Consider the following 57671-nt stretch of genomic DNA (forward strand, 5'->3'; position numbering starts at 1 on the left):
CGACGGCGCGCTGGTTCGGCGTCAGACCGACGCTGGCGAACGATGCCTCATTGCGCCCGACCGCCAGTTGAATGCCGCCCGCCGAATAATCCAGAGTGCCGCCAAGGAAGGCGTAATTCGGCAAGACCTGACCGAAGCGCCCTTCAATGCCGCCCGCCGCTTGCAGGATGTTGTAGCGAGTGCCGAGCAGGCTTTGCACTTCGCCGGTGCTGAGCAAGGTCGGGCTGTTTTCCAGCGACAGGCTCACCGTGGCACCGTCGATGATGGCTTTGCCGCCCGCAACGATCTGATCGCTGCTGGTTGGCGACAGCTCTACGGCGTAGGTCGAACCCGGCGCGAAGGTCACGTCACCGGCGACGTTCAAGGTGCCGATGGAGTTGCCCGGCGCCACCGTACCGCCGCTGTTCACTGCCAGCGCGCCGATGCGGCCATTGCCGCCGAGGATGCCGCCATTGTTGACAGTGACCGCCGATTGCAGCGAACCGTTGATGGCCAGTCGACCCTGATTGACCAGGGTCGGGCCGCTGTAAGTGTTATTGCCGGTCAGCACCAGGGTGCCGATGCCTTGCTTGGTCAGACCGCCGTGGCCGCCGATGTCGTTGCGCCAGGTGTCGAGGCCGCACGTGATATCGATGCACACGCGTTCGGTGGGTTTGCCCTGATCGATGATCGCACCGATGCCCGGCAAGTCAGCCACGAACTGGCCGGACCCGTAAGCGCCCTGCACGCGGAATTCTTCGGGAATGTCCTGCTCGGTCACGAACATCGCCGGGCCGTCGATGGCCTTGCGCAGGTTGATCATGCCCCAACCGTACAAGGCGTCGATGCCCGGCGCACCGAGGTCGGTCGCAGTGGTGCGCAACACGCTGGCGACCTGGTCGCCGCTCATGTACGGAAAACGCTCCATCAGTACGGCAATGGAACCAGCGACATGCGGCGCCGCCATCGAGGTGCCGTTGTAATTGGCGTAGCTGGTGGTCAGGTTGCCGGCGTTGGTGCCTTCGATGATCGAGCTATAAATCTTGGTGCCCGGCGCCGAGACGCAGTAACTCGCCGTATAGCCGCAGCGCGAGGAAAACGTGCTGATCACGTACGGATTGGCGCTGGCGGTGTCCGGGTTCTGCTGCAACGCGGCGACGGTGATCCAGTTCGGCGCGATGTCCGGGACGAAATAACCCAGGCCGGCAATGGCGTCGGGATTGTTCAGGTTGTAATCGTTGCCGGCGGCAAAAATGGTGACGATGCCGCTGCGAGCGGCGGCGATGGCGCCGTCGTAAGCGCCGCCGGGTTTGGTGCCGAGCAGCGTGCGGATTTCGTTGAATTGCAATTGCGCGTCGTTGACGGTGAAGTGCGGATACGCCGGATCGCGGCCGCCGAGGTCGAAGCGGTCGGTGATGCCGATGCCCCAGCTGTTGTTGATGATCCGCGCCCCGCTGGCGATCAGCGCATCCCAACCGGCCTTGTACACCGCACCATCGTTGCCGCGCACGATGCCGTCTTCCGGGCCTGGGTCGCCGTTATCGGCGCTGATGATCTGCGCACCGAATGCAACACCGTGCATCACCCCGCCGTCGCGACTGCCCGCCGCGATGCCGCCGACGTGCGTGCCATGGGCGCCGAGCTTGCCGTTGGAGCCGACCGAGGGTGAACCGTCATAGAGGAACGCATCGCCGGCCTTTACCGGGATGTACGGGTCGGTGTATTCGCGAATGCCGCTGGTGACCAGGGTGACGACTTTGTTGCTGCCGGAGAACTCCGGATGTGCGGCGTAGACCGGCTGATCGAAGATGCCCAGCTTCACGCCTTTGCCGGTGTAGCCGGCGGCGTAGGCGTAATCCGCGCCGATCGCGCCCAAGCCCCAGTCAGCCTTGAATTCATTGCTGCGCCAGCTCGACGGATCGCCGCTGCGGCCGTTTTCCACGTAAGGCGCTGCCTGTGCCATCGCACTGGCACAGAGCATGGCGACTGTCAGGGTTTTCAGGGCAAAGCGGCCACCCGATTGCGCGGGGGTATTGTTGTTATCCATCCACGACCTTCCTTAGTGATGTTGCGAAAAATCCGGTTGCCTTGATCGTTCCCACGCTCCGCGTGGGAATGCAGCCCGGGACGCTCCGCGTCCCATTGGAACGCGGAGCGTCCCTGAAGGCGTTCCCACGCAGAGCGTGGGAACGATCAATTCCCTTGCTGCACGTGGGAACGATCAGGTTTTGCGACTGCTGCGCAGTCGAGCGGGGATAAATCCCCTCGCCACGGTGACTCAAACACATGCAATCAGAACTGCCAGTTCAGGCTCAGGCCAACGCCATGCAGCTTCTCGCGGCTGGCCAGTTGGCCGTTGTAATCGAGGTTGACCCGCACGTCCTTGCTCAAGGCCAGACTGGCCTGCACGCCGACCAGTGCGGCATCGCGTACCAGCGCTGAGCTCTCCACGGAATACGGCGTGCCGCCGCTGGCAAAACGCAAATGCTGCTCCGATTCGATATCGCTGAGGCTGTGCTGCCAGCCGAGACGCGCGCTGACGTCCAGCGCTTGCTGGCTGGAAAGGTTGAAGGTTTTGCTCGCCCGCACGCCCAGAGTGCTCAGCACCACATCGCGCTGATCGCCCGAGCTTTTCAGCGCAGCGGCATCGCCCTTTTCGGTGAAGCCTTCGGTGTCCAGATGCAGGTAGGTCAGGTTGGCGAAAGGTTCCAGCGCCAGCGCTTGCAGTTGCAAGCGATACGCCGCTTCGCCGAAGACTTGGGTGGTGGTCGCGTCAACTTTGGCTTTCTGCTTGGCGCTGACCTCGTCGTATTGCAGATCGCGTTTCACATCGCCGCGATGCCAGCTGTAGGCCGCGCCAGTGCTCAAGCGCCAGGCGCCGAGATCGTGTGCGGCGTAAGTGCCGAGGTGATAGCTGTCGACTTTCGCCGAAGAATGCGTGCCCGAGCCCATGTTCAACGAGCTGTCGCTATAACCGGTGACCAGACCGATGCGGGTCTGCTCGTCCAGCGCGCCGTCGACCCCCGCCAGCAGGCCGCCGATCGAGGTGTTGTAGCCGGCCGTGTCGTGGCCCGAATCGGTACTGCCCCAGGCGCCGAGGGCTTTGATCCAGCCATTGCTGCGTGTCGCCGATTCATCGTGCAGCCGCTCGCCGACCGCATCACGCAACTGGCGGCTGTCGTTGATCAGCATCGTCCCCAGCGCCGGATAAATCTCGCCGCTCAGTTGCTGGAAGGCTTGCTGCGCCGAGCCCTGAGTCGGTGCACGAAGCACGCTTTCGTAAACCGAATTGCCGGCGCCCAGACCTTCGACTGCAGCGGCCACCGAACGCTGGTTCGGCGTTTGCCCGACGCTGGCGAAGCTTGTGGCATTGCGTTGGATATTCAGCTGAATGCCGCTTGCGGCGTAGTCGAGGGCGCCGCCGATGAACAGGTAGTTCGGCACCACCGCAGCGAACTGTCCCTGCACGCCGCCGGCCGCTTGCAGGATGTTGTACTGGCGACCGAGCAGGCTTTGCGCTTCGGCGCTGCTGAGCAAGGTCGGGCTGTTTTCCAGCGCCAGGCTGACGCTGGCGCCGCTGACGGTTGCCGTGCCGCCGGCAACGATGCGGTCGCTGCTGGTGGGCGATAGCTCGACGGCGTAAGTCGAGCCCGGGGCGAGTGTCACATCACCAGCGACATTCAAGGTGCCGATGGAATTGCCCGGTGCGACACGGCCGCCGCTGTTGGCGGTCAACGCGCCGATGCGTCCTGAGCCGCCGAGGGTGCCGCTGTCGTTGACGGTGACCGCTGAGGTCAGCGAACCGTTGACGGTCAGCAGACCGCCGTTGACGGTAGTCGGACCGCGATAGGTGTTTGCGCCACTGACCAGCAATTGCCCGGCGCCGGACTTGATCAGGCTGCCCTCATACACACGGTTTGCCGCTGCCGCATCACGCAGCATGCCGACGGCGTAATCGGTCTGGTCCTGCTGACTGGCGCCGGCCGGGACACCGCTCTGCCAGCCTTTGTCCTGTAGGGTTTGCTGCCAGGTGCTGCGCTCGGCGAGGTCTTCGTTTTGACGCTGGAGCAGCGCCTTGTCAGAGATGTCATTGCTCCAGACATCGCGCTGCCCTGCCCCCAGATTCGCGTCGAACGTACCGAGCAATTGCCCCGGCCCGCGCATCGCCCGATTGAGATTGGCGACGCCCCAACCGACGCGCTCGTTCGGTGCGTCGGTGACCGCGCCATCGAGCTGGGTGGCGGTGGTCAGCAGCACCTCGAGCGCCTGCTGATTGTTCATGTACGGATAACGTTCCATCACCAGCGCCAGGGCGCCGGTCGCGTGCGGCGCCGCCATCGAGGTACCGGACTTGATCGCATAACCGCCACCGGGAATGGTGCTGTCGATCTTCGCCCCCGGTGTGGTGATGCACCAGTATTTGGCGATGCCGCACTGGTTGTATTTCTGCTGATTGCTCTGATCGAGCCCGGACACCGCCAGCCAGTGACCTTCCAGATCCGGCTGAAAGTACGGCAGCGCCGAACGTACGCTGGCATTCGGGTAGCCGCTGTTGCCGGCGCTGAAGACATTGATCACGCCGCGCCGGGAAACATCGGCAGCGGCGTCGAGCCAAGTGCCCTTGTTCCAGTGTTGCGCGTAGGCGGCGTGCAGATCCGCGAGAGTGCGGTAACTGACATCCGGCGGCTGACTGCCCCAACTGTTGTTGATCGCCCGCACCCCGGCATCGGCGAGGCTGTCGTAGACCGCTTTGAAATAACGCGGATCAGGGCCGGGGCCGAAGAGGAAACTGTCGTTCTTGTTGGTGTTGCCGACGTAGATTTGCGCGTTGTACGCCACCCCGTGCATGCCGCTGCCATCACGGGCGGCGCCCATGGTGCCGACCACGTGGGTGCCGTGGGAATCGTTGTTGGGGTTGAGCGTGCCGTCGACGTTGAACGCTGAGCCATCGACGTAGCTGCCGCTGGCGGTTACCGGGTGATAACGGTCGGCGGAGAATTCGGGGTGGGCGGCATCGAAACCGGAATCGAGCGCGCCGATTTTCACGCCCTTGCCGGTGATGCCGGCTGCGTAGGCCTGATCGGCCTGCATGCGTTCCAGGCCCCAGTCGCGCAGGAACTCGGCACTGCGCCAACTGGCCGGATTGCCGGGCTGGCCGGGTTCCAGGTATTGCGCCTGCGTTGCCGAGGTCACCAGCAATAGCGTGCCGAGCGAAATCGGTTTGATGCGTACGTCCATGGTCATCATTCTCGTTTTTGTTGTTTTGTTCAGGGCTGAATTGCGGTGTCGCCTGTTCCCCTCACCCCAGCCCTCTCCCCGAGGAGAGGGAGCCGATTTGTGTTGATGTCAAAACCTGCGGCCTGCTCGGTCGTTCAAGTCGATGCAGCTATCGCAGGCCACTCGGTCAGTCCCCTCTCCCTCTGGGAGGGTCAGGGTGAGGGCTGTTGCGCGACCACAAATGCTTCGTCCACCCGCACCAGATCCTGCTCATTAACGTCTCGGTGCAAAGCCTCAGATCCTGCGGTGTCGCCCGTTTCCCTCACCCCAGCCCTCTCCCAAAGGGAGAGGGAGCCGACCGTGTTGTCTTCAGTTATTCAGCGACCTGGAAAACCAGTCGATTACGGATTCAGCACAGCTCGTTCAAATCGGTGCATCTCGCCAACCTTCCCGGATCGGTCCCCTCTCCCTCTGGGAGAGGGTTAGGGTGAGGGCTGTTGCGCGACCACAAATGCTTCGTCCACCCGCGCCAAATCCTGCTCATTAACGTCTCGGTGCAAAGCCTCAGTTCCTGCGGTGTCGCCCGTTCCCCTCACCCCAGCCCTCTCCCAAAGGGAGAGGGAGCCGACCGTGTTGTCTTCAGTTATTCAGCGACCTGGAAAACCAGTCGATTACGGATTCAGCACAGCTCGTTCAAATCGGTGCATCTCGCCAATCTCCCCGGATCGGTCCCCTCACCCCAGCCCTCTCCCAAAGGGAGAGGGAGCCGACCGTGTTGTTTTCAGTTATTCAGCGACCTGGAAAACCAGTCGATTACGGATTCAGCACAGCTCGTTCAAGTCGGTGCATCTCGCCAATCTCCCCGGATCGGTCCCCTCTCCCTCTGGGAGAGGGTTAGGGTGAGGGCTGTTGCGCGACCACAAATGCTTCGTCCACCCGCGCCAGATCCTGCTCATTCAGCGTCCCGGCGTAGTAATGCAATTTGGTCCAGGCCATCAGGTAGTCGTAGCGTGCCTGGGCCAGGTCGCGGCGGGTGGTGAACAGTTGCTGCTCGGCGTTCAACGCATCGAGATTGGTACGTTCGCCGCCCAGAATGCTTTGTCGGGTCGAGACCACCAGCGCCTCGGCCGACTTCAAGGCCTTCTGATAAGCACGCAATTTGCTCACTCCGGACAGGCACGCGCTGAACTGTCGGCGCAGTTCGATCAGGGTTTCGCGGGTTTTGCCATCCAGTTCGTATTCGGCCTGTTCCATGGTGCGGCTGGCCTGACGTGTGGAGGCCGACACCCCGCCGCCGGCATACAGCGGCAGGCTGACTTCCAGGCCGATGGTGTTGGTTTCGTAGCGCTGGTTATAGGTGTTGCCGCTTTCCGACTCGTTGTCGCGCATCGAGGCATAGGCGCTTACTTTCGGCAGATGCCCGGCGCGGTTGCGTTCGACTTCATAGCGCGCCACTTCCACGGCCTGACGCTGCGAAGCGAGGTTCGGGTTGTTGCTGATCGCCAGTTCATGCCAAGTGTCGAAGTTGGCCGGTTGCAGCGTGAAGGTCTGAAATTGCTGACCAAGCGGCGCCAGATCGCCGATGTCCACTGCCGGCACGCCCACCAGCGCACCCAGCTCACGCAAGGCGGCATCCTGCTCGTTGCGCGCTTCGATCTCCTCGGCAGTCGCCAGCTCATAGCGCGACTCGGCTTCGAGAATATCGGTGCGCGTGCCCTCGCCCTGCTTGAACATGTGTTCGTTCTGCTGGAACTGTTGCTCGTAGGCCTTCTTCTTCGCCTGGGCGATGTCGATCTGGTCCTGGGCGAACAAGGCTTTGGTGTAGTTATCCAGCACGCGCACCAACAGTTCCTGACTCTTGCCGCGAAAGGCTTCGTCGGCAAACAACGACTGCGCCACGCCCTTGCGATACGCCGCGTAAGCTTCGTAATCAAGCAGCGGTTGCTGCACCGTCAGCGCCGAGCCGTAACTGTTGTAGTTGCGCTCATCGGTGCGGTTGCGCGCGCGATCATCCAGAGACGTAGCCTTGGACGAGTTGCGGCCCTTGTTGTAGGTGTAGCCGATCCGTGGCAGCAACCCGGCGCGGCCAATCGCGCGGTTTTCCAGGCCTGCATCGCGCTCCTTGATTGCACCGAGAAACACCGGATCGTTGCGCAACGCCTGTTCGTAAATCTCGAATGGCCCCATGGCCGCGACTGCCGAGTGACTCGCGAGCAGCGTCATTGCGGCCCCCAGCATGCAAAGCTTTTTCATACAGCCGAACATCCTTATTCCTCGGTCAACGCAGAACCGGCGCGATCGAGCAGCGGTTTGAACAAATAGTTGAGGAGTGAACGCTCACCGGTGCGCACGAACATTTCCGCCGGCATACCGGGCTTGATCACCAGGCCGTTGAGCTTTTCCATGGCCTGATCGCTGACGCTGCTGCGCAACACGTAATACGGCACGCCGGTTTTCTCATCGACCATCTGGTCGGCGGAGATCAGGCTGACTTCGCCGGGCACGCGCGGGGTTTTGCTCTGGTTGAACGCGGTAAACAGGATGTCCACCGGCAAATGCGTACCGACCTTGTCGATCAGGTTGATCGGCAAGTGCCCTTCCACTTCCAAGGTGGTGCCTTGCGGAACGATCTCCAGCAGGGTTTCGCCCTGACGCACCACAGCGCCTTCGGTGTGCACGCCGAGGTTGACTGCCACGCCATCGGCGGTGGCGAGGATCTCGCTGTGTTGCAGGTCGAAACCGGCGGAGGTCAATTGCTCGGACAGGGTTACGCTTTTCAACTGCGCATCGGCCAGTTGCGTACGCACTTCCTTCTGGTATTCCTCGCCGTGCTGCTGCAACTTCAGGCGCGATTCAAGGATGCCCTGCTCCACGCGCCCGCTTTCGCCGGTGTTTTCCGCCAGTTGCTGCTGCACTTGCGACAGTTGCCGCTGGTAGTCCATCAAGCGGTTGCGCGGGATGTAGCCGTTGTCGGCCAGCGGTTGCAAGTTGCTCAACTGTTGCTGCAAGGAACTGGCCTGAGCATTGAGGTCGCTGCGCGCGCGGCGCATGCCGGCCAGTTGTGCGGTGGCGCCTTCGATGTTGGCGCGCAGTGCCGCTTGCTCCCGGGAGAACGCTTCGCGGCGGCTGCTGAACAGTTGCCGCTGGCCTTCCAGCACCAGCGCCAGGCGCGGGTCCGGGTCGTTGCTCAGCTCGGCCGGAAAGGTCACTTGCTTGAGGTTGTCGCGCTCGGCTTGCCAACGCGCGAGGCTGGCCCAAGCCATGCGGTACTGCGCCTGCAGCGATTGCACATCGGCAGCCACTTGCGTCTGATCAAGGCGGAACAACGGCTGGCCCTGCTTCACGATCTCGCCTTCGCGCACCAGAATCCGGCTGACCACGCCGCTGCTCATCGACTGCACGGCCTTGCGCTTGCCCGAGACCACCACCGTGCCCTGCACCGGAATGCCCTGATCCAGCGGCGCCAGTGCCGCCCAGGTGAAGAAACTGCCAGCGCCGACGATGGCCAGAATCCAGCCCATGCGCGCGAAGAATTTCGCATCGCGCTCCGGGCGCTCGTTGAGGTAGGCGTGTTCCATGTTCGCTTCGTTTTCAGTGTTCACGCTGGCGCTGCTCATACTCCCGAATTCCTTGTCGAGGGCTGATACTGCCGGCTCATGCTGAGCCCGCCCGGTGCTTGTGCAGCTTTTTCGCGTTGCTGTTCGTGCTGACCTGACAGTGCCTTGAGCACATCCTGACTCGGGCCGAACGCCTGCAAACGGCCATCGTTGAGCACGAGCAATTTGTCAGCCTGAGCCAGCACCGAAGAACGGTGCGTGACCAGAATCACCGTGGTGCCTTGCGCCTTGAGTTGCGCGATGGCGCTGGCCAGTGCGGCTTCGCCGACGGTGTCGAGGTTGGAATTGGGTTCATCGAGCACCACCAGACTCGGCGTGCCATACAGCGCGCGGGCCAGGGCCACGCGTTGCTTCTGGCCACCGGACAAGCCGCTGCCGTCCTCGCCCAGTTGCGTGTCGTAGCCCTGCGGCAGGCGCAGGATCATCTCGTGAACGCCTGCCTGTTGCGCGGCGGTGACGACTTTTTGCGGGTCGGCTTCGCTGAAGCGCGCGATGTTCTCGGCGATGCTGCCGCTGAACAACTCGATGTCTTGCGGCAGGTAACCGATGTAGGGACCAAGCTGGTCGCGGTTCCAGCGGTGAATATCGGCGCCGTCGAGGCGCACCGTGCCGCCCAGAACCGGCCACACGCCGACCAGCACTCGAGCCAGCGTCGACTTGCCCGAGCCTGAAGCGCCGAGCACGCCGAGCACTTCGCCAGCGCCCAGCGTGAAATTGACCATGTGCAAAGTGGCCGCACGCTGCCCCGGCGGGCCGGCGCTGACTTGCTCGAAGCTGATCTGGCCTTTCGGTGCCGGCAGTGCCATCGCCTCGTCGCTAGGCGGAAACGCCTGCAACAGCGCATCAAGGCGCCGGTAAGCCAGCTTCGCCCCGCTCCACTGCTTCCAAACGGCGATCAACTGATCGATCGGGCTCAGTACGCGACCCATCAGGATCGAACCGGCGATCATCATCCCCGCAGTCATGTCGCCCTTGATCACCAGCAACGCGCCCAGGCCCAGCACCAACGATTGCAGGCACAGGCGCAGGGTCTTGCTCAGCGAACTGATCACCGCGCCGGTGTCGCTGGCCTGGTTCTGCAAGCCGAGGAAGCGCGAATGCACCCCGAACCAGCGCTTGCGCAGCGAGCCGAGCATGCCCATCGCCTGAATGGTTTCGGCGTTGTGTAAGTGGCTGGTAGCCAACTGACTGGACTGCTGGGAAAAGCCGGCGGCTTCGCCCAACGGTTTTTTGGTCATGTATTCGTTGAGGCACGCCAGTGCGATCAGCAGCAACGCGCCTGCCGTGGCCAGCACGCCGAGCCAGACGTTGAACAGGTAAATGACAAACAGATAGACCGGGAACCACGGCGCATCGAAGAAGGCGAACAGCGCCGGTCCGGTGACGAACTGGCGGATGTGGGTCAGGTCGCCCAGCGACTGCCCGGCGTTACCCTCACCCTTGAACAGGTTGCGCTCGAACGCGGCCTGATAGACGCGCAGATTGAAGCGCCGCTCCAATTGGCTGCCGATGCGGATGACGATAAAGCTGCGGATCACTTCCAGCAGGCCGATGAAGGCGAAGAACCCGACCACCATCAACGACAGCATCGCCAGAGTGGTTTCGTTCTGTGACGACAGCACCCGATCGTAAACTTGCAGCATGTAGATCGACGGCACCAGCATCAGCACGTTGATCAACGCAGTGAAACAACCGACGCTGATCAGAATGCTTTTATAGTCGCCCAATGCCTTGATTAACGGAGCGGCCGGAGACTTCGCCATCTTCATTGATTCTTCCTGAGTTCATAGTCTCGTCGGTGCGGACGAGCATTCCATTGATATTTCGCGTACCTGCCAAAGATCATTTGCAAGTAGTGCTTACAATTTCATAACAAGTTGATCGGCTTCGCGGTTATAACGCTCAGTTATCGCAGTACATCAACTTCGCGCAACTACCCAGCCACCGCTTAGTGCCCGACGCGTTCGAGCAAGATAAGCAATTGCGAACTCAACCTGCTTGTGTAAGAGCCATCCCCCCGGCGGCTGAAAAAGGCGATTTTCGAACCATCCTTGCCAGTGATGGCAATGCCATCGGGTTCTGGAAACCAACCAATCGGGGCTTCGCTCAACCACGCGCCCAGACAATCGGCGCCCTCGCCCAAGGTCTTGTCTGGCGCAAGATCGACAACGCATGTGTTCGACGGTTTGTCTTGCAACGACCGCGTTTCGGGTGTGTCGTTGTGACCGGTCAATGTGGCCTGCCAGCGCCCGGCGAATGCCGAGGGTTCTTCGAGTCTGAGGCTGCTTGCCATGCTTGTCGCTCCGGTCATCATCAGCGTGACTGCCATCAGCCATGCCATCGTCGTGTCAGTTAAAACGTATCGAGTCATAGGAAATTTCACTTCCGCTCGTAGCCTTGCTCGGGGATCAGGCCGATGCAAGCGAAGAAAGCGACGCACGAGGCGCCGCTTTCCTTTCACATCACGCCACGATGTCGCTGGTCGCAGCCTGGCCCACGGTGCTGACGATGAAGTCAGCCACGCCATGCCCGGAGAAATCCACCGACAACAGGCTATTGCCGCCCGACGAGGTCAACACTGCGTCGCCGGCCGAACCGGTGAAGCTGTTGACGAAGTGCAGGCCCGCACCGTTGGTGATGCCGGTCAGGTCGATTTTGTCCAGACCGCTGACGAAATCGAGGATCTGATCGATCGCACCTGGCTTGGAGTCCGAGCTGGCGGCGAACACGAAAGTGTCCGAACCGGCGCCCCCCCACAGCTTGTCGGCACCGCCAGCGCCGTACAGGATGTCGTTGCCGGCACCGCCCTTCAGCTCGTTGGCCACGCTGTTGCCGATCAACAGATCGCTGCCGGAACCGCCAATCGCGTTCTCGATGACCGCGCCCTTGGCGATCGACACGTTACCGACCATGCCGCCAACGTCGGAGAACGAAGCGCTGTTGAGGTTGATCTTCTGGTTCTGGGTGAAACCGGAGAAATCCAGGGTGTCCTTGCCGCCGGCATCCCAGACCGAGAACACCACTTTGTCGCTCGACGACGACGCGCTGAGGAAATCGCGGCCGGTATTGGAGTTGAAGCCGTAGGTGGTGTCGCCGGTGCGGGTGGTGGTGTTGGCGCCGTAGAGTTTCTGGATGGCTGCGATGTCGTCCATCAGCGGGCCGGACGAATAGGCTTCGACGCCGCCCTTGCTGAAGTTCTGGTTGGTGTTGCTCTCGCTCCAGTAACTCATGACGCTGTAGCCACGGGTGTCCTGGCCGTAGGTCGCGTCGTTGTAGGTCGGGTTGCCGTTGCCGGCGTTGTAGTCGCCAGGGTGAGCAAGGCCCAGGGTATGGCCGATTTCGTGGGTCAGGGTCTGACGACCGTAGTTGTTCAGATCCGGGTTCTTGTTCTGCGTGTAACCGCTGTTGATCAAGTACCACGAAGTCCCGTCATAACCGGCGCCGGTACCCGGCAAATAGGCAAACGCTGCAGCGCCATCCTGGCCACCGCTGTAATTACCGAAGGTCATGTGCCCGTCGCCGCCCGAGGCTTTCTCGGTGAAAGTGACATTGGCCACATCGGCCCAGGACTGCATGGCGAGCTTGGCCTGCGCCTGTTGCTGCGCGCTGAACTGACTGAACCCGGTGATCCCGTGCTTGTTCATCGTGCTGTTCGAGGCCGAGGTCAGGAACGTATAGGTGAGTTCGATCTTGCCGCTGCTGTCCTTGTCCTGGTAGGCAGCGCCGTCACGCAGCAATTGCGTAGCCGCCTGGTCGACGGAGTACGAGGGTTTGCCATTGACCGTGAGGTTGCCGCCACGGTCATACTGATGGCTGAAGCTATTGATCTGGTTGTACGCCGAGCTGAAGGCAGCCAGCTGGAAAGCCTGTTCGGCGGAATCAACAGCATTGGTTTTAACTTTCGACATAAACACACTTCCTTGTTTAGCAATGGAACAGTTTTTGTCCGACAGGATGATCTTTGGCGAGATCGTCCTATCACTCGCCCAATGAAGGCGTAACGAACCTGACACAATTGGAAATCTGTCGTAAAGGATTTTTTTGCGATCCAATTTGGTGGTATCAGGAAACTGCCGTAAACAAAGCGTGCGGGGAGGAAAGATTGTTTTTAGTTGTAGCGAGGGCGCAAATTGTCTGACGATTTTCTATTTAAATATTAAATATCGGTAAGTTTGGATTTGTTGGGCAAGTCACACTTTCGGCCAATGGTGCCAGTGATTTGATATCAACTCTACGACGTCATTCGGACTGTAGGAGCTGACGAGTGCAACGAGGCTGCGATCTTTTGACTTTGACCTTTTGAAGATCAAGATCAAGAGATCGCAGCCTCGTTACACTCGTCAGCTCCTACAGAGGACGGAGGTTCAGCTACCGGTACGAATCTTGTTCCAAACCCGCGTCCGGATCCGGTCGATATTCAGCGGCATCGCTTCCAGCGCGAACAGCTTGCCCATCATTTCCGCGCTCGGGTAAACCTTGGTGTCGTTCTTGATCGCCGGATCGATGAGCGTGTCCGCCTGTTCGTTGCCATTGGCGTAGTGCACGTAGTTGGTGATGCCGGCCATGACATCGGGGCGCAGCAGGTAGTTCATGAAGGCGTAGCCGGCCTTTTCGTCCGGTGCGTCGGCGGGCATGGCGACCATGTCGAACCAGATGGCCGCGCCTTCCTTGGGAATCGCATAACCGATCTCGACGCCGTTCTTGGCCTCCTTGGCGCGGTTCTCCGCTTGCAGGATGTCGCCGGAAAAGCCGACTGCTACGCAGATGTCGCCGTTGGCCAGGTCACTGGTGTACTTCGAGGAATGGAAGTAGCTGACGTAGGGCCGCACTTTCATCAGCAAAGCTTCGGCTTTTTTGTAGTCTTCGGGATTCTTGCTGTGGTGCGGCAGGCCGAGGTAGTTAAGTGCCGCCGGGAGCAGTTCCGGGCCGTTGTCGAGGATCGCCACGCCGCACTTTTGCAGTTTTTCCATGTATTCGGGTTTGAAGATCAGATCCCAGGAATCCACCGGCGCGTCGTCGCCCAGCACCGCTTTGACCTTGGCGATGTTGTAGCCGATGCCGGTGCTGCCCCACAGATAAGGGAAACCGTGCTCGTTGTTCGGGTCGTTGGTCTGCAAGGCTTTGAGCAGTGCCGGGTTGAGGTTCTTCCAGTTCGGCAACTGACTCTTGTCGAGTTTCTTCAGCGCCCCACCCTGAATCTGCCGCGCCATGAAGTGGTTCGACGGGAACACCACGTCGTAACCGGATTTGCCGGTCATCAATTTGCCGTCGAGGGTTTCGTTGCTGTCGTAGACGTCGTAGGTGACGCCGATGCCCGTGTCTTTCTGGAAATTCTTCGTGGTGTCCGGGGCGATGTAGTCGGACCAGTTGTAGACCTTGACCGTCTCGGCCGCGTGACTGACGGAAGCGGCCAGCAGCAGCGGCGCCAATGCGAGGGTTTTCTGGATCATGGGGCGATTCCTGTATGGGCTTTTTTGTTGGCAGGCAATCAAAGGATCGAACAATCAGAAAATCAGCACGTAGCTCTTGCGCACGGTTTCCTGGATATCCCAGATCCCGAGCGTGTTGGCTGGCAACATCAGTGCGTCGCCGCCTTGTATGTGCAGGGTTTCGCCGCCACCGTCGGGGGTGAAGGTGCAGCGCCCGGAAATGAAATGGCAGAACTCCTGCGCGGTGATCTGCCGCCGCCAGCGGCCCGGGGTGCATTCCCAGACGCCGGTTTCGACACCGTCGTCGCGCTCGACGCTGGTGGTCGAGGCAATTGCGACAGGTTCGCCGAGGGGCACGGCGACCGGGTTGGACTCCTCGAGTTCGAGCCCGGCGGTGTTCTTGAATTGGGTGATGCTCATGGCGTGACCTGTTTGTTGAGGGAAACGACGTTCAGTGCATGAAACCTTCCATGAACCCGGCGACTTGGCTGGCGAGCTTGCGCCGCCAGGGCGCGGTCGCCGGATTGGCCAGCGTCTGGTCTTCATGCACGAAACTTTTGATGATCGCGTTGTAACCGAGCCAACGGCATGGCTCCGGTTCCCAGGCACGCAGCGCATGAATGCCACCGTCGGGCAGGACCCACGGTTGTTGGGTCAGCTCGCTGTCGCGCTCAAGAATCAAATCGGCCAGCGTCCGGCCGCCGAGATTGCTGGCACCGACGCCCTCCCCGCCATAACCGCCCGATAGCGCGATGCCGTTGGCGCGGTCGCAGAGCATGTGCGGCTTGAAATGCCGCGACATGCCGAGGTTGCCGCCCCAGGCGTGGGTGATCTGCACATTTTTCAGCTGCGGGAACAGTTCGCCGAACAGATAGCGGCGCAACTCGACTTCATCGCGAGTGAGGTTGAAGTCATGGCGCAGCTTGCCGGCGAACTGATAGCCGCCACGGGCGCCGAAAATCAGGCGGTTGTCGGCACTGCGCTGGCCATAGGTGACTTGACGGCTGAACTCACTGAAGGCTTGCCCACGATTCAGGCCGATTTCGTCCCAGGTCGCGGCGGACAGCGGCTCGGTGGCGACAATCAGACTTTGCACCGGCAACTGATAACGGCCCAGCGGCGGCAACGTCACCGAATAGCCTTCTACGGCCGGGACGATCCAACGGCTGCGCACGCTGGCCTTGGCGGTGCGCAAACTGCCAGTTTGCCAGTGGGTAACCGCGCTGTTTTCGTAGATTTTCACGCCCATCTGCTGCACGGTCCGCGCCAGGCCACGGACCAGTTTCGCCGGGTGAATGGTCGCGACATGGGGAGCGAAGATGCCGCCGTAGGGCTTGGCTACGCGGATCTGCTGAGCCAGTTGCTCGGGACTCAGCCAGCGGTAATCGTCGTCAGTCAGACCTTGGGCATGCAGCTTGCTCAGGTAATCGCGCAGAACGGTTTCCTGCTCTGGGTAGCGCGCAGCACAATAAAGCACCCCGCCCTTGCGGTAATCGCAGTCGATGCCTTCGCGTTCAACGACGATCTCTACTTCATCAGGAATGCTGTGCAGCAGATCAAACGACGCCCGCCGTTGCTGCGGCGATAAGCCTGCGAGCAAGCGATCCTCGCCCAGCAAATTCCCCATCAGCCAGCCGCCATTGCGTCCGGACGCACCGAACCCGGCGGTTTGCGCCTCGATGATGGCGATATCCAGGCCGGGCGCCTGTTTTTTCAGGTAGTACGCCGTCCACAGTCCGGTGTAACCGGCGCCGATGATCGCCACGTCGACATCCAGATCCCGCTCCAACGCAGGGCGCGCCAGCAGCGGCTCATCGAGCTGATCCATCCACAAACTGATCGTGCGCCACGCCGACATGCCAGACTCCGCCACTGAAAACCTTCGATGGCGTCGATCCTAGTGGCTGCCTTCAGTGGATGTCTTGCGCGCGTGCCCGCAGAGAAATTTGTTTGGCGTAGGCCTTGGGCGACTGGCCGGTGTGATCGCGAAAGCATTTGTAAAACGCCGACAGCGAATTGAAACCGGCGGCAAACGCCAACTCGTCGACGCGCAATGGCGGTGCGGCGCTGTCCAGTGCACGCAGCAAATGCTGCAGGCGCGCCTGGTTGACGTAGCGATAAAAGCTTTGCCCGAGTACCTGATTGAGCAGATAGGAAATCTGATTGCGGCTGTACCCGCACTCCTTCGCCACCCTTTGCAGGTCAAGCTCAGGGTCCAGATAAGGCTGCTGCTTCTCGAAATACTGCTGCAGGTCTTCGGCCATGAAGCTCAGTTGGCGCGGTGACAGACCGAGACGACTGACCGCCGGACGGCTCGGTGCCGAACTGCCGTCGGTTTGGGTACGCACCAGCGAGGCGTATTCATTGACGCGCCATATCAGGCCGTCCTTGACCGTGATCGCTTCGCTGGAACGGAACGACACCAAACCATCGCCGCCACGCAAGGTCACTTCGTACTGAATGAACGCGGTATTGCCATCCACCCGAATGCGGTCGCAATGCTCGAGCAGTTCGTCGGATTCTCGCGGCATGCTCACGCGCACGTAGTCGCGCAACTCATTAAGACCGAGTACACGGTTCTGAAAGAAATCGCTGTACTGGATATCGGCGTGATAAAGCGCCATGACGCTGTCCAGATCCCGGTGTTTCCAGCTCAGGTGATAGCGCATGACCGTGGCGGCCGTGGCCTGGGTCTGTTCTGGGCCGTCGTCATCGGCGTGCATAAGCGGCTCGGCGAAAAAGAACCGAGCTTGCCCAACTTCGTCTGCCGCTTCAATGAAAAATCCATGGTGGCGTTTTGGCGATAATCGATGAGCCAGTGACTTACATCAAAAAATGCGAATCAATCGCTAAACGGACTGAAAAAACTCACAGTTTTTCACACACGGATGCTACTTTTAAAGCTCAAGCACTGGTTGAGCCAATGAAGGCTCTTCCCACCTAACATGAGCAAAAGGAAGCGCTCGATGAAGCAGGCGGGCAACACCATGAATAAAGGGTTCAGCAAAGTCACCTTTCCAAACGCTTGCCAGCTGATGCGCTGGCATTTTCATCCCATGGGTTTCGAGGCGACGATGGATGCGCCGGGCAGCCTGATCGCCCGTCTGTTTGATCGTGCCAGCGGCGAAACCATGATCGCCATCGCTGGCATTCCCTGCGCAACGGTGATGAACGCGGCGGACGTCGAGCGCATCATCGAGGCCATCGAAGATGAGCTGGAAGCTTTCACTCCTCCGGAATCTCTCAAGAACTACGCATAACCGCCTGATTTAAAACAAAAAGCCCGCAGCGATGCGGGCTTTTTTATTGATCAGGCGCTGGCCTTCTCGGTTCGATGATCGACGAAGAACGGCTTGCCCTTGGCAACTCGATCCGATGCCCTCGGCATGTTTACCGCTTGGGTTTCCTGCGGTTCGACGTACCAGTAGCAATGGCTGACGGCGCGCGTGATACCAACGTAGGCAAGGCGCAGGATTTCGTCTTTTTGCGCATTGTCGTACGGCTCGCTATCGCCACTTTTGCCCAATCCCGCCATGCGATACACCTGGTTCTTGTACGGAGAACTGGTCAGATGCTGGCAATCACCCAGCAGAAATACTGCATCAGCCTGCAAGCCTTTGGCGCTGTGATAGGTCAGCTGTTTCAGCCGCCGCGCCTCATAGGGGAAGCTCGAATCCACATTAAGTACAGGCTGAATATGCTGCTCAATCAATAACTTATCGCTGCTTTTTCGATAAAGCATCAGGATTGAATCTCCCCGCCGGTAATGCTCGGCCAGGCGCTGCCCCAATGCTTCATCATCCCGTTCAAGCACGTTTACCGGGTGAAGCGGCTTGGGCTCACCACTGGCCTTGGCCTTCTTGCCTGCGATCGCCGGCGCTGCACGGACAATGTGTTCGGCGGCGTCGATGATGTGCTGATGGCTGCGATAGTTGTCACTAAGCATCACTCTCGTGGTGCTTGGCGACGGAAACTCCTTGTTGAACTCCATGAAGTAACTCGGAGAACTGCCGCGCCAGCCGTAAATCGACTGCCAGTCATCACCGACGCACAATAGCGACGACCGCTGCGCCCCTCGCCCAACGTGCATGGCCGGGCCACGGCTGCGGATTTCATTGAGGCTGGCACGAATCCACGAAACGATCTGCGGCGATACGTCCTGGAATTCGTCGATCATCAAATGCGCCATCGGCCGCAGCAACTCATCGCTGAGCAGCTTGAGGTTTTCCGGCGTGTGTTCGCTGAACAACGCGAACATGCGGTTGTAGGTCATCACTGGCGGTTTCTGATCCAGCAGGTGATCTTCAAATGCGCGCCAGAACAGGCTCAGCGCCTCAAAGAAAAAACGATCAGGATCGTCCTTGGCGAAGCTCATCCGGCTGACCGCGTCCGGCACATCCAGGCCGAGGTTTTCGATGAAGCCCGCTGCGGCGACAAAACAGTCCAGCAATGGCGCGGATGCCAGCTCGCCCTTGACCTTGTAATCAAAGCCGGGACCGGCACTGGCATCTCCGGCCAACGTCGCAAGAACGCGCCTGGATGACTCGTAACTATCCACCCATATCAATGGCTTACGGCAGAAAGCTTGAAACAAGGTGCGCTTGACCGCCCATTCTGCGCGGACACTCAGCTTGGCGTTGGGTCGGGTTAGCTGGGCGTTTTCCCTGGGATCAAAGCCGAGCACCACCCAGGCATCGAGGCTGGGAATATAGCCATGAGCGTGGAACTTCGAGCCATTGATTTCGAAGGCCTGCCGATTCGGCTCGATGCCTTTAATGGGCCACGCTCCTGCACGAAACCATAAATCTTCAATCACATCGCAGAGTTCTTCATCGCGCTTGGCCGCCAGTTCGGTGACCGCCATGCGTTTCTGCACATCGGGGTGGTCCCGTTCCAGTTCCTTTAATTGCAAACCCGCGCGGGACAGCGGCTGGATCAACTGGCGGAAACGCTCATCGTCGTTGAACAGCCGGTGATAACAAGCGTTCAGTTGCTGCCGCTGCGCGTCGTTGATCCGCAGGTCAAACGGATTGCTGTCGACCTCCTCTGCGCCACTTTGCGGGCGATCGCTGAGGTTTTCGAAGGCCTGCAAGCGCTCGAAACCCGGCAGGCTGCGGACCATCGGCAGGATGCGCGAGTGGAAGGTTCGCACCAGTTCGCGCGCCTGCTTGAGGTTCAACGGCTGACCCCACAGCGTGAATATTTCGATGAGCTTGTTGATGAAGTCCTTGCGCGATTCACGGGTGAAGGTCACCACAGTCATCGAATCCAGCTCAAAACCCAGATAATGGCTGAGCAACAGTATGCGCAGCACCAATGTGGTCGACTTGCCGGCGCCCGCACCGGCGACCACCGAGGTGGACGGCGTATCGCTGAAGATCATTTTCCATTGCGCGGCGCTGGGCTGGGCATGGGCCGGGAGCAAACGAGCGACGTCAGCCTTGATGCGTTTTTTCAATTCGGCGGTGAGCGGCAGGCGCCAGTCATCGAACAGGTGGTTATCGACGCTGGGCGGCCGATGCTCGGTGTTGCGGCTGTCGCGAATCAGCAGAACCTGGCGGCCTTCCTCCAGACCCTCAAGCTTGCCCTCCTTGAAACCATATTCGACGCCGGCGGTGTGCCCGCTGCGAAATCCGTCAGCTTGCCCGTGCAGCCACGATGCCCGGTGTTGGGCGCGCAGCTTGGTCAGACCGTGACCAAAGAATCGCGCGGCCAGACGCTTGAACCAGGGCATCTCGGCCAGTGGACGAAGTTCAGGGGGAAGATCGGGGGTGTGTTGCGCCACGCTGACGGACTCCAGGGTGTGAGGCTGTGGCGGCTATGGTGTCTGGATTTGCTGATGAGTTCTAGCGAAATGCTTACAGGTCATCGGTTTAGGCGACGAATTGAAAGTCGGATAAGACGATTTCGAGGCACATTCCCATCAAATAAACTGATCATGATGCGGCAGTTTTTGCGCTTTTTATCGATGATTGCCTGATAGATGATCGTCGTCATCAACCACGGGGCCCGCCCCCTGACGACCCTTATTAGGAGACGATCATGCTTGAACTCAGACCCTTCAGCTCGCTGGGCGGCGCCCATCATGGCTGGCTGGACGCGCATCACCACTTTTCGTTTGCCGAATACTACGATCCGCAGCGGATGAGCTGGGGCAACTTGCGCGTGTGGAACGACGACATCATCGCCGCAGGCACCGGTTTCCCGCAGCATCCGCACCGCGACATGGAAATCATCACTTACGTGCGTGAAGGTGCCATCACGCACCAGGACAATCTGGGTAACAAGGGCCGCACCGAAGCCGGTGATGTACAAGTGATGAGCGCCGGTACCGGCATCGCCCACAGCGAGTACAACCTCGAAGACAAGGAAACCAAGATCTTCCAGATCTGGATTCTGCCGACCGAAACCGGTGCGCCGCCGTCGTGGGGCGCCAAGCCGTTTCCCAAAGGCGAGCGCGAAGGTTTTGTCACCTTGGCCAGCGGCAAGGACGGCGACGATGAGAGCCTGCACATTCGCGCCAATGCGCGCCTGGTGGCGGCGAACATCAAGGCCGGTGAAACCGCCGAATACCGGCTCGACGAAGGGCGTCGCGCCTATCTGGTTCCGGCCACCGGCGTGATCGAGGTCAATGGCTTGCGTGCCCAAGCGCGTGACGGTGTGGCGGTAGCCCATGAGCAAGTGCTGACGGTCACGGCGATCGAGGACAGCGAGATCGTAATGGTCGACCTGGCTTGATCGGCAGGCAATAAAAAAAGGCAACCATTACGGTTGCCCTTTTTCATGTGCGCATTATTTGCTGGAAATGGCGCTATCTACCAAAGTTTGCGCCTCGGCCACCAGTTGCTTGAGGTGGTCGTCGCCGAGGAAGCTTTCGGCGTAGATCTTGTAGATGTCTTCAGTGCCCGAAGGACGCGCGGCGAACCAGCCGTTTTCGGTCATGACTTTCAGACCGCCAATGGCTTGATCATTGCCCGGTGCATGGCTGAGGATGCTCTGGATCTTCTCGCCTGCCAGCTCGGTCGAGGTGACCTGTTCCGGCGCCAGCTTGCTCAGCAGTGCCTTCTGCTCAGGGTTGGCCTTGGCGTCGACGCGTACCGAGAACGGTTCGCCCAGTTCGTCGGTCAGCGCGCGGTAGGCCTGGCTTGGATCGCGCCCGGTGCGCGCCGTCATTTCGGCGGCGAGCAAGGCTGGAATCAGCCCGTCCTTGTCAGTGCTCCACACGCCGCCATCCTTGCGCAGGAACGAGGCGCCGGCACTCTCTTCACCGCCAAAACCCAGCGAACCATCGAACAGACCGTCGGCGAACCACTTGAAACCGACCGGCACTTCGTACAGGCGACGGCCCAGGCGCTTGGCCACGCGGTCGATCAGACCGCTGCTGACCACGGTTTTGCCCACGGCGGCATCAGCGCGCCATTGCGGACGGTTCTGGAACAGGTAGTCGATGGATACCGCCAGATAATTGTTCGGCGCGAGCAAACCACCGGACGGCGTGACGATTCCGTGGCGGTCATGATCCGGGTCGCAGGCAAACGCCACGTCGAAACGCTCTTTCAGGCCGATCAGGCCCTGCATTGCGTGGCTGGACGACGGATCCATACGGATTTGGCCGTCCCAGTCGACGGTCATGAAACGGAACGTTGAATCGACCTGTTTATTCACCACTTCCAGGTCGAGACGATAGTGTTCGGCAATGGCCGACCAGTAGCGCACCCCTGCTCCGCCCAGCGGATCGACACCCAGACGCAGCTTGGCGTCGCGGATGGCATCGAAGTCGATGACGTTGATCAGGTCGGCGACATAAGTGTTCAAGTAATCGTGGCGATGGGTGGTGCTGGCCTTGAGCGCCTGCTCGTAGCTGATGCGTTTAACCCCGGCCAGTTTGTTCGCCAGCAGCTCGTTGGCCTTGGCTTCGATCCACTTGGTGATGTGGGTATCGGCCGGGCCACCGTTGGTTGGGTTGTATTTGTAGCCACCGCTTTGTGGCGGGTTGTGCGACGGCGTGATGACGATACCGTCCGCCAGGCCAGAGGTACGGCCGCGGTTGTAGCAGAGAATGGCGTGGGAAATTGCCGGGGTCGGTGTGTACTCATCGCCTTCGGCGATCATCACGGTGACGCCGTTGGCGGCGAGGACTTCCAGTGCGCTGGCGCCGGCCGGGGTCGACAGTGCATGGGTGTCGATGCCGACAAACAGCGGGCCGGTGATGCCCTGGGCTTCGCGATACAGACAGATCGCCTGGCTGATGGCCAGAACATGCCATTCGTTGAAACTTAAATCGAACGAACTGCCGCGGTGGCCGGACGTGCCGAACGCCACTCGCTGGGTAGAAATCGATGCATCAGGCTGGCCGGTGTAATAGGCCGTAACCAGTCGCGGGATGTCGACCAACAGTTCTGCCGGTGCCGGTTTGCCCGCAAAAGGACTGAGTGTCATGCAAAAACCTCTGAAATCGGAGTGGTTCAGGAAATGCAGCGCAGTTTACTGGCAGTTTGACCACTGTGCGACGGGATGTATCCGAAACTCGCCCGATGTTTTTTAACGTTATTGACCGGGCGACAGGCGCAAGGCATCGCCGAGCAAGCCGATGACACTCGGCAAATCCCGCTCGCCATGGTTCAGCGCGCTCAAACGCAGATGATCCGCATGCAAGCCCTGCAGACTGAACAGCTCGCCCGGCGCCACGATGATCTGTTGCTTGAGCAGGCGATGAAAGACGCTTGCCATGTCGACCGGGCGCAACGAACGCACCCACACCGTCGCCCCGCCCTGCGGCTCGACAATCTGCAGGGTATCGCCCAGACGTTCACGCAGTACCTGAATCAACACGGCTCGCCGCTCACCCAGCATCCGCCGCAACACGGATAAATGCTGATCAAGCCGTCCGCCATTCAACAGCCGCGCAATTGCCTTTTGGCGAATGGGCGACAAGCGAAACGCCCGCAGCAGAAAATGGCGCTGCAATTCCTCGCGCCAGTGACGCGACAAGACGAAACCGAATGGTGCTTCGGCGCCGATGAATTTCTCGAAAGTGGAAAACACCAGCAGACGATCAGGATCGAGCCAACTGCGCAAACGCTGCGAATCATTGCGCTCGTCAAGCTCGCTGTAGCAGTCGTTTTCCAGTACCCAGACGCCATGATGATTGAGCAACTGCGCCGTGGCCTGCTGACACTCGCGAGTGAAACCGTTGCCTTGGGGCATGCTCAGTACGGAAGACAGCAGGATCAAACGAACCGGCTCGTTCTTCAGCAGTGATTCGAGTGCCGACAGATCGAGCACGCCTCGGGCAAGCAATGGCCACTCGATCACGCGTACTCCGCACGACTCGAGCAGGCGCAGGATGACCCAGTCGCACGGTGATTCGACAATCACGGTGGCCTGACGCAATCCAAGCACCGAAATCAGAATCTCCAGGACGCCACGCAGATCAGCGCCGATATAAATGTCATCGGCATGCCAGAAGTGCTCTGTCGAGCTGGTATACCGCGCCGCCAGCGCAACCCGCAGTTCCAGTTCACCGCAAGGTTGCACGAATGTCTGCAACTGACGCGGGTATTGACGCAAGAGCTCACGTTCCGAGGTCAGCAACGGACTGTCCAACGGTTGCAGCGAGGCCGGTTCGTCAGCACTCAACACACACATCCCGGGACGCCTGGCGTTGACGTACAGGGTCTCCAGCAGGTCATTGCCGTTGCCGGGTGCACCCATGCTGAACTGCGCTTGCGCGTAATACCCTGACTTGGCGATCGAATAGACCCGGCCTTCCTTTTCCAGAAGCGAATAGGCGTATTGCACCGTTGAGATGGAGACATTCAGCCGGTCCGCCAGTTGTCGCAAGGAAGGCATGCGTACCGCCCCACCACATCCGGCAGCATCAATCAGCGTTGTCAGATATCGATAAACTGCCTGATAAACAAAGTCGTTGTCCCGCGCGCCCTTCACACCCTCAATTCCGTAGATATTGGTTCACAATCCAGGCTCTGGCTCACCGTCAGCGTTCCGTCGACCGCTCGAACGGCGCAGCCGAACGCGCCTCGTCCGAACCCGAACTCTCCGAGGAGAATTGCGCAGGTGCATCAATCTGCACAGGGCCCATTGCATACAGGCGGTTCAACAGCCTGACTGGCAAGCCGCTGACTTCCGTCAGCCACTTCATCACCTGCTCAGGTGCGTGCAGACCCTGCATGGCGCGGTGCAGGTCCGGCATGGCGACCAGCATGCCGGGATGACAATTGCGCAGGAAGCGTTCGAGACCTTTGCCGTTGTCGATGAACGGCGCAAACAGCAGGCACGCCAACTGCGTTTCGGTCAATCCGAAACCATTGCTGAGGTAATCCTCGGCAAGCATCCGCAGTTGTTCTGGCCCGCCGGCGTTGTCGTAGCTGGCCAGCAAGTGCTCGCAGACGGTTTCGGCAACCTGCTTTCGCCGCATGTCGGCCAGCGTGTGCCGGACGTAATCGTCGATGCCCGCCTCATAGGCGCGCCCCTCGATGAACCGTGCGTACAAACCTCGCACATGTGCCGAGATCAAAGGATCAGCAAACACCGCTTCGCCTTGGTATAGCGCGAGATCATCAGGTTCATAACCGAGAAACTCGCCCAACAGCGGCCAGCGGTCCTCGAGCTTGCCGACCATCATGTCGTTGATGTCGATAAAACTGGTGCGCCGGCAGGCTTCGAACTCACCTTCCGGCCGCCACACGGTCCGGTCATCATCGGCACGCAGTTCCCGGTAAAAGTCATCACCGAGCTCGTCGAGTACAGGAAAAAGCGTTTCGAATCCGGCATTGACCAGGCCTGGAGCCGGTATTGCCACTCGCTGCATCGCGCGGTTCAGGCCTTCGAGGAAATGCTGCTGACTGCCTTTGGTTTCGGTGCTGATCATGGCGTCGACGCCGTTGTTCCAGCGCGCGATCTGGCTGTAGTACTCGGCCGTCGCCAGGTAGGCGTCATCCCATAATTCAGGTGTTTCAAGCCAGGTGCGGCAGTGCCCCACCAGCAGCAGATTGACCCGGCTGGCCTCGCGCCCTTCATTGCTGACAGGCGTGCGATGGTCGAACGGCAGGACCTCGCGGTTATCCACCATCAGCACCTCGACCCGCGGATCGTCATAAAGGAATAGCGCACTGTAGCTGCGATGCAGGTTTTGCAGGGCGAGCGGGCTGTCGCCATTCCAGCGCAGGGAAGCCACGCGCAGCTGAAAGGTCGCCGGAGCACGGCCGGCAATGGTCAACTGAGCGGCCCGGAGCAAGGCCAGGGTATAGCAGCCGTCCCGCAGGCCGGACTGAGGCACCAGCACCTTGAATTGCCCGATGTTTTCCATGCCGCCTGCGGCCACCACCAGGCGCTGTATCAGCAATTGCAATGCCGTGCGCTCGGCTCGGGAAAAGAAACTCAGCAAACGCTGCAATACTTGCTGATAGACATAGTTCATTGCCTGATCATGGATCGTGCTCATCGGTATTTACCCGGTATCAAAAGTTTCATGCCGCGCAGACATGACAGTAGGCGCGCGGCAATTGGATCAATAAGTAATAGACGCTGAAATGCTAACACTTACAAAGTTGTAGTTATTTGAAACACTTCACCTGAACAAAGCCTTCCAGATGCCAGGCTGGACGCTCAACCACCCGTATTCATTGGCCTTTCGCCACTCAACAATGTTCTGAGGAAACTTCCCACAACGTCCCACGCCAAATCATTACAAGAAAAAGAGAAGCAACTTCCGAATCGCCCTACAGCAATTAAACAGAAATTGACGAAGCCAGCTGAGCCAGCCATTTGATATTGCCTCGGACAAATTGAATGCACAGCCATAGCTCATTCCTTGAGATGAAAGTAATCATTCAATTATCAGTGCTTATAGTGTGATTAGAAGATACAGATGAACGGCAAAAACCAGTTCAGTTGCTGAAAAGGCCAATGCTTCGATATCGGGGAGGGTTTACTGACAGCGAAGGGAATAAACAGAAAAGAGTCCGTGGGGGCCACGGACTCTGATGAGCGGATTTACGCGGTTTCCACTTGCAGGGCCACTCGCTCGCGGCATGGGCATTCGTCCATGTAGCGATGTGCTTCGACGAACTCGTTGAACGGGAATACACGAGTCTTGAGCGGCAGGAGCACGCGGTCAGCGGTCAACTGGTTGATGTCACGCAAAGCACGCTGCAGAGCGACGTGGTCCTGGACAATGCCCAGCTCCGGCTTGCCGGTGAAGTTGCCGATGCAGTGCACGAAGAACTGGATATTCTTCTGAAACGCCGCACACGCCGGGAACGGGGTCTGGTTGCCACCTTGCAGGCCGTACAGCACCAGACTGCCGCGTGGCGCCAGCACATCGCCGAGCAACGACATCTGCGGGCCGCCAAGACCATCGAACACCACATCGACGCCGCGGTTGTCGGTGATCTTGTTGATACGCATCAACAGATCTTCCTCTTCGGTGACGATGACCTTCTCCGCACCGAGGGACAGCAGGTACTCCCGCTCCTCCGCCGATTTGGTCGCGGCGATCACTCGCACACCCAGCGCCTTGCCCAATTGCACAAACGACGGGCCGGCGCAGTGGCTGGCGTCAGTCACCAGCGCAAATTGACCGGGTTTGACCCGCGCCAGATCGGCATAAGCGAAGTAGGCGATCAGCAGCGGCGTGTAATGCACGCTCGCTTCGATCGGGCTGAGCACATCGGGATAACGGGTCAGCGCGGTGCGCGGCAGGACGATCGACTCGCCGTAAACCGGATAGTCGTTCGGGCTTTCCGCCGGAAAACTGGCCACTTTGTCGCCGACGGACAGGTCGTCAACATCAGCGCCCACCGCAGTGACCACGCCAGCCATTTCATGACCGAGGCCCGAAGGCAGACGTGCCTGGGACGACGCCAGATTCTGGCGCCACAGGGTGTCGTACCAACTGATGCCGATTGCCTCGACACGCACCTGCACTTCGCCAGGACCTGGCTGAGCAGCCGCATGCTCTTCGCATTTGAGCACCTCGGCCGGACCAAACTTGTGAAAACGGATCGTGCGGGACATCGCAAACCTCGTCAAAGTAACCTCTAATGCCATGAACTCTATCTGGGCTTTGGACCCAAGACCATCAGTGGCTATTAATAGTCGACATGCCTGTCATTGATTCCGCATCAAGGGCGGCATTGGCAAAATCCATGAAAAAAGGCCTGCCACCGTCGCAGTAAAGCTGAATTTTCCGGTGCAGAGTACCAGCCTTTCCCCGTAAGATTCATGCCGGCCATTGTTCTCATATGGCCGCCCTCGTCAAGTTTGATGACTCTGCCAGGACTCCAGATGAATCGTAATGACCTGCGTCGTGTCGACCTGAACCTGCTGATCGTGTTCGAAACATTGATGCACGAACGCAGTGTGACTCGGGCCGCGGAAAAATTGTTCCTCGGCCAACCGGCTATCAGTGCGGCGCTGTCGCGCCTGCGCAGCCTGTTTGACGATCCCTTGTTTGTCCGCACCGGTCGCAGCATGGAACCTTCCGCGCGCGCGGTGGAAATCTTCGCCCTGCTCTCGCCTGCCCTTGATTCGATCTCGACCGCCGTCAGTCGTGCCGCCGATTTTGATCCGGCGACCAGCACCTCGGTGTTTCGCATCGGTTTGTCCGACGACGTCGAATTCGCGCTGCTGCCCATGCTGCTCAAGCGTCTGCGCGCCGAAGCACCGGGCATTGTCCTCGTGGTACGGCGGGTCAATTACATCCTGATGCCGGGCCTGCTGGCCTCCGGCGAGATTTCGATCGGCGTCAGCTACACCACCGACCTACCGGCCAACGCCAAGCGCAAGGTCCTGCGCCGCAGCGCACCGAAGCTGCTGCGCGCCGACACCGTGCCGGGGCCGCTGAGCCTGGACGACTACTGCGCCCGACCGCATGCACTGGTGTCGTTCGCTGGCGACCTCAGTGGTTTCGTCGATGAAGAACTGGAAAAACTCGGACGCAAACGGCACGTGGTGCTCGCGGTGCCACAGTTCAACGGACTGGGCACGCTGCTTGCGGGCACCGATATCGTCGCGACCGTGCCGGATTACACGGCGGACGCACTGACGGCAGCTGGAGGGCTTCGTGCTGAGGATCCGCCACTGCCGACGCGTACGTTTGAACTGCACATGGCCTGGCGTGGGTCGCAGGATAACGACCCGGGAGAGCGGTGGTTGAGGTCGCGGATTCAGATGTTTTTTGGAGATCCGGATAGTCTTTAGGAACTACTTGCCACCCGTCACATCCAGAAAAGTCCCGGTGACAAACGAAGCATCCGCGCTGGCCAGCCACAAGATGGCCCGCGCCACCTCTTCCGGCTGACCGCCCCGGCCCATCGGGATCGACTCCTTCACGCGATCCACCCGCCCCGGTTCGCCGCCGCTGGCGTGCATATCGGTATAGATGTGCCCCGGGCGAATGCAGTTGACCCGAATTCCCTCGCGCGCAACTTCCTTGGCAAAGCCGATGGTGAAAGTTTCCAGCGCGCCTTTCGATGCTGCGTAGTCGACGTATTCATTCGGGCTACCCAGGCGCGCCGAGGCAGAAGAAACGTTGATCACTGCGCCACCTGTGCCGCCGTGCCGGTAAGCCATGCGCTTCACCGCCTGCTGCGCGCACAGGATCGGCCCAAGCGCATTGACTGCGAAGATGCGCTGCATGCGTTCGAATCTCAGGTCCTCCATGCGTGACTGCTTCGCCAGCACGCCAGCGTTATTGACCAGAACGTCGATACGCCCGAATGTACGATCAATGGCCGAGAACAGCTCAGCGACCTGCTCAGGGTCAGCGCTGTCAGCACGCACTGCCAGCGCCTTTCGCCCCAATGCTTCGATATCCGCCACCACCGCCATCGCGGCAGACTCGTTGGCAACGTAGCTGATGGCAACGTCATAGCCTTGCGCGGCGGCGAGTCGGGCGGTGGCGGCGCCGACTCCGCGACTGCCGCCGGTGATCAGAATCAGCGGTGCTTGCGAGACTTTATCCATGCGACGTTCTCCTGAGCAGTTGGCCTATGTCAGCCGATGATGATGGCGCCGCTGGCGATGACCACGCATGCCAGCATCCTGCGGACGGTGAGCTTTTCACCGAGGAACAAATAGCCGAGCAATGCCGCGAACAGCACGCTGGTTTCACGCAGGGCCGACACCGCGCCCAGTGGCGCTTCGTTCATCGCGTAGATAACGATTGCGTAAGCCAGTAAGGAAACCAGTCCGCCGCCCACAGCGGCGAGCATGCCGGGCCGTACGGAAAACAGACTGCGGGCGTCGCGCAGGCCGATATACACCAATGGCATCAACACACCCCACAGGGCGCTCATCCACACCGTGTACGCGAGCGGCGCACCGGAAAGCCTGGCGCCAATGCCATCGACGACGCTGTAGGCGGCGATGAAACAACCGGTGCCCAGCGCATACGGCAGGCTCGGCACCGACAGGCTGCGCCCTCGGAACGCCAACGAAATGATCCCCCCGGACACCAGACCAATGCCGAGCAGTTCGCCGGGGGTTATGGTTTCGCCGGCAAACAGCGCGGCGCCGAGGGTGATCAGCGCTGGCGACGACCCACGGGAAATCGGATAGATCTGCCCTAGATCGCCGACCCGATAGCTGCGCACCAGAAACAGGTTGTAGCCGACATGCAGCAGTGCCGAGAGCAGCGCATACCCCCAGCTCTCAGGTGCAGGCGGGACCATGAAAACGGCGGCGAAGGCGCAGACGAGGGCGATGGCCACGCACATCATCGTCATCGACCAGAGCCGATCGGCGCCACCGCGCAGCAGCGCGTTCCAGCTGGCGTGCAGGAGCGCGGCGAACAGAACGAGGAGTACGAGATGGATTGGCATGCCGCATTCTAGACATCTCTGACATCGGCATTACAGTGAAGTCTGCTCATTACACCGTGAGCAATTGCTCATACTTCAGCGCTGTGCGCTCTGCACCTTCAACGCTTCACTGAGCAACCATTGACGAAATCTGAGGATGTGCGGCTGGGCCTCGATGCCTTTGGGGCAGACGAAATAATAAGCAAGCGGCGAAGTGAACGGCACATCGAACAGCCTCACCAGACGGCCGTCGGCAATTTCATTTTCGACATGGCCGCTGCGCACCAACGCCACTCCCTGGCCGAGCAACGCAGCTTCCACCGTCATGTTGGTGTCGCCAAACCTGACGCCTTCGCGCAGCGGTAAAAACTCCAGCCCGACGGACTGAAACCACACCTCCCATTTCGGCGCCAACTCGGCGCCGTCGCGGATAAGTAACGGCATCTGCAGCAACTCCGCGGGACTGCCCGGCCTGCCGACGCGCTGCAGCAGTTCGGGGCTGGCCACGGGAAACACCTGTTCGCCGAACAGGAACTCTGAATACAGGCCAGGGTAATTGCCCTTGCCCAAGCGGATTGCGACATCGGCTTCGCCATTGGCGAAGTGGATGATCTTGTCCGTGGTATCCAGCGACACCAACAGCTCCGGGTGTTGGCGTGACAGGTTCGGCAAGCGTGGCAGCAGCCACTTCAACGCGAACGAATAGGTGGTGCTGACAGTCAGGCGAACCCTGTCCTTTTGCTCGCGCAGATCCTCCAGCGTTGCTTCAAGGCTCATGAAAAACTCGCGCACGATCGGCGCCAGCGTCGCCCCCGCTGTTGTAAGGCGCAACGCCTTGCCGCGCTCGAACAATTGCAAGCCCCAAAGTTCTTCAAGGTGCCGGAGCTGATGACTGACGGCGCTCTGGGTCACGTGCAACTCTTGAGCGGCAGCGGTGAACGTCGGGTGTCGGGTGGCCACTTCAAAAGCACGCAGGGTCGCGGTCGGGGGCAGGTCGCGCATAAAAATGATCCGGGGACGATAAATGTCAGAGCATGAGGTTGCGCTCATGTTAGAGCGAAACTCCCTTGGTTGCCCGTTCCGCGATATTGGCGTATTGCTCCGGCAAGTGGGCGAGGCGCTGGTAACAGCGAGGTATTTAATCGCCGGATAATCCTCCGCGCGCAGCGTCGGTCGCAATCATTGCAGATCAAGCAACACAGAATTGCCTTCAGGCCGATTGTTAGCCCCCTAACGAAAGGTGCATGCTAGAGGGCTGCCTCGGCGCTTATATCATTCCGAATGATAGTTACCTTTGCTTCATTCGATTCGTGCCATCACACCCGCGCCGAGCATCATCCGCCCATCTTCAATACTTCGGCGGATTGCATCCATGGAACAATCACTCAAACATTTGCGCTTCCCGTTGGCCATGCTGGCCGTACTGGTGATGAGCGCCTGCGGCAAACTCCGGAGACTGCCGGCGCCCCGCCCGCTGCCAAAGTCAGCGTAGCCAAGGTGCTGGAACAACCGGTCAACGAGTGGGACGAATTTACCGGGCGCCTCGAAGCGCCGGAAACCGTTGAAATCCGCCCACGGGTATCGGGCCAGATCGATCAGGTCGCGTTCACCGAAGGCGCGCTGGTCAAGAAAGGCGACCTGCTGTTCCAGATCGATCCGCGTCCGTTCCAGGCCGAGGTACGCCGCCTCGAAGCTCTGGTGGCTCAAGCCCGCGCCACCGCCACTCGCAGCGAAAACGAAGCCGCTCGCGGTGAACGTCTGCGTACCAGCAACGCCATTTCCGCTGAACTGGCCGACTCGCGCACCAGCGCTGCCCAAGAGGCCCGCGCCGCCGTCGGTGCTCTGCAGGCACAATTGGACCTGGCCAAACTGAATCTGAGCTTCACCCGCGTGACCGCACCGATCAGCGGCCGCGTCAGCCGCGCCGAAATCACTGCCGGCAACCTGGTGACCGCCGACACCACCGCACTGACCAGCGTCGTCTCCACCGACAAGGTCTACGCCTATTTCGACGCCGACGAACGCGTGTTCCTCAAATACACCCAACTGGCCCGCAACGGCCAGCGTGGCGCCACTACGCCGGTGTACATGGGCCTGTCCAACGAAGACGGCAACCCGCACCTCGGCCAGATGAACTTCGTCGACAACCAGGTCAATCCGAAAACCGGCACCATCCGTGGTCGCGCAGTCTTCGACAACGCTGACGGCACCTACACCCCGGGCCTGTACGCACGGCTGAAACTGGTCGGCAGCGGCACCTACAACGCCATGCTGATCAATGACGAAGCCGTGGGCACTGACCTGGGCAAAAAGTTTGTGCTGGTAATGGATGGCGACAACAAGACCGCCTACCGCGCCGTCGAACTCGGTCCGAAGATCGAAGGCCTGCGCATCGTCCGCAACGGTCTCAACAAGGACGACACCATCATCGTCAAGGGCTTGCAACGGGTTCGTCCTGGCTCACCGGTCACCCCTGAGGTGATTCCGATGGCCAGCGAGCAGACCCTCGCCGCCCTCGCTCAACAACGTCAAGCGCTGGAAGCGAGCAACCTGCCCAAAGTTGCCCCTGCCAAGGGTGCATCGGGTTCGGCTGCGAAGCTGGCTGCTACGACCCCACGCGGTTAAGGGACGACAACTCCGATGAATTTTTCCCAATTCTTCATTTCCCGGCCGATCTTCGCAGCGGTGCTGTCGCTGTTGATCCTGATCGCCGGTGCGATCTCGCTGTTCCAGTTGCCGATCAGCGAATACCCGGAAGTCGTGCCGCCGACCGTGGTCGTGCGCGCCAACTTCCCGGGCGCCAACCCCAAAGTCATCGGTGAAACCGTGGCCGCTCCGCTGGAGCAGGCCATCACCGGCGTCGAGAACATGCTGTACATGTCCTCGCAGTCGACCGCCGACGGCAAGATCACCCTGACCATCACCTTCGCCCTGGGCACTGACCTGGACAACGCGCAGGTGCAAGTGCAGAACCGGGTGACCCGGACCGAGCCGAAGCTTCCCGAGGAAGTAACGCGCATCGGTATCACCGTCGACAAGGCATCGCCGGACCTGACCATGGTTGTGCACTTGACCTCACCGGACAAGCGCTACGACATGCTGTACCTGTCCAACTACGCGATCCTCAACATCAAGGATGAGCTTGCTCGCCTCGGTGGTGTCGGTGACGTGCAGTTGTTCGGTATGGGCGACTACTCGCTGCGCGTCTGGCTTGACCCGAACAAGACCGCTTCACGCAATCTGACCGCCACCGATGTGGTGACCGCGATTCGCGAACAGAACCGTCAGGTCGCCGCCGGTCAACTGGGCGCGCCCCCTGCCCCGACCGCGCAAAGCTTCCAGCTGTCGGTCAACACCCAAGGCCGTCTGGTCTCCGAAGAAGAGTTCGAGAACATCGTCATTCGCGCAGGCGACGACGGTGAGATCACTCGCCTGAAGGACATCGCACGCATTGAACTGGGTTCCAGCCAATACGCCTTGCGCTCGCTGCTGAACAATCAGCCGGCTGTAGCGATTCCGATCTTCCAGCGTCCCGGTTCCAACGCCATCGACATTTCCAACGAAGTGCGCGGCAAGATGGAAGAGCTGAAGAAAGGCTTCCCGCAGGGCATGGACTACAGCATCGTGTATGACCCGACGATCTTCGTTCGTGGCTCGATCGAGGCGGTGGTGCACACCCTGTTCGAAGCGCTGATCCTCGTGGTGCTGGTGGTGATTCTGTTCCTGCAGACCTGGCGCGCCTCGATCATCCCGTTGGTGGCGGTGCCGGTATCGTTGATCGGTACGTTTGCGGTCATGCACCTGTTCGGTTTCTCGCTCAACGCCCTGTCGCTGTTTGGCCTGGTACTGGCCATCGGTATCGTGGTGGATGACGCCATCGTCGTGGTGGAAAACGTCGAACGGAACATCGAACTCGGCCTGACGCCGGTCGAAGCGACCAAGCGCGCCATGCGGGAAGTGACCGGGCCGATCGTGGCCACCGCACTGGTGCTGTGTGCGGTGTTCATTCCAGCGGCGTTCATTTCCGGCCTCACCGGGCAGTTCTACAAACAGTTCGCACTGACCATCGCTATCTCGACAGTGATCTCGGCGTTCAACTCGCTGACCCTGTCGCCAGCATTGGCCGCTGTGTTGCTGAAAAGCCACGACGCGCCGAAAGACCGCTTCTCGAAAGTGCTCGACAAGATCTTCGGCGGCTGGCTGTTCCGTCCGTTCAACCGTTTCTTCGACCGTGCCAGTCATGGCTACGTCGGCACCGTGCGCCGGGTTATCCGTAGCAGCGGCATCGCCCTGCTCGTGTATGCAGGCCTGATGGTACTGACCTTCTTCGGTTTCTCCAGCACGCCGACCGGTTTCGTACCCGGCCAGGACAAGCAATACCTGGTGGCCTTCGCGCAATTGCCGGATGCCGCGAGCCTGGATCGCACCGAAGACGTGATCAAGCGCATGTCCGACCTCGCGCTGAAACAGCCGGGCGTGGAAAGCGCCGTAGCGTTCCCGGGCCTGTCGATCAACGGTTTTACCAACAGCCCGAACGCCGGCATCGTCTTCGTGACGCTGAAACCGTTCGACGAGCGTAAAGACCCGAGCATGTCCGCCGGCGCGATTGCCGGCGCCTTGAACGGCCAGTACGCGAACATTCAGGAAGCGTACATGGCGATCTTCCCGCCACCGCCGGTACAAGGTCTGGGCACCATTGGTGGTTTCCGCCTGCAAATCGAAGACCGGGGCAACCTGGGCTACGACGAGCTGTACAAAGAAACCATGAACATCATCAACAAAAGCCACAACGTGCCGGAACTGGCCGGCCTGTTCACCAGCTACACGGTGAACGTGCCGCAGGTCGATGCCGCCATCGACCGTGAAAAAGCCAAGACCCACGGCGTGGCCGTCAGCGACATCTTCGACACCCTGCAGATCTACCTGGGTTCGCTGTATGCCAACGACTTCAACCGCTTCGGGCGCACCTATCAGGTCAACGTTCAGGCTGAACAGCAGTTCCGTCTTGAATCCGATCAGATTGGTCAGCTGAAAGTACGCAACAACAAAGGCGAAATGATCCCGCTGGCGACCTTCATCAAGGTCAGCGACACCTCGGGGCCGGATCGCGTGATGCACTACAACGGCTTCATCACCGCTGAAATCAACGGTGCCGCAGCCCCGGGCTACAGCTCTGGCCAGGCGGAAAAAGCCATCGAGAAACTACTCAAGGAAGAACTTCCGAACGGCATGACCTATGAGTGGACCGACCTGACCTACCAGCAGATTCTGTCCGGCAACACCGCGCTGTTCGTGTTCCCGCTCTGCGTACTGCTGGCGTTCCTGGTGCTCGCCGCCCAATACGAAAGCTGGAGCCTGCCACTGGCGGTGATCCTGATCGTACCGATGACGCTGCTGTCGGCCATCACCGGTGTGATCATTTCCGGCGGTGACAACAACATCTTCACCCAGATCGGCTTGATCGTACTGGTGGGACTTGCCTGTAAAAACGCGATTCTGATCGTCGAGTTCGCCAAGGATAAACAGGAAGAAGGCCTCGATCCGCTCGCTGCGGTGCTGGAAGCCTGCCGCCTGCGTCTGCGGCCGATCCTGATGACCTCCTTCGCGTTCATCATGGGTGTGGTGCCACTGGTGTTCTCCAGCGGCGCCGGTGCCGAAATGCGTCACGCCATGGGTGTCGCGGTGTTCTCCGGGATGCTCGGGGTGACCTTCTTCGGTCTGCTGCTGACGCCAGTGTTCTATGTACTGATCCGTAACTTTGTCGAACGCGGCGAGCAGCGCAAAGCAGCCAAGGCGCACACTCTTCAAAAGCCACTGGAGGCGCAACAATGAGTCTGAAAGTCTTCCTGCCGAGTCTGCTGGTGCTGGCCCTCAGCGCCTGCGCCGTCGGCCCCGACTACAAGACCCCAGCCACGGAGGCGGCCAACATCACGACCGCCACCGACGGCGCCGCCGGGCAAAAGAACTTCGACCGTTCGAAATTCGAAGGCATCTGGTGGCAGCAATTCGACGATCCGACTCTGAACCAGTTGGTGAGCCAGTCGCTGCAAGGCAACCGTGAACTGCGCGTGGCGTTCGCCCGCTGGAAAGCCGCCCGGGCGTTCCGCGACGACGCCAGCAATGATGCGATGCCGACCATCACCAGCCGCGCCAGCAGCGACTTGGGCAAGGGCCAGATTCCCGGCCAGACCACCGACCGGGTCAATAGCGAGCGCTATGACCTCGGTCTGGACATGGCCTGGGAGCTTGACCTGTTCGGCCGCATCCAGCGCAATCTGGAAGCCAGCGATGCCGACCAGCAGGCCGCCGAAGCCGATCTGTATCAGCTGCAAGTCACCATGATTGCCGAACTGGTCGACGCCTACGGTCAACTGCGCGGCGCCCAGCTGCGGGAAAAGATCGCCGTGGCCAACCTGAACAACCAGCAGGAGTCGCGCAAGATCACCATCAGCCTGCGTGACGCCGGTGTCGGTGATCAGCTCGATGTCGAACGCGCCGATGCGCGTCTGGCCAACGTCGAAGCCACGGTGCCGCAGTTGCAGGCGGAACAGGTTCGGCAGAAAAACCGTATCGCTACGCTGCTCGGTGAGCGCCCGGACAAACTGACCGTCGACCTGAGCCCGAAAGATCTGCCGGCCATCGCCAAGGCGCTGCCAATCGGTGATCCGGGTGAACTGCTGCAACGTCGTCCGGACATCCTCAGCGCCGAGCGGCAATTGGCTTCGGCCACTGCGCGCATCGGCGTGGCCAAAGCCGACCTGTTCCCCCGGGTCAGCCTCAGCGGCTTCCTCGGCTGGACCGCCGGGCGTGGTTCGCAGATCGGTTCTTCGGCGGCCAACGCCTGGGCGCTCGGGCCGAGCATCACCTGGGCGGCGTTTGACCTCGGCAGCGTCCGTGCCCGTTTGCGCGGCGCCGATGCTGACGCCGAAGGCGCGCTGGCCAACTACGAGCAACAAGTACTGCTGGCGCTGGAAGAATCGGAAAACGCCTTCAGCGATTACGGCAAGCGTCAGCAACGCCTGATCTCGCTGATCCGTCAGAGCGAATCGAGTCGCAAGGCTGCTGACCTGGCAGAAATCCGTTATCGCGAAGGCACCACCGATTTCCTCGTCCTGCTCGACGCCCAGCGTGAGCGCCTGAACGCCGAAGACACTCAGGCCCAGGCCGAAGTTGAGCTGTATCGCGGCATCGTCGCGATCTACAAGGCCCTCGGTGGTGGCTGGCAACCGGAGACAGTCGCCAGCAAGTAAAGGTTGTTAAAGAGCTCCTTTGGTTGGCCGCAACCAACCAAATTTTTTGCCCCGCGTATCATTCGGTCGCGGGGTTTTTTTATGCCTGTTTGCAGCACTGGGATTTTTTGTGGGAGCGAGCCTGCTCGCGAAAGCGTCAGGTCAGACATATCAGCGGTGGCTGATACTCTGCCTTCGCGAGCAGGCTCGCTCCCACAATGGATCAGCGGTGATCCTCCAGGACGGTGACAGTGGCGGTTGTACCGGCGCGCAGGCGATTCTTGCCGGCAAAGTCACCATCAATGCCAATGCGCACCGGCACCCGTTGCGCGAGCTTCACCCAGGTGTAACTCGGGTTGATGTTTGCCAGCAATCGGCTGCCGGGCGCGTTTTCGCGGTCGGCGATGGCGAAGGCGATGCTTTCCACTGTGCCGCCGAAGCGCTCACCACTCATCAATTGAATGCGTACCCGATCACCCTCCGCGATTCGCGGCAGCTTGGTTTCTTCGAAATAGCCGCTGACGTAGAACGAATCGCTGTCGACCAACGCCAGGAGTGCCCCGCCGGCTTGTGCATAGTCACCCTGGCGGGTCAGCAGGTTGGTCACGTAACCGCTCACTGGCGATTCAACGCGGGTGCGCTGCAAGTCCAGTTCGGCTTGGGTCAGCGCGGCAATTGCCAGTTGCACATTGGCTTCGGCCAACCCGAGGTTGGCCTGATTGCGCAACAGATCCGCCTGGGCAACCGCCACGTCGGTACTGGCCTTCTCCCATTCCTCACCGGAAATGGCGAAGCCTTGCTTCAGCGTACGTCGCCGGCGCTCCTCGCTCTGACGTTGTTTGAGCAACGCTTCACTGGCGACGATTGCCGCTTGCGATTGCCCCAGCGAGGCCTTGGACACCTCCACCGAGCGTCGGGCATGCTCGACCGCCAGTTGATAGCGCGCCGGATCGATCTCCAGCAACAACTGGCCCTTGTCGACATGCTGGTTGTCCTGCACCGCCAGTTTGACGATACGCCCCGAAACATCCGCTGACAGCGTCACCACATCCGCCCTCACCCGAGCATCCCGTGTCCACGGCGCGCGGGTGTAATACTCCCAGGCAAACCAGCCGAGGACGATCGCCAGGATCACCACTGCCACGGTCATCATTCGTGCAACTAGTGCTTTCAAGACATCAGGCTCCCATCAACAGAATCAGCGTGGCGCAGACACAGGCGTACAGCGCGCCTTCGAACAGCGCTTCATGCCAGACCAGGCGCAGTACGCCCAGGCGGCGCAAGCACCAGTCCAGCAACATGAAAATCGGGATCGCCAGTAACAGAGCCTGGGCAATCGGCGGCAGATAAACCCCGCCAATTTCGAAATCAATGGGCAAGTTGCGGTTCTCCTTCCAGACCTTGAGGTTGCAAATATTCGCCGTGGCGCTCGAGGAACGACACCACAATCAGCAGCGCCACACGCATGCGAAAAACCGACCATAAATGTTCATGACTGGCGGCGTGCAACTCGTCCAGCTGATCTCCGAGTTGGTGCAACGTCGCCAGCAGCGCCGGGAGCTGCACATCAGCGCGTCCGGCAACCAGGCGACCGGTCTTGCGTAACGCTGATGCCAGGCGCTGGCTGAACGCATCGGTGAGTAACGCGTTGTTCTGCGCCTGCTGCCTCAGCTGATGCATGGCCACGCCCAGGGCTACGCAAGCCAGGCTGATTTCATACAAGCGTTGCATGGCGCGATCGTTTGCCGCTGGCAGCAGGCCGAGCATGCTGGTCAGGCGATCGGTCATCCGACTCTCGAAGGCGAATTGTTGTTCATCGGTGGCCGGCATTTTGCTCAGTTGGTACACCTGCTCCCGCGCTTCGCCGTACAGGCGCCGGATACGCAAGGCCGGGCGGAACGGGAAGATCAGCGCATAAACGATCAGGGCCAGCATCGCTGCACTGACGTAGGCGCCGGCGAATTCGAACCATTGGATCGCCGTATTCTGCCCAGTGCCGGTGTTTTGCGGCCCGAGCATGAGAAAACTCGACAGCCCAAGGCCCATGCCGATACCGGCGGTGGCCGGACTGGAAATGCCCACGGCAATGGCATACAGCAGCGGCGCCAGCAGCAAGGCCAGCAGCTCGAAATCACTGATCGCGGGCACCAGCATGAATTGATAGAACGCCGACACCACCAGCGCCAGACCCAAACCTCGCGCATAGCTTTGCGCAGCCATGAGCGGACGCGGAAAAGTCGCCATCAGCGAGCAGAGAATCCCCACCAGAATCATTCCGCCGCGCGCGCCATCCCACGCCGTTTCGATCCAGATCAATCCGCTGACCAACAGCGCGGTAAAGGCGCGAATGGCGTTCATCGAGGCCAGGGTGAAATCCAGATGCAACGGACTGCTCTGGCCGCGATAGAGGCAACTGGCCGGGCGCCCTTCCTGAATGGCGTCGCTCAGTTCGAGAATCTGCTCCAGTTGCTGCAGCAGGCGCGCCTGCTCCCAACGCAGCGCCCAGGCCAGTGAACGCAGGGTCGCGCTCATGTTCTCGGTCTGCTGCTCGGCCTTGTACGCCAACGCTTCGAATTGTTGCTGCAAGGTGACGAAACGTTGCCGGTCCGCGCCAGACAGCGCGCGGCCCTGTTGCGCCAGTTGCTCAAGCAACGCCAGTTCCTCGGCCCGCAGCTGCTGCACCTCCAGCGGCAGATCGCCCTCCCAGCGTTCGATGAGCAATTCGCGCTGATGCCGTAGCGCGGTCAGTCGCGAGGTCAGCAGCATCAGTTGATTGCCGAGCAGCAACACCAGATTGTCGGCATCGCGCAAACGTGGGGCATCGAAATACAAATGGCGCCGCAACCCCTCCAGTGCGCTGATCTCGCCGAGCAGTTGCATCTGCCGACGCTGAAAATCGGCTTCGCTTTCTTCCGTGCGAAGCACTTCGGCGGCGTGGCTGGCGGCCAGTTTGATCACCTGATCGATTTTGGCGAAATAACCTTTGGCCACTGCTTCAGGCCGGGCTGTGAGCAGGCTCACCACGCACACGCAGGCAACGGCCAGCAGGGTTTCAGTGACGCGGGTGACCGCTAGCAAAAACGTGCCTTCCTGATCCGGGATTGCCAGCAAGGCCACCACCACTGCGGTGTAGCCACTGAGCACGAACGCCTGGGAACTGGTGTAGCGCAGCAAGGTGCCGCCCGCGGTGCACAGCGCCAGCCACAACGCCAATGTCGTGATGAACGGCAGCGGCGCCTGAGGGAAAATCGCCATGATCAGCACCGCCACCGCGGCACCCACGGTGGTGCCGACCACTTGGCCGAAACTGCGCGCCAGTGCCATCCCTGCCAATGGCTGACTGACAATCACAACAGCCATGATCGACCACTTCGGTTGTTCGAGATCGAAAATGAACGCCAGATATAGGGTCAACAGCCCGGCGGCGATGGTCCGCAGGGCAAACAGCAGAACAGCCTGACCGGGATGGATCAAAGCCTTGAAATAAGCGAACAGCGCTGGCATGGGCACACTCTTTAAAACGACTTCTGCAAGCGTAGACATTGCAGCAAAAGCCTGACGGATTTCACAGTCGACACGTGTTGTAGGACGATTCGCCGGCAACGGTTTGACTCCCGCGCCAAGCTGAACGAAGCTTGCCGCTCTGCTCAAGTTCGAAGCTTTCGGAAACCCCGCATGACTCAGTCCCGCCGCAACCTGCTGATCGGCCTAGGCCTCGTACTGATCCTCGGCGTCGTCTGGCTGTCATGGCGCAGCAGCACACCGACCATCCCCGATGCTATCAAACATGGCTACAGCGAAGCGCTGAACGCCGCGCGCACTGGTGAACCCGGAGCGGCGCGCCAGTTGTACCAGCAATTGGGCCGCCCGGACATCTCGGTCAAACGCCGGGTCTGGCTGCACGGCGAGCTGCCCAACTACCCCAGCCCGCAGGCCTTGAAACTGGCTGACATCGACCTGCATCACGAAGCGCCGCAAGTGCGCGTCGCCGCGATCAAAAGCATCGTCGGGCTGGTGCCCGGCGGGCAACGCAGTCTGCTGCTCGGACCGTTGCTCGACGACGCAGAACAAACCGTGCGGTTCGCCGCGATCAATGCCCTGCTCGGCCTGAGCCCGGATGAATTGGGTTTGTACTTCGCACCGCTGCAGCAGGCTATTGATGGCTGGCAGCAGACACTGGAAAGCCAGCCGGAAAGCGCCGCCAACTATGCGCAACTGGCCCGTCTTTATATCCACAACGCCGAATACAAACAGGCCCAACAGGCGTTGGACAATACCTTGCGTCTGGAACCGGGCAACCTGGCGGCGCTGGTCATGCAGATCGATGTGCTTGACCGCCAGGGCCAGAGCGATGCCGCTCGCCAGTTGCTCGCACGTCAACTCAAGGCGCAGCCTGATTCCGCCTATCTGCAACATGCCCTCGGCCTGTGGCTGCTGCACCACGGCCAGCGCGAATATGCCCTGCTCGGCCTGTCCAAAGCCGTCGAGCTGGAGCCGGACAACAAGGATTATCGCTACGACCTCGCCACCACCCTGCACAGCGCGGAAGAACTGGAAGCGGCGCAAAAACAGCTGCAGGAAATCGTCCAGCGCCACCCCGCCGACCGCAAGGCGCGGGTGTTGCTGATCAACTACTGGAAGGAAAGCGGCCAACTGCAGAATGTGCAGATCCTGTTGGCGCAACTGGAGCAGCTGAATCCGGACGACCCGGCCCTGCAACAAGGTCTTTAATCCAGTCAGGGCGGACTCAATTGGCCGCCCGTCCAAGAAAAAGCGGAACCGTGAACACGCCGTGAGGTCAAGTTACTCAGGCGGCTCACTCTAGCCAGCCGCCGGATTACCCTAGTCATAAGAGGGCGTTTTTTGACTACATCAAACGAGTTGATCAGTGCAAAGGCCGCCGTCGGCATTGTAGGTCTGGATGACATCCTTGCCGGTGGCTTGTCTCGCGGCCATGTGTTTTTGCTCGAGGGGGAACCCGGGACCGGCAAAACCACCGTGGCGTTGCATTTCCTGCGCGCCGGTGCGCTGGCCGGGGAACGCTGCCTGTACATCACTCTCTCGGAAACCGAGAAAGAACTGCGTCAAGGTGCGCTCTCCCACGGTTGGGAGCTGAACGAAAACATCAAGATCTTCGAGCTGACACCGCCCGAAAGCCTGCTCAATGCCGAACACCAGCAAAGTCTGCTGTATTCCTCGGACCTTGAACTGGGTGAGGCGACCAGGCAGATTTTCGAAGTGGTCGAACGTTTCAAACCGACTCGCGTTGTGCTCGACAGTCTCTCGGAGATCCGTCTGCTGGCGCAGAGCTCGTTGCGCTATCGTCGGCAGATTCTGGCGATCAAGCATTACTTCGTGCGCTACGACGCCACCGTCCTGCTGCTCGACGACCTGACCACCGAGTCCCTCGACAAGACCGTGCACAGTGTCGCCCACGGCGTGATTCGTCTTGAAGAGCTGACACCGAGCTACGGCGCTGAGCGTCGGCGCGTTCGAGTGGTCAAGTATCGCGGGCAGAAATACCGTGGCGGTTTCCACGACTTCACCATCATGGGCGACGGCGTCCATGTTTTTCCACGCTTGGTAGCGGCGGAACATCGCGGCGACTACCCACGTCTGCAGCTGTCCAGCGGCATACCGCAAATGGACGCCCTGCTCGGCGGCGGTATCGAAACCGGCTCCAGCACGCTGATTCTCGGCCCGGCCGGTACCGGTAAATCGCTGATCTCGATGATCTTCGCCGCCGCAGCGGTGGCTCGAGGCGAAAAAGCCGCGCTGTTCATTTTCGATGAAGAGCTGGGCCTGCTGTTCGAACGCATGCGTCATCTCGGTATCGACCTCAAAGCCTTGCAGGCCACCGGTAATCTGCTGATCGAACAAGTAGACGCCGCCGAATTGTCTCCCGGTGAGTTGTCCCATCGCGTGCGCCGTTGCGTCGATGAGCTGGGTATCAAAACCGTGGTAATCGACAGCATCAACGGCTATCAAGCGGCGATGCCGGAAGAAAATGCGCTGGTGCTGCACATGCACGAGCTGCTGCTGTACCTTAACCGCAAAGGCGCGGCCACCTTCATGACGGTCGCCCAGCACGGTCTGGTGGGCGATATGCAGGCGCCGGTCGATATCACTTACCTGGCGGACACGGTGATTCTGTTGCGCTACTTCGAAGCCCTCGGCAAAGTCCGCCGGGCGATCTCGATTATCAAGAAACGTACCGGCAACCACGAGTCGACCATCCGTGAATACCGGATTTCCTCGCATGGCATGACCATCGGCCAACCGCTGGAATCCTTCCAGGGCGTGCTGCGTGGCGTGCCGACCTACATGGGAGCGAGCAATCCATTGCTTGAGGATGAAAGCTTGTGACGGTCAACACGCCGTTGGCCGAGCGGGTGCTGGTGCTGGCGCCCATGGGTCGCGACAGCCAGATCGCGTTGATGATCCTCAACGAAGCCGGCTACGGCGGCATGGTGGCGCCGAATCTCGGCGCTTTATGCACCGAGCTGGAGGTCGGTGCCGGACTGCTGCTGATTGCTGCTGAAGCGCTGCGCGGACCTGAACTGGAAGGGCTAATCGCCTACCTTGACCAGCAGCCCGCGTGGTCGGACATGCCAATTGTCCTGCTGACTCATCATGGCGGCGATGAACAAGGGCCGCCGTCGCGCCTCAGCACCCTGCTGGGCAACGTGACGTTTCTCGAGCGCCCCTTCCATCCCGCGACGCTGGTCAGCCTGGTCTCCGCCGCCCTGCGTGGGCGACGACGACAATATGAAGCGCGCGATCGGCTGATCGACCTGAGTGAAAGCGAACGACGCCTGCAATCGACTCTGGAAACCCTCGAACAGCAAGTCGAAGAACGCACCGCACAACTTCGCCACAACGAAGAAGCCCTGCGCCAATCGCAGAAAATGGAAGCGGTCGGCCAACTCACTGGCGGCATCGCTCACGACTTCAACAACATGCTCACTGGCATCATCGGCAGTCTTGAATTGCTGCGTCGACGTCTGGCCCGAGGCCGCACGGAAGACCTCGACAGCCTGATCGATCTAGGTGTGACGTCAGCGAACCGCGCCGCCGGCCTGACTCACCGTCTGCTGGCGTTCTCGCGCCGTCAGTCACTCGACCCGAAAGCCGTGCAAATGAACACGCTGGTGCTGTCGATGGGCGAGCTGCTGCAACGCAGCCTCAATGAAAGCATTCATCTGGAAATGCGCCTGGACGACAATCTCTGGGTTGCCGAGGCCGATCCCAATCAACTGGAAAGCGCCCTGCTCAACCTGGTGATCAATGCCCGTGATGCGATGCCCGAGGGTGGCAAGCTGGTGGTGGAAACCAGCAATCAGGTGCTGCATCGCGAATTCACGGCTGCGTACAGCAATCTGGAGCCAGGCGATTACGTGATGCTCAGCGTCACTGACAATGGCAGCGGCATGCCGCAGAGCGTGGTCAGCCGTGCGTTCGATCCGTTTTTCACCACCAAGCCGATCGGCCAGGGCACCGGCCTCGGACTGTCGATGATCTATGGTTTCAGCAAGCAGTCGCGCGGGCATGTGTCGATCGACAGTGAAATCGATGAAGGCACCACGGTAAAACTCTATCTGCCGCGTTTCCGGGGTGAGGAAGTAGAAATTCCCGTCTCGGATTCGCAGCAGGCTCCGTATGCGATGGATGGCGAAACCGTACTCATCGTTGAAGACGACCCTGCGGTGCGCGTATTGGTCAGCGCCGTGCTCAGTGAGCTGGGTTACGCGTTCGTCGAGGCCGGTGATGCCGACGGCGCCATGCCGATTCTAAATTCGACGCAACGCATCGATTTGCTGATCAGCGACGTCGGTCTGCCGGGCATGAACGGTCGGCAACTGGCAGAAGTCGGTCGGCAATACCGGCCGGGTCTGAAGGTGTTGTTCATCACCGGCTATGCCGAGCACGCTGCGGTGCGCGGAGGCTTCCTCGACTCGGGGATGCAGATGATCACCAAGCCATTCACCTTTGATCTGCTCACCGCAAAGGTGCGCGAGATGATCAATAGCTGAATCGATAGGAGCTGCCGAAGGCTCGGCAGCTCCTGCATGAGAATCAGGCCAGCAACTCCTGAATCTTTTCCTGCAACACATCCAGATCAAACGGTTTTTCCAGAATCGGTGCGCTGTTGGTAATCGGGCTGCCGGTCTCACGGATTTCCTGCGGATAGCCGCTGATGAAAATCACTTTGAGGTCCGGTCGCAATTTCACCGCCGGATCGGCAATCTGCACGCCGGAGATCCCGCCCGGCAGGCGGAAATCGGTAATCAGTATGTCGAGATGAGGTTTGCTGGCGAGGATCTCGAAAGCCTGCTCGCCATTTTCCGCTTGCAACACGCGATAGCCCTGCCCCGACAGGTAATCCGTCAGGACCATCAAGATAACCGGTTCGTCTTCGACGACGAGTACTACATCTTGCGCATCTACGCTCATGGGAAGCCTTTGTTCGGTCAATAGCTGCTGATACGACCGTGTGGTCACTCAGAGGTTGCGTCGGATATGCCGTTTTCCTGGATCGGCAGACAAACGCGAAACAGGGCGCCCTCGTTGATTTCACTCTCGACGACGATGGAGCCGCCATGGGCGGCGACGATCTGCTCGGAAATGAACAGACCCAGCCCGAGCCCGGCCACCACCGTCTTGGCGGACACCCGTTCGAACTGCTGAAAAATACGCTTCTGGTTCTCGGCGCTGATGCCGATGCCGTGGTCTTGTACCTCGACCCGGGCCTCGTCATCTTCGCGATAGACGCGCACCTGAATCGGGCTGCGACCACCGTAACGCAAGGCATTGGTCAGCAGATTGGACACCACTTGCTCGATGCGGAACTCGTCCCAGCAACCTTCTACCGGCGCCGATGCCTCGAAGGAAACGCTGGTTTCTGCCGCTTCCATTTGCGAGGCAAAATTCTGCAGGAGATTGCTGACCAGTTGCACCAGATCGAAACGACTCGGGCGGATCGACAGTTTGCCGGTGCGGATTCGCGAGACATCGAGCATGTCTTCGATCAGGCGAATCAGGCTTTTGATCTGCCGCTCATCGCGGTCGACCATCGCCTGCATCTTGTCGAGGGTGAACGCTGAGGCGTTGTCTCGCGCCAGATGCATTTTACGCAACTGGGTTTCGAGAATCAGGCCATTGAGCGGTGTACGCACCTCGTGGGCAACGATGGACATGAAGTCATCACGCATGCGCACCGCTTGTTCCAGCTCAAGCTGAGTGCTTTGCAGTTGTTGCAGCAGCGCTTCCTGCTCACGCCGGGCCTGCTCCAACGCCTCGACCTGCTGCTTCATCGCCTTGCTCTGGCGATACAGATCGACGAAAACGTTGACCTTGCTCTTCACCGCATGGATATCCAGCGGCTTGTGCAGGAAGTCCACCGCACCGCTTTCATAGCCTTTGAACGCGTAGTTGAGTTCTCGGCCGGCAGCGCTGACAAAGATGATCGGAATGTTCTTGGTCTTCTCTGTACCGCGCATCAGCTCGGCGAGTTCGAAGCCGTTCATGCCGGGCATCTGCACGTCGAGAATGGCCATGGCGAATTCGTGCTGCAGCAACAGCGATAGTGCTTCGTCCGCCGACAGAGCCTTATAGACCGTGCGATCCTCGCGCTTGATCAGCGCTTCCAGCGCCAGCAGGTTTTCTGGCAGATCGTCAACGATCAACAGTTTGGCTTGGATATTACTCAGCATGCGATTCGTTCCAGCTCGACTAGCAGACGGCCGATGCCGTGAATGGGTAGGACATGATCCGGCTGCAGAACGTTCAGTGCAGCCTGGGGCATGGTGGCGACTTGTGCATCCTCGGGGTCTTGAACAATGGTCAGGCCGGCGCAACGCTTGACGTAAGCGAGCCCGCGCGCGCCATCGTGATTGGCGCCGGTCAGCAGGACAGCGGCGAGTGTCTCGCCGTAAACGTCAGCGGCGGATTCAAACAGGTAATCGATTGAAGGCCGCGAATGATGTACGCGGTCCTCCAGGCTCAGTGACAAGCTGCGATCCGCTTCGACCGACAAGTGATAACCGGGCGTGGCGAAATACACCGTGCCGGCTTCAATGTCCTGCTTGTCTTCAGCTTCCTTGACCGGCATCGCAACACGGCGGGAGAACACTTCGGCCAGATGACTGCGGCGTTCTTCCGGCAGATGCAGAACGATGATGATCGGCAGCACATAGCCTTTGCGCAACGGCCCGAGCAGGGTCAACAACGCCTCGACACCGCCCGCAGAGGCGCCGATCACGACAGCCTCGATACGAGGCAGGCTCGGGGTGTCGTTCATGATTTGCGGTAGATCCGTTCTTGTTTGACCAACGCCTCGAACTGGTTCGAATAGTTGGAAAAATCCAGGGTTTCCTTGCTGCCCAACACCAGAAAGCCGCGATGCGACAACGATTCATGGAACAGCCCGAACGCCCGGTCCTGCAGCTTCTTGTTGAAGTAGATCAGCACATTGCGGCAGGAAATCAACTGGGTTTCGGAGAACACGCTATCGGTGGCCAGACTGTGGTCGGCGAATGTCACGTTCTCGCACAGGCTCTTGTCGAAAATCGCGTAGCCATAGGCTGCGGTGTAGTAATCGGCAAACGAACGCTGGCCGCCGGCCTGCTGGTAATTGGCGGTGTAGGCGCGGACGTTTTCCATGGAGAAAATCCCTTGCTTGGCCTTCTCCAGCGAGCGCGGGTTGATGTCGGTGGCGTAGATGATCGTGCGGTCGAGCAGGCCTTCTTCGCGCAGCAGAATCGCCATCGAATAGACCTCCTCGCCCGTGCTGCAGCCGGCAATCCAGATCTTCAGCGACGGATAGGTGCGCAGCAGCGGCACCACTTCGTTGCGGATCGCCAGGAAGTGCGACGGATCGCGGAACATCTCGCTGACCGGGATCGTCAGCAGTTGCAGCAGCTGCATGAACGCCGTCGGGTCGTGCAGGACTTTCTCTTGCAGGGCCGAGATGGTCGCGCACTCGAACTGACTCAGCGCGTGCTGCACCCGGCGCTTGATCGAAGCGCCGGAGTAGTCGCGAAAGTCATAGCTGTATTTCAGGTAAATCGCCTCGATCAACAAGCGTAATTCGATTTCGCTGTTGCGCTCGGCCGGACTGCTGCGTTCCACTAGATGCGTTCCATTTTCGGTAGCCACACACGTATCAGCGAGAACAGACGATCAAGGTCGATGGGCTTGGCCAGGTAATCGTTGGCGCCCGCTTGCAGGCAGCGCTCCTGATCGTCCTTCATGGCCTTGGCCGTTACCGCGATGATCGGCAGCTTGCGCCAGCGCGGATCCTTGCGGATTTCCATGGTGGCTTCGAAGCCATCCATCTCCGGCATCATCACGTCCATCAGCACCAGGTCGATGTCCTCGACTTCATGAAGTTTCTCAATCGCTTCGCGACCATTACGGCCGATCACCACGACAGCGCCTTTGTGTTCCAGTGCACTGGTCAGGGCGAAGATGTTGCGCACATCGTCGTCCACCAGCAGCACTTTACGACCTTCAAAGACCTTGTCGCGGCTGCGCGCGGTCTTGAGCATCTTCTGCCGTTCATGGGACAGCTGCGATTCGACTTTGTGCAGAAAGAGTGTGACCTCGTCGAGCAACCGCTCCGGGGAGCGCGCGCCCTTGATGATGATCGAGCGTGAATACTTGCGCAGCTCGGCCTCTTCATCGCGAGTCAGGTTGCGGCCGGTGTAGACAATGACCGGCGGGAACGAGCAGATGTCCTCGGTGGACATGCGCTTGAGCAGATCGTTGCCGAGCATGTCCGGCAGCTTGAGGTCGATGACCATGCAGTCGTAGATGGTCGTGCGCAGCAATTCCAGGGCGTCCTGGGCCAGGCCGACCGCAGTGATTTCGATGTCTTCGTCGCCAATCAGCCGCGCGATGCTTTCGCGTTGCAGATCGTCGTCTTCGACCAGCAGCACGCGCTTGACCTTCTGCGTCAGCTTGGCCTCAAGACGGGCGAACACGTCCTTGAGCTCTTCGCGGGTGGTCGGCTTCACTGCGTAGCCGATGGCGCCCATGTGCATGGCAGCCTCGACGCGGTCTTCCACGGAAATCACGTGCACCGGAATGTGCCGGGTTTCGGCGCGTTCTTTCAGACGTTGCAGCACAGTCAGACCAGAGTGATCCGGCAGGCGCATGTCGAGCAGGATCGCATCCGGCACGAATTCGCGGGCCAGGTCGTAACCCTCGTCGGCGCCGTGGGCGACCAGACACATGTAACCCAACTCATGGGCCAGGTCATAGAGGATACGGGCGAAGTTGGGCTCGTCTTCCACCACCAGAATGCAGCGCGTGGCGAACGGTGCCTTGTCGCGATCGTCGGCGAAGCGCGGGATGACAGCCGGAATCGCTGACGCCAGCGGTGCCGCAACGGCCACTGGTGTAGCCACCGCAGGCGCGGTATGAAAAGTCAGCGGCGCGGCCGGCGTTTCGCCGAATTCGTGATACTGACGCGGCAACACCAGGGTGAACGTGCTGCCCTGCCCCGGTACGCTGTCGACGCTGATCGAACCGCCCAGCAACGTCGCCAGATCCCGCGAGATCGACAGGCCCAGACCGGTGCCGCCGTACTTGCGGTTGGTGGTGCCATCCGCCTGACGGAACGCTTCGAAAATACTTTCCTGCTGATCGGCTGCGATACCAATCCCGGAATCCTTGACGCTGAAAGCGATGTGATCATTCGGCTGCGCGGTGATGCTCAGGCTGACGGCGCCGTGCTCGGTGAACTTGATCGCGTTGGAGAGCAGATTCTTGATCACCTGCTCCAGACGCTGACGATCAGTGAACAGCAAGCCCGGTGCGTCCGGCTGGACCTCGACAGTGAAAGCAAGGTGCTTGTCGGCAGCAAGCGGTTCGAACATCGAGCGCAAGCCATCGACCAGACGATCGACGCGGGTGTTTTCGGCAATCACTTCAAGCTTGCCGGCCTCGACCTTGGAAATGTCGAGGATGTCGTTGATCAGGTTGAGCAGATCGTTGCCGGCCGAATAGATCGATTCGGCAAACTTGACCTGCTCCGCCGACAGATTCTGCTGCGGGTTTTCCGCCAGCAGCTTGGCCAGAATCAGCGAACTGTTGAGCGGCGTGCGCAGTTCGTGGGACATGTTGGCGAGGAATTCGGACTTGTACTTGCTCGAGCGTTGCAGCTCTTCGGCACGCTCTTCGAGTTGAATCTGCGCCTGATTCAGCTCGGTGTTTTTCTTGTCCATCGCATCGCGCTGTTCGGCGAGCTGCTCGTTGGTCTGCTCCAGCTCCACTTGCTGGGTTTCCAGATGCGCCTGGGATTCCTTGAGAATCCGCGACTGTTCTTCCAGCTCTTCGTTGGCAGTCTTCAGCTCTTCCTGCTGCACTTGCAGCTCTTCGTTGAGCTGCTGGGTTTCGGCGAGCACTTCCTGCAAGCGCTGACGGTAGCGCGCCGCCTCGATCGACGTGCCGATGTTGCCGGCAATCAGCTCCAGCAACTCGATGTCGCGCTCGGACAGCGGACGCAGGAAACCCAGCTCGATCACGCCATTGACGCGGTCGTCATCACTGGTCGGCACCACCAGCACACTGTGCGGCAGGCCTGCGCCGAGGCCGGAGCTGACTTTGAAATAGTCGCCGGGGACCGCGTCGAGACGGATCAGGCGTGCCTGTTCTGCGACTTGGCCGACGATGCCTTCGCCGCTGTAAATCGTTTGATTGAGCTCTTCCTGCTCGCGGGAGAAACCATAAGTCGCCACGCGCTTGAGGCCGCCATGTTCTTCACGCACATAAAGCGCAGCGACGGCAGTGCCAAGGTATTGCGCGCAGAATTGCAGAATGTTGCGCCCCAGCAGGTTCAGCGTCAGTTGCCCCAGCACCTGCTCGGCCAATTGTGTCTGGCCGTTGCGCAGCCACGCCTGCTTCTCCAGGCGTTCGGCGCTGGCCTGTTGCGCCGCGAGGTTGGCGCTGTAATTGGTCGACAGATTGACCAGGTCACGGCGGCCGATGTAGGCCAGCAAACCGCTGATTCCCACGATGAAGATCAGATAAAGGGTGATGCTCCAGATGGTGGTGCGACGCACATCCTCGTTGCGCGTGGCTCGCAGCACTTGCTCGGTTTCGATGACGTCTTCGAACTGCTTGCGAATTTCGTCGGTCAGCCGCTTGCCCCGCCCGGCCTTGACCGCACCGCGATAATCGCCGCTGCTGCGCTGAAGGTCGATCATCGATTGCGCGTAGTTGGCCCATTCCACCTGCAACGCTTGCAGACGACGCAGGCGGTCGGTCTGCACCGGATTATCGGCGGTCAGCTCCAGCAACGTATTGAGAGCGACGTCGATACGCGGCTTGGCAACTTCGTACGGATCGAGAAAGTGCTCATCACCGCTAAGTAGATAGCCGCGCATGCCGGTTTCGAGATCGACAGTGAGTTTCACCGCCTCATTGGCGTTATTGATCACCCGGTCGGTATGCTCGACCCACTGGATGACGGACAGCAAATAGGTGATCAGTGAGACGAAAAACACCGCACTGAGCACGCCGACGCCCAGCGGCAGGCTGACGTTGCGACTCAGAAGTTTGCGGAACCGTTGTTCATCAACCGAGGACGGAGAGGACATGGGGCAGCCTTGTCGAACTGTTGAAAACCCGAGAGTTTGCCCCAAAACCCCGCCATGGATCCATTTTTCTCACACAAATGATGGCATTTTCCTACGCACACCTGCGCATTGGACGACGCCAACGGTTATCCTTGCCGCACCGCACTGACCTGTTCTTTTTTGTATCAGCTCGGGAACTTGTGGCTATGCGCCACTTACTCATGCAAGAGTCCGGCAAATTCGCTTGCCCGGTATCCCCCGATTTCATTTTTCTGAGAGTCCTGCCATGTCTGCCACTCCATCCACTATCCTGGTCGTAGAAGACGACTCCATCGTGCGCATGCTTATCGTCGATGTGCTGGAGGAGCTGGAATACACGGTATTGGAGGCTGATGACGGCAACGCGGCACTCGAAATCCTTGCGGATCCTGGCAAAGCCATCGATTTGATGATGACCGACTACGGCCTGCCTGGCATGAATGGCCGCGAACTCTCTCAAAAGGCCCGTCAGCTGCGCCCTGCTCTGCCCATCCTGTTCGCCAGCGGCTATGCCGAGAGTCTCGAAGTACCCGATGGCATGCATGTCATCGGCAAGCCCTTCTCCATCGATCAATTGCGCGACAAAGTTAAAGGCATTCTGAAATAAACCTGATAAATGTCCGTCGCAGATGCAACTTGTCACATCCGAAAATAATCAGCAACTAACTAACACTGCCATTGCTTAACCTGCCAGCTCTATCCTGAATAATCTTTGGCCGCGTTAATAAATAACGAAATACAGCCAGGGAACTTTCGATACTCATTCAGGATAGAGCCCATGCAGTTCATTTCTTCCGACGTGCCTGCCGCCGTCGATTGCTCCGCTTCCGACAAACAGGAACGCGCGCTTATTGTTCAGTCACTTGCCGAAGCCCTTAAGGCAACTGAGTTTGAAGTCTCGGCCGACAGTTACTCGGCAAGCGCCTCGCTGCCGGTCGCCACTGTATTCAATGTGCAAGATCGCTTCATACCCCGGGTCATCGGCAGCAGTTTTGACGAACACTGTGAACCAGCACGCAATGCCTTGAAAAATTTAATTGCAACCCCGGAGTTTGCGCAACTGTTACGCAACCATTCTTTTTCAGCTGATATTAACCTAGCAGTGGATACCAACGCCGGAGTTCTCGTTGTTTATGACTCAGAGTTCGAATCCCATCGTTTCAGCATTGCACTGGACAATGCTGAAGTTTCGGTGTTTTCCGAAGAACTCGATATGCTCGCCGATTTGGCGAAGAACATCGGCGGCGTCGTTTATTCCGGCCAAGTGATTGGCATAGTGCAATGGTTGAAGTTCAACGGTTATGACTTGCCGACGAACATTGCCGAAACCCGGGCTCTGATTGAATGGCTGGCCTTCGAACTGCCCGAGCCACCCGCCTTGGGCGACTACCACGAATTGCTCCACGCCGATGAGTCATCACCGTTTCATCTATCGATGGCGGACCGCAAAGTCATAACCCAGACAGTGCATGAGCTGACCCAAGGTGCGACAAGCCTGTTGCAGGTACTGGCGTTCGCCAACTTCAACCTGATTCCGGCACAGGACATACGCGACAACGCGGACAAGTTCCTGCACAACTTCCTGAGGCGAAAAACCGCTCGCGCCCTGGGAGAAACCCTGCATGCACGCCTTGGCTGGCATCTGGAAGCCAATAACGCGGACGTGCGCGAACGCCAGGTCAATGAGTTAGTCATCGCTGCGCTGATCATCGACATGCAATTGCGCTCCGATCAGCCTCTTGTCGCCGGCTATGACTTCTATCAACCGGCGAATTCCACACTCAGCGCTGCCGAAGTACGCGTCCTGTTCGAACAGCATCTGGTTGATCTGGGCCTGAGCGAAGCGCACAACGCGCCACTGGCAGCGCATCTATTGATCGCGGGTGCAGCACCGGAGTTGCTGATCGACCAGATCCCGCCCGGGCTCACGCTGGACAAGCCAGGCTGGGTAACTGCGCGCCAGAGCGCTGCCGTGGTCGAGCACGCCGCACCTGGCAGCTCGCGTGCAATGACGTTCGCACAACTCAAGGCGTTTTCCGAGCTGACCCCGGTTTCCGGTGAGCTCGACAAGTTGTACGAAGCGGCGGCGATCCCGGCGGTGGTGGACTGGGCGGTACTCAACGGAGTCATCCCTTACCGCAGCGACAAAGACTACGACAAGACCACGGTGATCAAGGCCAGCGCGTATTTCTCGCGTTACATGGAGGCTCTGGCCCAGTCTGAAACAGGCTTGTCCACCGCGCCACCGGACCGGCGCAAAATCGCTTTGCGTGCGCTGGAGCAAGTGATGCCCGCCGGCGCCTATCTCGAACAGCCGGCCTTCGAAATAAAGTACCTGGACAGTTTCGGCGAACGTAGCTGGCTCGAAGGGTTGAAGGCTGCGCATCCGGCGGGGATTCTTACCGAGTTCTGGAATTTCCTCGCCAGCGCCACTGACAACAACCAATACGCGATCAACGGCCTGTTGCGCCTACGCCTGTCGATTCTCGATCTGTATCTTTCCGGCGATCTGGTTGAAGACGGACAACTTTCGGACAAATTCAAGACCCGCGACAACTTCCACCCCCCGGCCGATGCCTTCACCCGCCTGGCCGAACTGCAATCGCCGTCGCAACTGTTTGACCAGGCGTTTGATCGTTACTACCGGAACGTGCGCGAGGGTCTATCGTCCCTGATCAAAATGGCGATCACGCAGATGCCAGAGCATGATCGTCAGGCCTTGACCAGCGGCCAAATGACCTTCTACACCGTCAGGAAGGAAGTCAATCCACTGAATACGCAGCAAGAAACGCAAATCCAGCGAGATGAGGCCAATGGGCGTTACGGGATTATTCTTTGCTGCGACAACGGTGATCGGCTGCGTGCTTACGAATTGTTCACGCTGCGCGGCGTCTGCTACGAGCGTCCGGATCTGGCGCTCAAGCTGCAAGACACCGGTCTCATTCATCAACGGCCGACCCTTTCATACACTGGCAGCAAGTACGATTTTCAGGACAAGAACAAAGCCAGCGAGTGGCCCCTCGATTACGCCGCCTACCGCGAGGGCAGCGAACCACGCCAGGGCATGACTTCCAAAGTAGTGGTGGAGAAGCTCTGGCAGTTGCAACTGCAAGAGACTGATGTGCGCGCGGTTCCGCTGTTCTTTTCTGCGCAACTGGATGAGATCGCCCAATGCGTACTGGATAACCATCCTGTCGCCCGCCGCGAAGAGTTGTATGCCGCACTGGATGTGCGCAACGGCCTGGAAGAATGGCGTGACACCAGGGAGATCGTCGAGAACCTGGCAATCAACGTCATCGTGCCGTTCAAACAGTGCATTGAAGACATTCGTTCCGGACGCACCGACCGTGTCGCCGAAGGCATTGGTGGCTGCATTCTGGATGGCCTGTCGGTCATCGGCCTGCTGGTCGGTCTTGGCGCGTCGGCAGCGAGCATCATCGCCAAGACCGGGTCGACCACCCTAAAACTGCTGAAAGTCGCCAAAGCCGTGGCCCGAGCGGCCGTGTCGCTGATCAACCCGCTCGACGGATTGCCCACCCTCGCCCGCAAAGGTTTTCGTCTGGTCAAACGCGGCGTGGTCTTTGCCGGTGAAACCGCGCTCGACACCGCGCACACCGCCACCGTGCAATTGAAAAGGTTGATCCATGGCGTCGAGAGTCGGGACTGGCTCAGGCTCTCCCACACCGGCGATGTGCGTCAGGCGACCTGGCGAGGCGCCGACGCGCTTGGCGAGGCGATCGACATCGCAGTGCTGGAACGCAACCAGGACTGGCACGCGCTGAGCATCCGCACCGGCGGTGCCTGGGGCCCGCGCCTGAAACTGCTCGACCTGGGTAACTTCGCCCCGTTGAAGCGTCTGTTCGGCCGCTTCAAGCCATTCAGTTACACCCGCGGTTATCTGAAAAAAGCCATTCCCCGCGCCCGGACCAAGCTGGACAACTCCATCAACGCGCTGTCGCAACTGTCTTCCAACGACGACATTCGCGCGGTGCTCAAGCATGTGTTCGGTAACGATTCCGATGAAGTGGCACAGCACGTGTCGAAACATCTCAGCGCGATGCGCAAGGATCTCGAGTCGATCAGCTTCAGCAATGTGACGTTCCGCCCGCATCAACCCGGCGTGATCGCCTCGCTTTCGCCACCGGCCTATAAGCGTTGGCAGACAGCGCTGCGCACCGGCGAAAAAATCGATGAGTCCGCAGGCCGGTTTCTGTCGATCTACCCGGACAATCTCGATGAGTTTTACAAGTTGTCGCGCTACGACGACGGCAGCGTCGCCGACGTGCTGATTCACGAAATGTCCCACGGTGGCCCGGACACCCTCGACCTGTACTACGGCAAGGTCTACCCGGAGTTGCATCAGGCGGAGTTCGATGCGGTCGGACTGCTGGAGCTGGCTCGGGACGCGCGCAAGGCGCATCCGGACAACCTGATCAATCCACATCACGCTCTGGCGCACCGACCGGGATTCGTCGAGTTCAACCAGGTAAAAACCAGTCTGCCGAAACTGGTCCAGGACCATCCGGCGCTGGCCAACGCTGAGTCATACATGCTTGCGGTATCGCTGCTCGATCAAGCACAAACGCGTCCGGCCATATTGAGCTTCAATGTGAAGACCATCGACGATGCCGTGCGCAACACCGCTGCAGGCAAGTTTCTACAAGGGCCGCTGCTGCTCAACCTCGCCAAACCGGTCATTTAAACGCTGAAACGGCTGGTCGGTGGACAGGGTGCATTTCAATCACTTCGCTGTGGTTTAATTGCGCCCTTTTTTCTTCCATGGGTCAGAGGATCAGTCGTGAGCCATTCGCGTACCACCAAAGTTCTGGTCATCGGCTACGTCTGGCCAGAACCGCGCTCATCGGCGGCCAGCGGGCATGTCATGCAGATCCTCGAGACATTTCTCGATCAGGGATGGGACATCACTTTCAGCAGCCCGGCCGGCCCGGGTGAACACAAGGCTGATCTGACGGCGCTGGGCATTCGCGAAGTATCGATCGAGCTCAACAACAGCAGTTTCGACACGTTCATCAGCGAGTTGGCGCCAGATATCGTGCTGTTCGATCAGTTCATGATGGAAGAACAGTTCGGCTGGCGGGTGGAGAAACACTGCCCGGACGCCCTGCGCATTCTGGAAACTTCCGACCTGCAAAGTCTGCGTCATGCGCGTCATCAGCGCCTGAAAGACCGGCTGAAAAGCAACGACGAGCAGACTGATTTCACCGGGCTGTTTGCACCGGCATTGCCCGAAGAATTCCAGCTGATGGCCGGCACCGATCTGGCCAAACGGGAAATCGCTGCGCTGTATCGGTGCGACTTGAACCTGATGATTTCCGAAGTCGAGATCGACCTGCTGGTGGAGGAATTCGGTCTGCCTCGGCAAATCCTGCATTGGTGTCCGTTGATGATTGATCTTCCGGACACCGCCCCGCCAGGTTTCGAAGAGCGCGCGCATTTCCTCAGCATTGGCAACTTCCGTCACGCGCCGAACTGGGATGCCGTGCTCTGGATGAAGACCACGCTCTGGCCGCTGATCCGCGCGCGCCTGCCTCGCGCGCAACTGCATATCTATGGCGCCTATACGCCGCCCAAAGCCACCGCACTGCACAATCCGGCCCAAGGCTTTCACATCATGGACTGGGCCGAAGATGCACTTGAAGTGATGTCGGCAGCGCGAGTCTGCCTTGCGCCATTGCGCTTCGGCGCGGGAATCAAGGGCAAACTGCTCGATGCCATGCTCTGTGGCACGCCGAGT

General features: G+C 59.9%; 38 protein-coding genes and 1 pseudogene (2 of these 39 only partly in view). 12 read left to right on the top strand and 27 right to left on the bottom strand.

The window, feature by feature from the left end:
- The 11 genes from AB4N73_RS09105 to AB4N73_RS09155 form a co-directional block, all read right to left on the bottom strand.
- Window positions 1–2026, bottom strand: partial view of an autotransporter domain-containing protein gene (locus tag AB4N73_RS09105; RefSeq protein WP_460143296.1) — the 5' portion only. Its footprint begins 1052 nt before the window's first position; only the first 2026 of its 3078 coding nucleotides appear in the window; its start codon is at window positions 2024–2026; its stop codon lies beyond the left edge, outside the window.
- A 245-nt stretch (window positions 2027–2271) separates the two neighbouring features.
- Window positions 2272–5217, bottom strand: coding sequence for an autotransporter serine peptidase EprS (eprS, locus tag AB4N73_RS09110; RefSeq protein ID WP_460143297.1), 2946 nt, complete (start codon window positions 5215–5217; stop codon window positions 2272–2274).
- An 873-nt stretch (window positions 5218–6090) separates the two neighbouring features.
- Window positions 6091–7461 carry a TolC family outer membrane protein gene (locus AB4N73_RS09115; protein ID WP_460143298.1) on the bottom strand — a complete coding sequence of 457 codons (1371 nt, stop codon included), beginning with the start codon at window positions 7459–7461 and terminating at the stop codon, window positions 6091–6093.
- 2 nt (window positions 7462–7463) lie between these two features.
- Window positions 7464–8813 (bottom strand): HlyD family type I secretion periplasmic adaptor subunit, encoded by a 1350-nt coding sequence (locus tag AB4N73_RS09120; protein WP_460143299.1) that lies wholly within the window; start codon window positions 8811–8813, stop codon window positions 7464–7466.
- Window positions 8810–10582, bottom strand: coding sequence for a type I secretion system permease/ATPase (locus AB4N73_RS09125; RefSeq protein ID WP_460143300.1), 1773 nt, complete (start codon window positions 10580–10582; stop codon window positions 8810–8812). The genes AB4N73_RS09120 and AB4N73_RS09125 overlap by 4 nt, the downstream gene beginning before the upstream one ends.
- Before the next feature lie 179 nt (window positions 10583–10761).
- Window positions 10762–11184 carry an AprI/Inh family metalloprotease inhibitor gene (locus tag AB4N73_RS09130; RefSeq protein ID WP_159894617.1) on the bottom strand — a complete coding sequence of 141 codons (423 nt, stop codon included), beginning with the start codon at window positions 11182–11184 and terminating at the stop codon, window positions 10762–10764.
- A 91-nt stretch (window positions 11185–11275) separates the two neighbouring features.
- Window positions 11276–12721 carry a serralysin family metalloprotease gene (locus tag AB4N73_RS09135; protein WP_460143301.1) on the bottom strand — a complete coding sequence of 482 codons (1446 nt, stop codon included), beginning with the start codon at window positions 12719–12721 and terminating at the stop codon, window positions 11276–11278.
- A 456-nt stretch (window positions 12722–13177) separates the two neighbouring features.
- The gene (locus tag AB4N73_RS09140; protein ID WP_150740902.1) at window positions 13178–14263 is read right to left on the bottom strand and encodes a polyamine ABC transporter substrate-binding protein; all 1086 of its coding nucleotides are present in this window, start codon (window positions 14261–14263) and stop codon (window positions 13178–13180) included.
- Between the two features lie 54 nt (window positions 14264–14317).
- Entirely contained in the window at window positions 14318–14662 is a 345-nt protein-coding gene (locus AB4N73_RS09145) for a cupin domain-containing protein (RefSeq protein WP_056789830.1), read from the bottom strand.
- Window positions 14663–14693: 31 nt separating this feature from the next.
- Entirely contained in the window at window positions 14694–16100 is a 1407-nt protein-coding gene (locus AB4N73_RS09150) for an NAD(P)/FAD-dependent oxidoreductase (RefSeq protein WP_460143302.1), read from the bottom strand.
- 52 nt (window positions 16101–16152) lie between these two features.
- Window positions 16153–16965, bottom strand: coding sequence for a helix-turn-helix domain-containing protein (locus AB4N73_RS09155; protein WP_460143303.1), 813 nt, complete (start codon window positions 16963–16965; stop codon window positions 16153–16155).
- Between the two features lie 264 nt (window positions 16966–17229).
- On the opposite strand from AB4N73_RS09155, the gene AB4N73_RS09160 reads away from it, so the two are divergent.
- On the top strand, window positions 17230–17502 hold the full coding sequence (locus AB4N73_RS09160) for a DUF1652 domain-containing protein (RefSeq protein ID WP_041480416.1): 273 nt from the start codon (window positions 17230–17232) through the stop codon (window positions 17500–17502).
- 50 nt (window positions 17503–17552) lie between these two features.
- Here AB4N73_RS09160 and AB4N73_RS09165 read toward each other — a convergent pair whose 3' ends face one another.
- Window positions 17553–20027, bottom strand: a complete 2475-nt coding sequence (locus AB4N73_RS09165) for a UvrD-helicase domain-containing protein (protein ID WP_460143304.1) — start codon at window positions 20025–20027, stop codon at window positions 17553–17555.
- A gap of 257 nt (window positions 20028–20284) precedes the next feature.
- On the opposite strand from AB4N73_RS09165, the gene AB4N73_RS09170 reads away from it, so the two are divergent.
- Window positions 20285–20980, top strand: coding sequence for a pirin family protein (locus AB4N73_RS09170; RefSeq protein ID WP_460143305.1), 696 nt, complete (start codon window positions 20285–20287; stop codon window positions 20978–20980).
- 54 nt (window positions 20981–21034) lie between these two features.
- Here AB4N73_RS09170 and pgm read toward each other — a convergent pair whose 3' ends face one another.
- From pgm to AB4N73_RS09190, 4 genes are all read right to left on the bottom strand, one after another.
- Window positions 21035–22681, bottom strand: a complete 1647-nt coding sequence (gene pgm / locus AB4N73_RS09175) for a phosphoglucomutase (alpha-D-glucose-1,6-bisphosphate-dependent) (RefSeq protein ID WP_460143306.1) — start codon at window positions 22679–22681, stop codon at window positions 21035–21037.
- Between the two features lie 108 nt (window positions 22682–22789).
- A complete protein-coding gene (locus AB4N73_RS09180) occupies window positions 22790–24190 on the bottom strand; it encodes an aminotransferase-like domain-containing protein (RefSeq protein ID WP_460143307.1) in 1401 nt (466 codons plus the stop codon).
- A 49-nt stretch (window positions 24191–24239) separates the two neighbouring features.
- On the bottom strand, window positions 24240–25706 hold the full coding sequence (locus AB4N73_RS09185) for a hypothetical protein (RefSeq protein ID WP_460143308.1): 1467 nt from the start codon (window positions 25704–25706) through the stop codon (window positions 24240–24242).
- A gap of 551 nt (window positions 25707–26257) precedes the next feature.
- Window positions 26258–27280, bottom strand: a complete 1023-nt coding sequence (locus tag AB4N73_RS09190; protein WP_041480274.1) for a zinc-dependent alcohol dehydrogenase family protein — start codon at window positions 27278–27280, stop codon at window positions 26258–26260.
- 270 nt (window positions 27281–27550) lie between these two features.
- On the opposite strand from AB4N73_RS09190, the gene AB4N73_RS09195 reads away from it, so the two are divergent.
- Window positions 27551–28465, top strand: a complete 915-nt coding sequence (locus AB4N73_RS09195; protein ID WP_225926638.1) for a LysR family transcriptional regulator — start codon at window positions 27551–27553, stop codon at window positions 28463–28465.
- Between the two features lie 3 nt (window positions 28466–28468).
- On the opposite strand, the gene AB4N73_RS09200 is transcribed toward AB4N73_RS09195, so the two are convergent.
- From AB4N73_RS09200 to gcvA, 3 genes are all read right to left on the bottom strand, one after another.
- Window positions 28469–29230 (bottom strand): SDR family oxidoreductase, encoded by a 762-nt coding sequence (locus AB4N73_RS09200; protein ID WP_252867677.1) that lies wholly within the window; start codon window positions 29228–29230, stop codon window positions 28469–28471.
- Window positions 29231–29259: 29 nt separating this feature from the next.
- Window positions 29260–30087 (bottom strand): DMT family transporter, encoded by an 828-nt coding sequence (locus tag AB4N73_RS09205; protein ID WP_076562755.1) that lies wholly within the window; start codon window positions 30085–30087, stop codon window positions 29260–29262.
- 75 nt (window positions 30088–30162) lie between these two features.
- Window positions 30163–31068, bottom strand: coding sequence for a transcriptional regulator GcvA (gene gcvA / locus AB4N73_RS09210; protein ID WP_460143309.1), 906 nt, complete (start codon window positions 31066–31068; stop codon window positions 30163–30165).
- Between the two features lie 370 nt (window positions 31069–31438).
- Between gcvA and mexE the strand changes: the two are divergent.
- The 3 genes and pseudogenes from mexE (at window position 31439) to AB4N73_RS09225 (ending at window position 37316) form a co-directional block, all read left to right on the top strand.
- Window positions 31439–32691, top strand: a pseudogene (gene mexE, locus AB4N73_RS09215) (multidrug efflux RND transporter periplasmic adaptor subunit MexE).
- A gap of 15 nt (window positions 32692–32706) precedes the next feature.
- The gene (locus AB4N73_RS09220; RefSeq protein ID WP_041480270.1) at window positions 32707–35898 is read left to right on the top strand and encodes an efflux RND transporter permease subunit; all 3192 of its coding nucleotides are present in this window, start codon (window positions 32707–32709) and stop codon (window positions 35896–35898) included.
- A complete protein-coding gene (locus AB4N73_RS09225; RefSeq protein WP_460143310.1) occupies window positions 35895–37316 on the top strand; it encodes an efflux transporter outer membrane subunit in 1422 nt (473 codons plus the stop codon). Before AB4N73_RS09220 ends, AB4N73_RS09225 begins: the two co-directional genes overlap by 4 nt.
- 202 nt (window positions 37317–37518) lie before the next feature.
- Here the strand turns inward: AB4N73_RS09225 and AB4N73_RS09230 are convergent, their stop codons facing one another.
- The 3 genes from AB4N73_RS09230 to AB4N73_RS09240 are packed head-to-tail and all read right to left on the bottom strand — an operon-like array spanning window position 37519 to window position 40799.
- Window positions 37519–38448, bottom strand: a complete 930-nt coding sequence (locus tag AB4N73_RS09230) for a biotin/lipoyl-binding protein (RefSeq protein WP_370695142.1) — start codon at window positions 38446–38448, stop codon at window positions 37519–37521.
- A gap of 25 nt (window positions 38449–38473) precedes the next feature.
- Window positions 38474–38674, bottom strand: a complete 201-nt coding sequence (locus tag AB4N73_RS09235; protein WP_016774855.1) for a DUF1656 domain-containing protein — start codon at window positions 38672–38674, stop codon at window positions 38474–38476.
- Window positions 38664–40799, bottom strand: a complete 2136-nt coding sequence (locus tag AB4N73_RS09240) for an FUSC family protein (RefSeq protein WP_460143311.1) — start codon at window positions 40797–40799, stop codon at window positions 38664–38666. The genes AB4N73_RS09235 and AB4N73_RS09240 overlap by 11 nt, the downstream gene beginning before the upstream one ends.
- 171 nt (window positions 40800–40970) lie before the next feature.
- Here AB4N73_RS09240 and AB4N73_RS09245 point away from each other — a divergent pair, with 171 nt between their 5' ends.
- From AB4N73_RS09245 to AB4N73_RS09255, 3 genes are all read left to right on the top strand, one after another.
- Window positions 40971–42026 carry a tetratricopeptide repeat protein gene (locus AB4N73_RS09245; RefSeq protein WP_252882100.1) on the top strand — a complete coding sequence of 352 codons (1056 nt, stop codon included), beginning with the start codon at window positions 40971–40973 and terminating at the stop codon, window positions 42024–42026.
- Window positions 42027–42158: 132 nt separating this feature from the next.
- On the top strand, window positions 42159–43661 hold the full coding sequence (locus tag AB4N73_RS09250; protein WP_056789781.1) for an ATPase domain-containing protein: 1503 nt from the start codon (window positions 42159–42161) through the stop codon (window positions 43659–43661).
- The gene (locus AB4N73_RS09255; protein WP_150740916.1) at window positions 43658–45328 is read left to right on the top strand and encodes an ATP-binding protein; all 1671 of its coding nucleotides are present in this window, start codon (window positions 43658–43660) and stop codon (window positions 45326–45328) included. Before AB4N73_RS09250 ends, AB4N73_RS09255 begins: the two co-directional genes overlap by 4 nt.
- 43 nt (window positions 45329–45371) lie before the next feature.
- Here AB4N73_RS09255 and AB4N73_RS09260 read toward each other — a convergent pair whose 3' ends face one another.
- From AB4N73_RS09260 to AB4N73_RS09280, 5 genes are read right to left on the bottom strand one after another with little or no spacing between them, the layout of a single operon-like run.
- A complete protein-coding gene (locus tag AB4N73_RS09260; RefSeq protein ID WP_056789776.1) occupies window positions 45372–45749 on the bottom strand; it encodes a response regulator in 378 nt (125 codons plus the stop codon).
- 44 nt (window positions 45750–45793) lie between these two features.
- Complete coding sequence (locus tag AB4N73_RS09265) at window positions 45794–47008, bottom strand: hybrid sensor histidine kinase/response regulator (protein ID WP_041480260.1); 1215 nt, start codon at window positions 47006–47008, stop codon at window positions 45794–45796.
- A complete protein-coding gene (locus AB4N73_RS09270; RefSeq protein ID WP_041480259.1) occupies window positions 47002–47595 on the bottom strand; it encodes a chemotaxis protein CheB in 594 nt (197 codons plus the stop codon). Before AB4N73_RS09270 ends, AB4N73_RS09265 begins: the two co-directional genes overlap by 7 nt.
- Window positions 47592–48425 carry a CheR family methyltransferase gene (locus tag AB4N73_RS09275; protein ID WP_041480257.1) on the bottom strand — a complete coding sequence of 278 codons (834 nt, stop codon included), beginning with the start codon at window positions 48423–48425 and terminating at the stop codon, window positions 47592–47594. Before AB4N73_RS09275 ends, AB4N73_RS09270 begins: the two co-directional genes overlap by 4 nt.
- The gene (locus AB4N73_RS09280; protein WP_460143313.1) at window positions 48425–51898 is read right to left on the bottom strand and encodes a response regulator; all 3474 of its coding nucleotides are present in this window, start codon (window positions 51896–51898) and stop codon (window positions 48425–48427) included. The genes AB4N73_RS09275 and AB4N73_RS09280 overlap by 1 nt, the downstream gene beginning before the upstream one ends.
- A gap of 265 nt (window positions 51899–52163) precedes the next feature.
- On the opposite strand from AB4N73_RS09280, the gene AB4N73_RS09285 reads away from it, so the two are divergent.
- The 3 genes from AB4N73_RS09285 to AB4N73_RS09295 all read left to right on the top strand — a co-directional run.
- Window positions 52164–52523: a response regulator gene (locus tag AB4N73_RS09285; protein WP_095180108.1), complete on the top strand. Its 360-nt coding sequence runs from the start codon at window positions 52164–52166 to the stop codon at window positions 52521–52523.
- 171 nt (window positions 52524–52694) lie between these two features.
- On the top strand, window positions 52695–56618 hold the full coding sequence (locus tag AB4N73_RS09290) for a hypothetical protein (RefSeq protein WP_460143314.1): 3924 nt from the start codon (window positions 52695–52697) through the stop codon (window positions 56616–56618).
- A 96-nt stretch (window positions 56619–56714) separates the two neighbouring features.
- Window positions 56715–57671: the 5' portion of a glycosyltransferase gene (locus AB4N73_RS09295; protein ID WP_460143315.1), read on the top strand. 348 nt of this gene lie beyond the right edge of the window; only the first 957 of its 1305 coding nucleotides appear in the window; the start codon lies at window positions 56715–56717; the stop codon falls past the right edge of the window.

Source organism: Pseudomonas sp. S3_B08 (assembly GCF_054667725.1).

Coding starts and splice junctions, on each gene's coding strand:
- gcvA (WP_460143309.1), bottom strand. CDS start 31,068: ATGCGCGACCTGCCCCCGACCGCGACCCTGCGTGCTTTTGAAGTGGCC.
- AB4N73_RS09120 (WP_460143299.1), bottom strand. CDS start 8,813: ATGAGCAGCGCCAGCGTGAACACTGAAAACGAAGCGAACATGGAACAC.
- AB4N73_RS09125 (WP_460143300.1), bottom strand. CDS start 10,582: ATGAAGATGGCGAAGTCTCCGGCCGCTCCGTTAATCAAGGCATTGGGC.
- AB4N73_RS09140 (WP_150740902.1), bottom strand. CDS start 14,263: ATGATCCAGAAAACCCTCGCATTGGCGCCGCTGCTGCTGGCCGCTTCC.
- AB4N73_RS09145 (WP_056789830.1), bottom strand. CDS start 14,662: ATGAGCATCACCCAATTCAAGAACACCGCCGGGCTCGAACTCGAGGAG.
- AB4N73_RS09220 (WP_041480270.1), top strand. CDS start 32,707: ATGAATTTTTCCCAATTCTTCATTTCCCGGCCGATCTTCGCAGCGGTG.
- AB4N73_RS09225 (WP_460143310.1), top strand. CDS start 35,895: ATGAGTCTGAAAGTCTTCCTGCCGAGTCTGCTGGTGCTGGCCCTCAGC.
- AB4N73_RS09135 (WP_460143301.1), bottom strand. CDS start 12,721: ATGTCGAAAGTTAAAACCAATGCTGTTGATTCCGCCGAACAGGCTTTC.
- eprS (WP_460143297.1), bottom strand. CDS start 5,217: ATGGACGTACGCATCAAACCGATTTCGCTCGGCACGCTATTGCTGGTG.
- AB4N73_RS09190 (WP_041480274.1), bottom strand. CDS start 27,280: ATGTCCCGCACGATCCGTTTTCACAAGTTTGGTCCGGCCGAGGTGCTC.
- AB4N73_RS09130 (WP_159894617.1), bottom strand. CDS start 11,184: ATGACTCGATACGTTTTAACTGACACGACGATGGCATGGCTGATGGCA.
- AB4N73_RS09290 (WP_460143314.1), top strand. CDS start 52,695: ATGCAGTTCATTTCTTCCGACGTGCCTGCCGCCGTCGATTGCTCCGCT.
- AB4N73_RS09155 (WP_460143303.1), bottom strand. CDS start 16,965: ATGCACGCCGATGACGACGGCCCAGAACAGACCCAGGCCACGGCCGCC.
- AB4N73_RS09205 (WP_076562755.1), bottom strand. CDS start 30,087: ATGCCAATCCATCTCGTACTCCTCGTTCTGTTCGCCGCGCTCCTGCAC.
- AB4N73_RS09260 (WP_056789776.1), bottom strand. CDS start 45,749: ATGAGCGTAGATGCGCAAGATGTAGTACTCGTCGTCGAAGACGAACCG.
- AB4N73_RS09185 (WP_460143308.1), bottom strand. CDS start 25,706: ATGAGCACGATCCATGATCAGGCAATGAACTATGTCTATCAGCAAGTA.
- AB4N73_RS09200 (WP_252867677.1), bottom strand. CDS start 29,230: ATGGATAAAGTCTCGCAAGCACCGCTGATTCTGATCACCGGCGGCAGT.
- AB4N73_RS09170 (WP_460143305.1), top strand. CDS start 20,285: ATGCTTGAACTCAGACCCTTCAGCTCGCTGGGCGGCGCCCATCATGGC.
- AB4N73_RS09280 (WP_460143313.1), bottom strand. CDS start 51,898: ATGTCCTCTCCGTCCTCGGTTGATGAACAACGGTTCCGCAAACTTCTG.
- AB4N73_RS09195 (WP_225926638.1), top strand. CDS start 27,551: ATGAATCGTAATGACCTGCGTCGTGTCGACCTGAACCTGCTGATCGTG.
- AB4N73_RS09270 (WP_041480259.1), bottom strand. CDS start 47,595: ATGAACGACACCCCGAGCCTGCCTCGTATCGAGGCTGTCGTGATCGGC.
- AB4N73_RS09150 (WP_460143302.1), bottom strand. CDS start 16,100: ATGTCGGCGTGGCGCACGATCAGTTTGTGGATGGATCAGCTCGATGAG.
- AB4N73_RS09285 (WP_095180108.1), top strand. CDS start 52,164: ATGTCTGCCACTCCATCCACTATCCTGGTCGTAGAAGACGACTCCATC.
- AB4N73_RS09265 (WP_041480260.1), bottom strand. CDS start 47,008: ATGCTGAGTAATATCCAAGCCAAACTGTTGATCGTTGACGATCTGCCA.
- AB4N73_RS09240 (WP_460143311.1), bottom strand. CDS start 40,799: ATGCCAGCGCTGTTCGCTTATTTCAAGGCTTTGATCCATCCCGGTCAG.
- pgm (WP_460143306.1), bottom strand. CDS start 22,681: ATGACACTCAGTCCTTTTGCGGGCAAACCGGCACCGGCAGAACTGTTG.
- AB4N73_RS09230 (WP_370695142.1), bottom strand. CDS start 38,448: ATGATGACCGTGGCAGTGGTGATCCTGGCGATCGTCCTCGGCTGGTTT.
- AB4N73_RS09115 (WP_460143298.1), bottom strand. CDS start 7,461: ATGTTCGGCTGTATGAAAAAGCTTTGCATGCTGGGGGCCGCAATGACG.
- AB4N73_RS09160 (WP_041480416.1), top strand. CDS start 17,230: ATGAATAAAGGGTTCAGCAAAGTCACCTTTCCAAACGCTTGCCAGCTG.
- AB4N73_RS09245 (WP_252882100.1), top strand. CDS start 40,971: ATGACTCAGTCCCGCCGCAACCTGCTGATCGGCCTAGGCCTCGTACTG.